Source organism: Micromonospora sp. NPDC048894, from assembly GCF_040649765.1.
Lineage (GTDB): Bacteria > Actinomycetota > Actinomycetes > Mycobacteriales > Micromonosporaceae > Micromonospora > Micromonospora antibiotica.
Genome location: NZ_JBEZFY010000002.1, coordinates 515,836 through 571,356, shown reverse-complemented (window position 1 = coordinate 571,356; position 55,521 = coordinate 515,836). Strand labels below are relative to the sequence as shown.

57 protein-coding genes (1 of these 57 only partly in view) are annotated in these 55,521 nt (G+C 73.7%); 31 read left to right on the top strand and 26 right to left on the bottom strand.

What is annotated here, in order from left to right; genetic code table 11:
- The 5 genes from AB0C22_RS06455 to AB0C22_RS06435 form a co-directional block, all read left to right on the top strand.
- Positions 1-552, top strand: partial view of a hypothetical protein gene (locus AB0C22_RS06455; RefSeq protein WP_219461060.1) — the 3' portion only. It extends 375 nt beyond the left edge of the window; the window shows 552 of its 927 coding nt (coding positions 376-927); the start codon falls outside the window, past its left edge; the stop codon is at positions 550-552.
- On the top strand, positions 549-1,007 hold the full coding sequence (locus AB0C22_RS06450; protein ID WP_219461063.1) for an ABA4-like family protein: 459 nt from the start codon (positions 549-551) through the stop codon (positions 1,005-1,007). The genes AB0C22_RS06455 and AB0C22_RS06450 overlap by 4 nt, the downstream gene beginning before the upstream one ends.
- Before the next feature lie 52 nt (positions 1,008-1,059).
- On the top strand, positions 1,060-2,313 hold the full coding sequence (locus AB0C22_RS06445; protein ID WP_255597549.1) for a histidine kinase: 1,254 nt from the start codon (positions 1,060-1,062) through the stop codon (positions 2,311-2,313).
- On the top strand, positions 2,310-2,936 hold the full coding sequence (locus AB0C22_RS06440; RefSeq protein WP_219461069.1) for a response regulator transcription factor: 627 nt from the start codon (positions 2,310-2,312) through the stop codon (positions 2,934-2,936). Before AB0C22_RS06445 ends, AB0C22_RS06440 begins: the two co-directional genes overlap by 4 nt.
- Before the next feature lie 162 nt (positions 2,937-3,098).
- A complete protein-coding gene (locus AB0C22_RS06435; RefSeq protein WP_357533824.1) occupies positions 3,099-4,670 on the top strand; it encodes a pentapeptide repeat-containing protein in 1,572 nt (523 codons plus the stop codon).
- Between the two features lie 44 nt (positions 4,671-4,714).
- Here AB0C22_RS06435 and AB0C22_RS06430 read toward each other — a convergent pair whose 3' ends face one another.
- From AB0C22_RS06430 to AB0C22_RS06415, 4 genes are all read right to left on the bottom strand, one after another.
- Positions 4,715-4,870: a hypothetical protein gene (locus AB0C22_RS06430; RefSeq protein ID WP_219461075.1), complete on the bottom strand. Its 156-nt coding sequence runs from the start codon at positions 4,868-4,870 to the stop codon at positions 4,715-4,717.
- A complete protein-coding gene (locus AB0C22_RS06425; RefSeq protein WP_208566316.1) occupies positions 4,867-5,088 on the bottom strand; it encodes a helix-turn-helix transcriptional regulator in 222 nt (73 codons plus the stop codon). Before AB0C22_RS06425 ends, AB0C22_RS06430 begins: the two co-directional genes overlap by 4 nt.
- Positions 5,088-5,567, bottom strand: coding sequence for a DUF2975 domain-containing protein (locus tag AB0C22_RS06420; RefSeq protein WP_357533822.1), 480 nt, complete (start codon positions 5,565-5,567; stop codon positions 5,088-5,090). Before AB0C22_RS06420 ends, AB0C22_RS06425 begins: the two co-directional genes overlap by 1 nt.
- A 68-nt stretch (positions 5,568-5,635) precedes the next feature.
- Positions 5,636-7,114 carry a glutamate--cysteine ligase gene (locus tag AB0C22_RS06415; RefSeq protein ID WP_208566314.1) on the bottom strand — a complete coding sequence of 493 codons (1,479 nt, stop codon included), beginning with the start codon at positions 7,112-7,114 and terminating at the stop codon, positions 5,636-5,638.
- Between the two features lie 163 nt (positions 7,115-7,277).
- Between AB0C22_RS06415 and AB0C22_RS06410 the strand changes: the two genes are divergently transcribed.
- Complete coding sequence (locus tag AB0C22_RS06410; protein ID WP_357533820.1) at positions 7,278-7,613, top strand: DUF3817 domain-containing protein; 336 nt, start codon at positions 7,278-7,280, stop codon at positions 7,611-7,613.
- Positions 7,614-7,754: 141 nt separating this feature from the next.
- On the opposite strand, the gene AB0C22_RS06405 is transcribed toward AB0C22_RS06410, so the two are convergent.
- Positions 7,755-8,297, bottom strand: a complete 543-nt coding sequence (locus tag AB0C22_RS06405; RefSeq protein ID WP_208566486.1) for a hypothetical protein — start codon at positions 8,295-8,297, stop codon at positions 7,755-7,757.
- A 175-nt stretch (positions 8,298-8,472) separates the two neighbouring features.
- Between AB0C22_RS06405 and AB0C22_RS06400 the strand changes: the two genes are divergently transcribed.
- The 4 genes from AB0C22_RS06400 (at position 8,473) to AB0C22_RS06385 (ending at position 14,359) form a co-directional block, all read left to right on the top strand.
- A complete protein-coding gene (locus AB0C22_RS06400) occupies positions 8,473-9,591 on the top strand; it encodes a Vms1/Ankzf1 family peptidyl-tRNA hydrolase (RefSeq protein WP_219461083.1) in 1,119 nt (372 codons plus the stop codon).
- Complete coding sequence (locus tag AB0C22_RS06395; RefSeq protein WP_357533817.1) at positions 9,584-11,347, top strand: thiamine pyrophosphate-binding protein; 1,764 nt, start codon at positions 9,584-9,586, stop codon at positions 11,345-11,347. Before AB0C22_RS06400 ends, AB0C22_RS06395 begins: the two co-directional genes overlap by 8 nt.
- 134 nt (positions 11,348-11,481) lie before the next feature.
- The gene (locus AB0C22_RS06390) at positions 11,482-12,885 is read left to right on the top strand and encodes a hypothetical protein (RefSeq protein ID WP_357534035.1); all 1,404 of its coding nucleotides are present in this window, start codon (positions 11,482-11,484) and stop codon (positions 12,883-12,885) included.
- A 334-nt stretch (positions 12,886-13,219) separates the two neighbouring features.
- Complete coding sequence (locus AB0C22_RS06385; RefSeq protein ID WP_357533815.1) at positions 13,220-14,359, top strand: SigB/SigF/SigG family RNA polymerase sigma factor; 1,140 nt, start codon at positions 13,220-13,222, stop codon at positions 14,357-14,359.
- A gap of 77 nt (positions 14,360-14,436) precedes the next feature.
- Here AB0C22_RS06385 and ctaD read toward each other — a convergent pair whose 3' ends face one another.
- The 4 genes from ctaD to AB0C22_RS06365 all read right to left on the bottom strand — a co-directional run bounded on the left by ctaD (position 14,437) and on the right by AB0C22_RS06365 (position 19,612).
- Positions 14,437-16,443, bottom strand: a complete 2,007-nt coding sequence (ctaD, locus tag AB0C22_RS06380) for a cytochrome c oxidase subunit I (RefSeq protein WP_219461095.1) — start codon at positions 16,441-16,443, stop codon at positions 14,437-14,439.
- Positions 16,444-16,532: 89 nt separating this feature from the next.
- Positions 16,533-17,261, bottom strand: a complete 729-nt coding sequence (locus AB0C22_RS06375; protein WP_357533813.1) for an ATP-binding protein — start codon at positions 17,259-17,261, stop codon at positions 16,533-16,535.
- Between the two features lie 112 nt (positions 17,262-17,373).
- Positions 17,374-18,531 (bottom strand): glycosyltransferase, encoded by a 1,158-nt coding sequence (locus AB0C22_RS06370; protein ID WP_219461098.1) that lies wholly within the window; start codon positions 18,529-18,531, stop codon positions 17,374-17,376.
- Positions 18,532-18,631: 100 nt separating this feature from the next.
- Entirely contained in the window at positions 18,632-19,612 is a 981-nt protein-coding gene (locus AB0C22_RS06365; RefSeq protein ID WP_308290700.1) for a glucosyl-3-phosphoglycerate synthase, read from the bottom strand.
- A 252-nt stretch (positions 19,613-19,864) separates the two neighbouring features.
- On the opposite strand from AB0C22_RS06365, the gene AB0C22_RS06360 reads away from it, so the two are divergent.
- Positions 19,865-20,899 carry a Gfo/Idh/MocA family oxidoreductase gene (locus AB0C22_RS06360; protein ID WP_219461104.1) on the top strand — a complete coding sequence of 345 codons (1,035 nt, stop codon included), beginning with the start codon at positions 19,865-19,867 and terminating at the stop codon, positions 20,897-20,899.
- Positions 20,892-21,980, top strand: a complete 1,089-nt coding sequence (locus AB0C22_RS06355) for a zinc-binding dehydrogenase (RefSeq protein WP_357533810.1) — start codon at positions 20,892-20,894, stop codon at positions 21,978-21,980. The genes AB0C22_RS06360 and AB0C22_RS06355 overlap by 8 nt, the downstream gene beginning before the upstream one ends.
- 66 nt (positions 21,981-22,046) lie before the next feature.
- Here AB0C22_RS06355 and AB0C22_RS06350 read toward each other — a convergent pair whose 3' ends face one another.
- Both AB0C22_RS06350 and AB0C22_RS06345 read right to left on the bottom strand, forming a co-directional pair.
- The gene (locus tag AB0C22_RS06350; protein WP_219461112.1) at positions 22,047-23,933 is read right to left on the bottom strand and encodes a KedN5 family methylcobalamin-dependent radical SAM C-methyltransferase; all 1,887 of its coding nucleotides are present in this window, start codon (positions 23,931-23,933) and stop codon (positions 22,047-22,049) included.
- A gap of 32 nt (positions 23,934-23,965) precedes the next feature.
- Positions 23,966-24,574 (bottom strand): LysE family transporter, encoded by a 609-nt coding sequence (locus AB0C22_RS06345; protein ID WP_208566302.1) that lies wholly within the window; start codon positions 24,572-24,574, stop codon positions 23,966-23,968.
- A 650-nt stretch (positions 24,575-25,224) separates the two neighbouring features.
- On the opposite strand from AB0C22_RS06345, the gene secA2 reads away from it, so the two are divergent.
- The 4 genes from secA2 (at position 25,225) to AB0C22_RS06325 (ending at position 30,015) form a co-directional block, all read left to right on the top strand.
- Positions 25,225-27,516 carry an accessory Sec system translocase SecA2 gene (gene secA2, locus AB0C22_RS06340; RefSeq protein ID WP_357533807.1) on the top strand — a complete coding sequence of 764 codons (2,292 nt, stop codon included), beginning with the start codon at positions 25,225-25,227 and terminating at the stop codon, positions 27,514-27,516.
- A gap of 176 nt (positions 27,517-27,692) precedes the next feature.
- Positions 27,693-28,433 (top strand): GAF and ANTAR domain-containing protein, encoded by a 741-nt coding sequence (locus AB0C22_RS06335; protein ID WP_219461117.1) that lies wholly within the window; start codon positions 27,693-27,695, stop codon positions 28,431-28,433.
- A 215-nt stretch (positions 28,434-28,648) separates the two neighbouring features.
- Positions 28,649-29,152: a DUF2231 domain-containing protein gene (locus tag AB0C22_RS06330; RefSeq protein WP_357533805.1), complete on the top strand. Its 504-nt coding sequence runs from the start codon at positions 28,649-28,651 to the stop codon at positions 29,150-29,152.
- A 101-nt stretch (positions 29,153-29,253) separates the two neighbouring features.
- On the top strand, positions 29,254-30,015 hold the full coding sequence (locus AB0C22_RS06325) for a class I SAM-dependent methyltransferase (protein ID WP_219461124.1): 762 nt from the start codon (positions 29,254-29,256) through the stop codon (positions 30,013-30,015).
- Between the two features lie 160 nt (positions 30,016-30,175).
- On the opposite strand, the gene AB0C22_RS06320 is transcribed toward AB0C22_RS06325, so the two are convergent.
- Positions 30,176-30,568, bottom strand: coding sequence for an ankyrin repeat domain-containing protein (locus tag AB0C22_RS06320; RefSeq protein ID WP_208566297.1), 393 nt, complete (start codon positions 30,566-30,568; stop codon positions 30,176-30,178).
- A 179-nt stretch (positions 30,569-30,747) separates the two neighbouring features.
- Here AB0C22_RS06320 and AB0C22_RS06315 point away from each other — a divergent pair, with 179 nt between their 5' ends.
- The 10 genes from AB0C22_RS06315 to AB0C22_RS06270 all read left to right on the top strand — a co-directional run bounded on the left by AB0C22_RS06315 (position 30,748) and on the right by AB0C22_RS06270 (position 37,109).
- Positions 30,748-31,200: a cysteine dioxygenase family protein gene (locus tag AB0C22_RS06315; protein WP_219461128.1), complete on the top strand. Its 453-nt coding sequence runs from the start codon at positions 30,748-30,750 to the stop codon at positions 31,198-31,200.
- Between the two features lie 92 nt (positions 31,201-31,292).
- The gene (locus AB0C22_RS06310) at positions 31,293-31,784 is read left to right on the top strand and encodes a rhodanese-like domain-containing protein (RefSeq protein WP_208566295.1); all 492 of its coding nucleotides are present in this window, start codon (positions 31,293-31,295) and stop codon (positions 31,782-31,784) included.
- 138 nt (positions 31,785-31,922) lie between these two features.
- The gene (locus AB0C22_RS06305) at positions 31,923-32,426 is read left to right on the top strand and encodes a winged helix-turn-helix domain-containing protein (RefSeq protein WP_357534033.1); all 504 of its coding nucleotides are present in this window, start codon (positions 31,923-31,925) and stop codon (positions 32,424-32,426) included.
- A gap of 282 nt (positions 32,427-32,708) precedes the next feature.
- On the top strand, positions 32,709-33,317 hold the full coding sequence (locus AB0C22_RS06300) for a winged helix-turn-helix domain-containing protein (RefSeq protein WP_219461137.1): 609 nt from the start codon (positions 32,709-32,711) through the stop codon (positions 33,315-33,317).
- Between the two features lie 24 nt (positions 33,318-33,341).
- Complete coding sequence (locus AB0C22_RS06295) at positions 33,342-34,010, top strand: uridine kinase (RefSeq protein WP_219461142.1); 669 nt, start codon at positions 33,342-33,344, stop codon at positions 34,008-34,010.
- Between the two features lie 174 nt (positions 34,011-34,184).
- The gene (locus AB0C22_RS06290) at positions 34,185-34,583 is read left to right on the top strand and encodes a TraR/DksA C4-type zinc finger protein (RefSeq protein WP_219461145.1); all 399 of its coding nucleotides are present in this window, start codon (positions 34,185-34,187) and stop codon (positions 34,581-34,583) included.
- Positions 34,584-34,874: 291 nt separating this feature from the next.
- Positions 34,875-35,066, top strand: coding sequence for a hypothetical protein (locus AB0C22_RS06285; protein ID WP_219461148.1), 192 nt, complete (start codon positions 34,875-34,877; stop codon positions 35,064-35,066).
- Positions 35,067-35,070: 4 nt separating this feature from the next.
- Positions 35,071-35,499 carry a DUF2267 domain-containing protein gene (locus tag AB0C22_RS06280; protein WP_208566289.1) on the top strand — a complete coding sequence of 143 codons (429 nt, stop codon included), beginning with the start codon at positions 35,071-35,073 and terminating at the stop codon, positions 35,497-35,499.
- Between the two features lie 153 nt (positions 35,500-35,652).
- The gene (locus tag AB0C22_RS06275; RefSeq protein ID WP_357018198.1) at positions 35,653-35,832 is read left to right on the top strand and encodes a hypothetical protein; all 180 of its coding nucleotides are present in this window, start codon (positions 35,653-35,655) and stop codon (positions 35,830-35,832) included.
- Positions 35,833-35,840: 8 nt separating this feature from the next.
- Positions 35,841-37,109: a cupin domain-containing protein gene (locus AB0C22_RS06270; RefSeq protein ID WP_357533800.1), complete on the top strand. Its 1,269-nt coding sequence runs from the start codon at positions 35,841-35,843 to the stop codon at positions 37,107-37,109.
- 67 nt (positions 37,110-37,176) lie between these two features.
- Here the strand turns inward: AB0C22_RS06270 and AB0C22_RS06265 are convergent, their stop codons facing one another.
- The 5 genes from AB0C22_RS06265 to AB0C22_RS06245 form a co-directional block, all read right to left on the bottom strand.
- The gene (locus tag AB0C22_RS06265; protein WP_219461155.1) at positions 37,177-37,836 is read right to left on the bottom strand and encodes a hypothetical protein; all 660 of its coding nucleotides are present in this window, start codon (positions 37,834-37,836) and stop codon (positions 37,177-37,179) included.
- Positions 37,833-40,517: an FtsK/SpoIIIE domain-containing protein gene (locus AB0C22_RS06260; RefSeq protein WP_357533798.1), complete on the bottom strand. Its 2,685-nt coding sequence runs from the start codon at positions 40,515-40,517 to the stop codon at positions 37,833-37,835. Before AB0C22_RS06260 ends, AB0C22_RS06265 begins: the two co-directional genes overlap by 4 nt.
- Positions 40,510-41,601 carry a hypothetical protein gene (locus AB0C22_RS06255; protein ID WP_308290702.1) on the bottom strand — a complete coding sequence of 364 codons (1,092 nt, stop codon included), beginning with the start codon at positions 41,599-41,601 and terminating at the stop codon, positions 40,510-40,512. Before AB0C22_RS06255 ends, AB0C22_RS06260 begins: the two co-directional genes overlap by 8 nt.
- Positions 41,602-41,610: 9 nt before the next feature.
- Positions 41,611-41,871 (bottom strand): hypothetical protein, encoded by a 261-nt coding sequence (locus tag AB0C22_RS06250; protein WP_208566284.1) that lies wholly within the window; start codon positions 41,869-41,871, stop codon positions 41,611-41,613.
- Between the two features lie 202 nt (positions 41,872-42,073).
- Positions 42,074-42,451 carry a hypothetical protein gene (locus AB0C22_RS06245; RefSeq protein ID WP_208566283.1) on the bottom strand — a complete coding sequence of 126 codons (378 nt, stop codon included), beginning with the start codon at positions 42,449-42,451 and terminating at the stop codon, positions 42,074-42,076.
- 122 nt (positions 42,452-42,573) lie between these two features.
- On the opposite strand from AB0C22_RS06245, the gene AB0C22_RS06240 reads away from it, so the two are divergent.
- From AB0C22_RS06240 to AB0C22_RS06230, 3 genes are read left to right on the top strand one after another with little or no spacing between them, the layout of a single operon-like run.
- Positions 42,574-45,126, top strand: coding sequence for an ATP-dependent Clp protease ATP-binding subunit (locus AB0C22_RS06240; RefSeq protein ID WP_219461175.1), 2,553 nt, complete (start codon positions 42,574-42,576; stop codon positions 45,124-45,126).
- 13 nt (positions 45,127-45,139) lie between these two features.
- The gene (locus AB0C22_RS06235) at positions 45,140-45,304 is read left to right on the top strand and encodes a hypothetical protein (RefSeq protein ID WP_208566281.1); all 165 of its coding nucleotides are present in this window, start codon (positions 45,140-45,142) and stop codon (positions 45,302-45,304) included.
- A complete protein-coding gene (locus AB0C22_RS06230) occupies positions 45,304-45,648 on the top strand; it encodes a DUF3140 domain-containing protein (protein WP_219461179.1) in 345 nt (114 codons plus the stop codon). Before AB0C22_RS06235 ends, AB0C22_RS06230 begins: the two co-directional genes overlap by 1 nt.
- A 146-nt stretch (positions 45,649-45,794) precedes the next feature.
- Here the strand turns inward: AB0C22_RS06230 and AB0C22_RS06225 are convergent, their stop codons facing one another.
- From AB0C22_RS06225 to AB0C22_RS06215, 3 genes are all read right to left on the bottom strand, one after another.
- A complete protein-coding gene (locus tag AB0C22_RS06225; RefSeq protein WP_208566279.1) occupies positions 45,795-46,031 on the bottom strand; it encodes a hypothetical protein in 237 nt (78 codons plus the stop codon).
- Between the two features lie 19 nt (positions 46,032-46,050).
- Positions 46,051-47,049 (bottom strand): LysR family transcriptional regulator, encoded by a 999-nt coding sequence (locus AB0C22_RS06220; protein WP_208566278.1) that lies wholly within the window; start codon positions 47,047-47,049, stop codon positions 46,051-46,053.
- Between the two features lie 85 nt (positions 47,050-47,134).
- Positions 47,135-47,755: a hemerythrin domain-containing protein gene (locus tag AB0C22_RS06215; RefSeq protein WP_208566277.1), complete on the bottom strand. Its 621-nt coding sequence runs from the start codon at positions 47,753-47,755 to the stop codon at positions 47,135-47,137.
- Between the two features lie 312 nt (positions 47,756-48,067).
- On the opposite strand from AB0C22_RS06215, the gene AB0C22_RS06210 reads away from it, so the two are divergent.
- Together AB0C22_RS06210 and AB0C22_RS06205 are read left to right on the top strand one after the other, a co-directional pair.
- Positions 48,068-49,396, top strand: coding sequence for a M20/M25/M40 family metallo-hydrolase (locus tag AB0C22_RS06210; protein ID WP_357533794.1), 1,329 nt, complete (start codon positions 48,068-48,070; stop codon positions 49,394-49,396).
- Positions 49,397-49,443: 47 nt separating this feature from the next.
- Positions 49,444-50,106: a hypothetical protein gene (locus AB0C22_RS06205; RefSeq protein ID WP_208566275.1), complete on the top strand. Its 663-nt coding sequence runs from the start codon at positions 49,444-49,446 to the stop codon at positions 50,104-50,106.
- A 177-nt stretch (positions 50,107-50,283) separates the two neighbouring features.
- Here AB0C22_RS06205 and AB0C22_RS06200 read toward each other — a convergent pair whose 3' ends face one another.
- The 6 genes from AB0C22_RS06200 to AB0C22_RS06175 form a co-directional block, all read right to left on the bottom strand.
- Entirely contained in the window at positions 50,284-50,475 is a 192-nt protein-coding gene (locus tag AB0C22_RS06200) for a DUF5703 family protein (RefSeq protein WP_088646215.1), read from the bottom strand.
- 155 nt (positions 50,476-50,630) lie between these two features.
- Positions 50,631-51,200 (bottom strand): DUF3105 domain-containing protein, encoded by a 570-nt coding sequence (locus tag AB0C22_RS06195; RefSeq protein ID WP_219461182.1) that lies wholly within the window; start codon positions 51,198-51,200, stop codon positions 50,631-50,633.
- Positions 51,197-52,405: a hypothetical protein gene (locus AB0C22_RS06190; protein WP_357533792.1), complete on the bottom strand. Its 1,209-nt coding sequence runs from the start codon at positions 52,403-52,405 to the stop codon at positions 51,197-51,199. Before AB0C22_RS06190 ends, AB0C22_RS06195 begins: the two co-directional genes overlap by 4 nt.
- Entirely contained in the window at positions 52,402-53,505 is a 1,104-nt protein-coding gene (locus AB0C22_RS06185) for a ThiF family adenylyltransferase (RefSeq protein ID WP_208566272.1), read from the bottom strand. The genes AB0C22_RS06190 and AB0C22_RS06185 overlap by 4 nt, the downstream gene beginning before the upstream one ends.
- 70 nt (positions 53,506-53,575) lie before the next feature.
- On the bottom strand, positions 53,576-53,698 hold the full coding sequence (locus tag AB0C22_RS06180) for a hypothetical protein (protein WP_255470009.1): 123 nt from the start codon (positions 53,696-53,698) through the stop codon (positions 53,576-53,578).
- Between the two features lie 542 nt (positions 53,699-54,240).
- Positions 54,241-55,212, bottom strand: coding sequence for an aldo/keto reductase (locus AB0C22_RS06175; protein WP_208566271.1), 972 nt, complete (start codon positions 55,210-55,212; stop codon positions 54,241-54,243).
- Positions 55,213-55,521 lie beyond the last annotated feature (309 nt).

The window sequence follows — 55,521 nt, the reverse complement described above, 5'->3', positions numbered from 1 at the left end:
ATGGTGTTGTTCGCCGCGCACCTGATCGTCGCGGTGGTGCTGCTGGTACGGCGGCCCACCGACCGGGCCACCACCTGGGCGGTGGCTCTGGGGCTCGGCCTGTCCGCGCTGGGGATGCTGGCGGCGTTCCCGATGGTGGCCCAGGACCGGGCCGGGCCGGACGGGATCGCCGGGGCGCACAGCGTGGGCGTGCCGGACGGCGGGCCGGGCCTGCCGATCGTCGGGTGGAGCACCACCGGGGGCGACCTGCGGATCGGGCACTTCGTGGGGCTGCACGCCATGCAGGCGCTACCGATCCTGGCCTACCTGCTGCGCCGCTACCTGGGTCACTGGCTCGACGAGCGGAGCCGGGTCCGGCTGCTGGTCGTCGCGGGGGCCGGGTACGGCGTACTCACCGTGCTGTTGACCTGGCAGGCGCTGCGCGGGCAGCCGCTGCTGCGGCCGGACCTGGCCACCCTCACCGCGCTGGCCGCCCTGGCTGCGGCGACCACGGTCGCCGCGGTGGCGGTGGTGGCCCGGCGACGTCGCCCGGAACTGGCGCTGGCCGCGTGACCGCCACCTGGTTCACGCTGACCTTCGCGCTGGCCGCACCGTTCTGGGCGCTGATGATCCTGCTGCCGGGCTGGTCGTGGACCATCCGGATCGTCCGGTCGCCGTTGATCGTCCTGCCGGTCCTGGTGATCTACGCGGTGCTGGTGCTCCCGGCGCTCGGCGCGGTGCTCCCGGTGGTGACCTCGCCGACCCTGACCGGGGTACGGGACCTGTTCGGCACCGACGTCGGCGCGGCGGCAGCCTGGGCGCACCTGATCGGGTTCGACCTGTTCGTCGGCCGGTGGGCGTGGCTCGACAGCCGGGACCGTGCCGTGCCGGCGCTGATCATGGCCCCGGTGCTGGTGGCGACGATCCTGCTGGGACCCCTCGGCCTGGCCGGTTACCTGGTGCTGCGGACCCGCTGGACCCACCCGAGTGGGGCAGCTGCCGCTCCCACCTCCCGATCCGTAGGCTGACCCCGTGGGTTGGGTCGGGCGACTGTTCGACGCACGGGACACTCTCGTGCGGATGCTGCTGCTCGATCTCAGTGGCCTCGGTTACCTCGTCTTCGGCACGCAGGCCGGTAAGCCGCCCACCGACGCCCAGTGGGCGCTGGCGGTGGTCGCGTTCGCCGTCGCGTTGCTCGCACACCGCCAGCCCCTGGTGAACCTGACGGTGCAGACCGGACTGCTGGTGGTCGCGGTCGTGGCCCTCGACGACACCACCATCAACCAGGTCGGGGCCAGCTGGGCGCTGCTCGAACTGACCATGCGGTCCCGTCGGCCGCGTACCGGTTGGCTGGCCGCCGGCGGGCTGGCCGTGGTCACGGCGTTCGGCCCGTCCCCGTCGGGTCACGGGGCCCGGGGCATCGTCGGGACGGTGTTCGGGGTGCTGGTCTACGTCGGGCTGCCGCTGCTGGTCGGCACGGTGGTGCGTACCAACCGCGAACTCGCCCGGCAGGCCGAGGAACGGCTCCGGGCGGAACAGTTGCGACGCGAGTCGGACAACAGGGCGGCGCGCGCCGACGAACGCAGCGCCATCGCCCGCGAGCTGCACGACGTGGTCGCGCACCATGTGGCGTCGATGGTGCTGCGTGTCGGTGTCGCCCGGCACGTCCTGACCGACCTCGGCCCCGGGGTGGGCGCGGTCTTCGACGACGTGCACGCGACCGGGACGGCGGCGTTGGCCGACCTGCGGGGGCTGGTCGCGGTACTGCGTGATCCCGACGTGGCGCACGGGGACGCGGCACTGATCTCGATCGAGCCGGCGGCGTTGCCGACCGCGCTCGGCGCGGCGATCGACCGGGCCCGGCAGGCCGGGGTGACGGTGGAGGCGGAGGTCGATCCGGCGGTGGGCGCACTCGACGCGGTACGCGGGCTGGCGGTGCTCCGGTTGACCCAGGAGGCGCTGACGAACGTGGTGAAGCACGCCGGCACGTCCACGCGGGCACGGCTGTCGGTGTCGGTCGTCGAGGACGCCGTCCACTGGGAGGTGTCCGACGACGGTCGGGGCTGGGCTCCGGCGGCGGTGCCGCCCGGTGGTGGACACGGTCTCACCGGCATGCGGGAACGCGTGGAGGTCCTCGGTGGGCGGTTGGACGCCGGGCCGGCCGGCACCGGCTGGCGGGTCCGGACCGTGCTGCCTGCCGGTGCGTCCCCCACCGGGGCGTCGCCCGGTGCCGGTGCGTCGCCGGCCGGTGCGGGGACGCCTCGGGCCGGGTGGGCCGGCCCGGCGTCCCCGCCGCCCGGTTCCGCCGGGCCGTACGCGGCGGGGCCGGCGTGATCCGGGTGCTGCTGGTCGACGACCAGCACCTCATCCGTGCGGGCCTGCGCATGCTCTGCGAGGCACAACCCGACATCGAGGTCGTCGGGGAGGCCGACAACGGCCGCGACGCGGTCACCCTGGCCGCCCGGCTCGTCCCCGACGTCGTGGTGATGGACCTGCGGATGCCCGGTGTCGACGGGATCACCGCGACCGGGCGCATCCTCGCCGACCGGCCCGGCACCCGGGTGCTGGTGTTGACGACGTTCGGCGACGACGACCATCTCTATCCCGCCCTGACCGCCGGTGCCTGCGGGTTCCTGCTCAAGGACGCCCCGCCTGCCGACCTGGTCGACGGGGTCCGGCGGGCCGCCGCCGGAGCCAGCCCGTTCAGCGAAGAGGTGTTGCAGCGGTTGGTCGGTCGGGCGGTGCGGGCCCGCGTGCAGCCGCGCACACCGGTGACGGGCCTGACCGCCCGCGAGCGGGACGTCCTCGACCTGGTGGCCGAGGGGCTGTCCAACACCGAGATCGCCGACCGGCTGCACATCGGCGTGACCACCGTCAAGACCCACATCACCAGTCTGATGACCAAGACGGACAGCCCGAACCGGGTTCGCCTGGCGCTGTTCGCCCGAGGCGGCTGACCGGGCCCACCGGGGGCGGCTGACCGGGCTCCACCGGGGGCGGCTGACCGCGCCCACCGGGGACGGCTGACCGGGCCGCCCGGCTGGGGTGGCTGTCGGTCGGCCCGGCTATCCTGCGCGACGCCGGGGGCGTCCCCGGCGAGGGCTCGGGTGGGAGGTCGGGTGACGGTCGGGGAGTCGGACTCGGTGGCGTTCCAGGTAGCCGTCCGCGCGGTGGCGCAGGAGACCGGCGCGGGCCGGATCGTCGCCCTGCGTGGCCTCGGCGAACTGGTGTCCGGCTGCCCCGGGCTGCGACCCCGGGCGGTCGCGGCTCTCGCCGACGGGCTGCGGGCACCGGTGGGGGCCGACGGGTGGGACGCCGACGCCCGGCGGGAGGCGGGCCGGGTGCTGGCCGCGCTGTTGCGCCCGGCGGCGGAAGCCCCGGCCGGGCCGGCGGACCCGACCGCCGATCCGGAACCGCCGCCCGCCGTCGACCTCGACCTGCGGGGGGCCACCCTGGTCGACCTCGACCTCTCCTGCGCGGTGCTGGGCGCGGCCCGGTTCGCCGACGCCCGGTTCCTCGGGACCACCTCGTTCTCCGACGTCCGGTTCACCGGCGACGCCGACTTCGCCCGCACCGTCTGGCCCGGCCCGGCCCGCTTCACCCGGGCCCGGTTCCTCGGCCACGCCGCATTCGGTCGGGCCCGGTTCCGCGCCGACGCCGACTTCACCGGGGCCCGGTTCGCCGCGTTCGCCTGGTTCGGCCGGGGCGAGGACGAGCTGTGGGAGGACGACCCGGCCTGGGAGACCATCGAGGAGACCTCCCCGGCACCCTGGGACGAGCCGAACGAGGACGACCCGCACTGGCCCGTCGCCGTGCTGATGGGTGACTACCAGGAGTGGAGCGAGGGCGGCGACGGTGCCCGGTTCGTCGGGCCGGTGTCGTTCCGGCAGGCCAGCTTCGCCGGTCCGGCCTGGTTCTTCAAGGCGCGGTTCGGGGCCGCCGCGACGTTCCGACGGGCCCGGTTCGGTGGGCCGGTCCACCTCGACCAGCCCAGCGTGGAGCTCACCGGCGCGACCTGGGCCGGTACGACCGACGACGGGCCGGTGTGCTGGCCGCTCGGCTGGACGCCGGCACCGGCCGGGCCGGACGGGGCGCAGTTGGTGCCCGACGACGCCGTCCGCCCGTATTCGGGTCAGCTCGCCGACGCCGACCCGGACGTGCGCCGGGCGGGGCTGGCGGTCCTCGCCGACCTGGGTGACGCCCGGCCGGAGCTGCGGCAGCGGGTGGTGGACGCGGTCTGCGGCTACCTGCGTACCCCGCTGTCGTTCGACCTGGCCGGGCCCCGCACCGACGGGCAGGCCGCCGAGCTGGAGCTGCGGCGCACCGCGCAACGGATGCTCGCGGCGCGGCTGCGTCCGTCGACGCCCGCCCCGGGCGAGCCGCCGCACTGGCCGGGAACGGACCTCATGCTCTGCGGGGCCACCCTGGTCGACCTCGACCTCGGCGGTTGCCACGTCGGCCACGCCGATTTCACCGGCGCCCAGTTCCACGGCGACACCGGGTTCGTGGGGAGCGTCTTCACCGGGGCGACCTTCCGGCTCGGCGGCGGCGACGGGCAGGCGACGTTCCACGGTCCCGTCAGCTTCGCCGGGGCACGCCTCGACCGCCGACGCGGTGTGCGCGAGGTCCTCGGCGCCGTGGCGGGTCACGCCGGGGTGGTGGTCGACGAGACGGCGTCTCCCCCGGCGTGAGCGCCACCGCGCGGCGCCCTTGAACGACCCGGCCCCGGCGGGCGCTACCGCAGGACCCGTACGCCGATGGCGATCGCGCCGATGACCAGCAGGCCGCCCAGGAACTGGAGCCCGGGGGAGTCGTCGGACTCGCCGAGTACGACGCCGGCCACCCCGACGGCCAGGAGCACGACGGCGACGAGGGCGGACAGGTACCTCACGGCGTCGGCTCCTCGTCGTCGACGAATTCGAGCAGGTCGCCCGGCTGGCAGTCGAGCACCCGGCAGATCGCCTCCAGCGTGCTGAACCGCACCGCCTTGGCCCGGCCGTTCTTCAGCACGGCCACGTTGGCCGGGGTCAGCCCGACCCGCTCGGCGAACTCGCCGACGCTCATCTTGCGTCTGGCCAGTTGCACGTCGATGCGGACGACGATGGGCATCAGATCACCGCCTCCAGGTCGGTGCGCAGTGCGGTGGCCTGCCGCAGCAGCGCCCGCATCACCACCATCAGCAGCCCGAGCACGGTGACGCCGACCGACAGGAGGAACAGCAGCATCGGCAGCCCGGGGTCGTCGGCGTGGAACCCGACATAGCCGAAGACGGCCACCAGCACCAGCCAGCCGGCGGCGACGGCCCAGACGATGGCGTCCACCCAGGCCAGTGCCGACTCACTGAAGATCCGGTCGTTTCTGACCAGGGTGAGCAGCCGCCAGGTGGCGACGATCACCACCTGTACGCAGAGCACCCAGAACACCGTCACGGCGGTGGCCGGCCAGCGCAGGTAGGCATGCTCGGGTGCTTCGCGCGCCAGGTGGGCGAACTGGCCGGGCAGCGACATGGTCTGGAACAGCACCAGCACCGCGAACAGGACCACGAGGAAGCCTCTGAGGGCGGTGACCGCCCAACGCGCTGTCGTCATATATCGACTATCGCTCGTAAGCTATCGAAAGTCAATCGACTCGGCGGGTGGGCGGTGACCCGACACCGTCAGGGGACCGGCCACTCGTGGACCGGCTGGTTGCTGTGCATCAGCTCGACGTAGTGGCGGACCACCTCCCGCAACGCCTCCGGCCGGTCGAGATGGTCGGCGGACTCCAACCGGTGCAACGTCGCCACCTGCCAGCTCGCGCCGTTGCGTCCGGTCAGGCAGCGCTGCTCGATGATGCCGAGCAGCCGGTCACGTTCGGCCGGATCCACCCCCCAGCCGTCCAACCCCTGGTGCGCCAACGGCAGCAGCCGGCGCAGCACCAGCTCGGTCGCCGGCAGATAGCCCAGACCCGGCCAGTAGACCTGCGCGTCGATGCCGTGCCGGGCCCCGCTGGTGAAGTTCTCCTCCGCCGCGCTGAACGACATCTGCGACCACAGTGGCCGGTCCGACTCGGCCAGCGCCCGGACCAGCCCGAAGTAGAACGCGCCGTTGGCGATGGTGTCCACCACCGTCGGCCCGGCCGGCAGCACCCGGTTCTCCACCCGCAGGTGCGGGCGGCCCTTCCACACGTCGTACACCGGCCGGTTCCAGCGGTAGATGGTGCCGTTGTGCAACCGCAGCTCGGCCAGCCTCGGCACCCCACCGGCAGCCAGCGTCTGCGCCGGGTCCTCCGGGTCGCAGACCGGCAACAGCGCCGGGAAGTAGCGCACGTTCTCCTCGAACAGGTCGAAGACGCTGTTGATCCAGCGCTCACCGAACCAGACCCGTGGGCGTACCCCCTGGGCCTTGATCTCCTCCGAGCGGGTGTCGGTCGCCTGCTGGAACAGCGGCACCCGGGTCTCCCGCCACAGCTCCCGGCCGAAGAACAGCGGGGAGTTCGCGCCCAGCGCCACCTGGATCCCGGCGACCGCCTGGGCGGCGTTCCAGTAGGCGGCGAAGTCGACCGGGCTGACCTGCAGGTGGAACTGGGTGCTCGTGCAGGCCGCCTCCGGGGTGATGGTGTCGGCGGTGGTCGCCAACCGCTCCACCCCGCTGATCGCGATCCGCAGGTCCTCCCCACGGGCGGCGAAGATCTGCTCGTTGAGCAGCGCGTAGCGCGGATTCGCCGACAGCGCCCCGGCGGTCAGGTGCCCCGGCTCCAGGGTCGGCAGGATGCCGATCATCACCATGTGGGCGTCGACCGTGCGGGCCTTCTCCTCGGCGGCGTTCAGGCTGGCCCGCACGTGAGACTCGAACTCGGCCGTGCCGGTGCCGACGAGTCGTCGGGGCGCCACGTTGATCTCCACGTTGAACTGGCCCAGCTCGGTCTGGAAACTGGGATCGGCGACGGCGGCCAGCACGTCGGCGTTGCGCATCGTCGGCCGGGAGTCGTCGTCGACCAGGTTCAGCTCGATCTCCAGGCCGGTCATCGGCCGCTCGACGTCGAACCGGGACTCCCGCAGCATCTCGGCGAAGACGTCCAGACACCGGCGGACCTTCTCCCGGTAGCGGGCCCGGTCCTCCCGGCTGAACGTGCGCGCTCCGACTTCCTCACCCATGGCCACCCGCCCTGTCACCGTTGGTCCTGTCAACCTCGCACGTCCCGGACGGACCGGGAAGACCCGAAGGACCCCCTACGTACCCACCGGGGACCCGGGTGATCCCCGTCGCCCCCCGGTCGTCACGCGCCGGCCGCCGACGGCGGCTGGCTACCATGACCCGATGCGCGAGAAGGTGACCCGGTTGTTCGTGGCGGCGGCGATCGCCGAGGCGTGCTCCTGGCTGGCCCTGCTGGTCGGCATGGCGGTCAAGTACGGCCCGCCGGGCAACGAGATCGGCGTCAAGGTCTTCGGGCCGATCCACGGCGCGCTCTTCGTCGCGTACGGCCTCCTGGTGCTCGCCGTCGCCCGGCTGCACCGGTGGTCCCTCGGGGTCACCGTCGTCGCCCTGGTCTGCGCGGTGCCGCCGTTGGCCACCCTGTTCTTCGAACGCTGGGCCGCCCGCCGGGGCCTGCTGCGGGCCACCGGGGAGCAGCGCCCGTTGACCCCCGTCGGCTGACCGCCCCGCGTGCGCGCCCGGCGGGGACACCCCGCGACGGGCCGACGCCGGGAGTCGACCGGGCCGGAACCCACCCACCCACGACCGGGCCGCCCGGCCGGGCCCGGCCGTCGGGGCGGGTGACGATCGGACGGGTCGCCGTCAGGTGAGGACCACGGCGGCGGCGACCAGCAGCACCAGCACCGCCCCCAGCACCGCCTGGATCAGCAGCGGCGGGCCCAGGTGGCTCCACACCGTGGCGGTACGCGGGGTGAGCAGCTGACCGGTGGTCAGGTTGACGATCCGTTCGATGCGCGGCGGCAGGTCGACGTCCTGCGGCTGCAGGGTCAGCTGCACCCAGTCGGACGGGTGCACCGCGCTCTGCGGCAGGTGCCCGTGCAACTCCACCTCATAGAGCAGACCCTTGTCGTCGCGCACCCGCAGCGGTGTGACCAGGAACTCCGGACCCTTTTTCAGGTCCTTCCAGGTGCGGCGCGCGCCCCCGCCGGCCCGGGAGAGGGCGGTCCGCACCAGCAGCACCAGCAGACCCGCCACGCTCGCCGCGGTCAGCACCGCCACCAGCACCGGCTGGCCGATCCTGACCTCGCGGGGGTAGCCGTCCATGAACCGGACCACCCGCCCGGTGAGTATCCGCTGGGTGGGGCGTACCACCCGATTTCGGAGATCGCTGTCCATGTTCACCACCGAGAGTCCCTTTCCGTTCACTGATGGTATCCAGCAAACGGGTCGAACGACGTGAATGAACCGGAGAGTCACGACACGGACGACGGTGGGTGAGGCGCTTCGGCTGGTGGTCGGGCCGAGGTGACATCCCGGGCAGCCCGGGTAAGCGGGCGGCCGAGCCGGAAAGGGGTCGAGCATGCAGCTGTCCTTCCTGCGCCCGCTCTATGACCGTCCCGGGCCGTGGTGCTCGGTCTACCTGGACGCCTCCCGGGACACCCAGGACGCGCGTCCGGCGTTGGACCTACGCTGGCGGGCCCTTGCCGAACAACTCGCCGCCGACGGCGCCGACGAGCCGACCATCGCGGCCCTGGACCGGGTGGTCCGGGGTCACGACCCGATGCCCGGCGACTACGGGCTGGCCGCGTTCGCCAGTCGGGGCCGGGTGGTGCTGTCCGAGTACCTCGCCGCGCCACCACTGCGCGACCTGGCCGCGTACACGCCGCTGCCGCACGTGATGCCCCTGCTGGCGCAACGCGGGGAACAGGTGGCCTGGGTGCGGGTCCTCGCCGACCGCACCGGCGCGGACGCGGTCGCGGTCAGCGCCGGTGGGGTGCCCCGACGGGCCCACGTCAGCGGCCGGCAGACCTACCCGCTGCGCCGGGTGCAACCCGGCGGCTGGTCCCAGTCCCGCTACCAGCGGGCCGCGATGGAAGCCTGGCACCACAACGCCGGGGACGCCGCCGCGGCCACCGCCGAACTGGCCGACCGGGTCGGCGCGGACGTGGTGGTCGTCGCCGGGGACATCCGGGCCACCGGGATGATCACCGCGCAGCTGCCGGCCCGCTGGCAGGACGTGGTGGTGCGCACCGACGCCGGCTCCCGGGCCGGTGGCGCCGACCCGGCCGCGATGGACGACGTCACCGTGCAGACCATCGCCGAGGTCGCCGACCAGCACGTCACCGCCGCGCTGGACCGGTTCGGCACCCAGGAGGACGTCGGTGCGGGGCTGGCCGCCGTGGTGGCCGCCCTGCAACGCAACCAGGTCGACACGATGCTGCTCGTCGACGACCCGTCGGCCGTCGGTGAGCTGTGGATCGGACCCCGCCCGACCGACATCGCCACCGCACCCGGCCAGCTCGCCGCCGTGTCCGACCCGCAACGGGTCCGCGCCGACGCGGCACTGGTCCGGGCGTTGGTCGGCACGGACGCGGACCTGACCGTCCTCGGGCCGGACGAGGCCCCCGAACTGGCCGACGGGATCGGTGCGGTGCTGCGCTACGTCGACCCGGCCACGCCGGGACGCGACCATGGCTGACCGTACGGTCGCGCAGCTGGTGGTGGACCGGTTGCGGGCCTGGCGGGTGCCCCGCGCCTTCGGCTGCCCGGGGGACGCGATCGCCCCGGTGGTCGAGGCACTGGACACCGCGGGCGGGGACCCGGAGTTCGTCCCCGCCCGGCATGAGGAGGCCGCCGCCTTCATGGCGACCGGGCACGCCAAGTTCACCGGCGGCATCGGGGTCTGCCTGGCCACCCAGGGCCCCAGCGCGGTGCACCTGCTCAACGGTCTGTACGACGCGAAACTGGACAGCCGGCCGGTGGTGGCGATCCTCGGGGAGGACGTCACCGGACCGCTCGGTGAGGTGCACGAGGAGATCGGGCTGAGCCGGCTCTTCGGCGACGTCTGCCACCAGTTCGTCCGCTACGGCCGTACCCCGGCCCAGGTGCCGGCCCTGCTCGACCAGGCGTTGCGCACCGCCGCGGCGACCCGCAGCCCGACCTGCGTGGTGCTGCCCCGCGCGTTGCAGGTCGCCGTGGTGCCGGACCTGCAACCGGACACGGTGGGGGTGCTCAACGCGACGCCGGGCGAACCGCTGGCCCGGGTGCTGCCCCACCAGGCGGACCTGGACGCCGCCGCGGCGCTGCTCAGCGTCGGAGCGCGGGTGGCGATCCTGGTCGGGCAGGGCGCCCGGGGTGCCGCCGGGCAGATCGCGGCGCTGGCCGACCGGTTGGGTGCCGGCGTCGCCAGCTCACTGCCGGGCAAGCCGGTGCTCGACGAGCGGCTGCCGTTCCACACCGGGGTGCTCGGTGCGGTCGGCACCACCGCCGCCGCCCAGCTGATGGGTGGCGCGGACACCCTGCTGCTGGTGGGCACCAACGACCCGTGGACCGACTACCTCCCGATGCCCGGTCAGGCCCGCACCATCCAGATCGACATCGACGGGCGACGGATCGGCAGCCGGTACCCGGTGGACGTGCCGCTGGTCGGCGATGCCACCGAAACCCTGCGCGCGCTGCTGGCCCAGGTCGCCGACCGGCCCCACCGGCAGTGGCGGGCCACCGTCTCCGGCTCCGTCGAGCGGTGGCGCGCGGAGGCCGCCGCCCGCGCCGCCGAACCGGCCGAACCGGTCAACCCGCAGCTGGTGCTGCACGAGCTGTCCACCCGGTTGCCCCGCACCGGGTCGGTCGCCGTGGACGTCGGTTCGGTGCTCTACTGGTACGCCCGCCACCTGGAACTGCCGCCCGGGGTCGACGCGCAGCTCTGCGGCGCACTCGGCTCGCCGGGCTGCGCCGTGCCGTACGCGCTCGCCGCGAAACTGGAGCGCCCGGACGAGCCGGTGATCGCCATGCTCGGTGACGGCGCGATGCAGCTCAACGGGCTGGCCGAGCTGATCACCGTGGCCCACCGCTGGCAGGGGTGGGCCGATCCCCGGCTGGTGGTGCTGGTGCTCAACGACCGTGACCAGCGGGGTCTGGACCACCGCGGGTGGGTGCCGGGCGTGGCCGGGCGGCGGGCCGACGTGCCGTACGCCGGTTGGGCCCGGCTGCTCGGGCTGCACGGTGTCCGGGTGGACCGGCCGGAGCTGGTCGGCGCGGCCTGGGACGAGGCGCTCGCCGCCGACCGCCCGTGCGTGCTGGAGGCGGTGGTGGACCCGGGCGTGCCGCTGCGGGTGCCGGAACCGGCCCTGGCCGACCTGCGGGGCCTGTTCGCCGACGGCGACGCCGCCCGACGCGTCCGGGACCGGATGATGTCGGCCGAGCGGTCGGTCGTCGAGGCCGAGGACCTCGTCTAGCACCGTCGTCGCCGGTGCACCCCCGGGGTCGGGGATTGCGCCCGACGGGGCGGGATGCCCCGTTTAGACCCCAGAGGGAGGGGAAGCCGGGCTGCGTGGTGAGTGATCGAGGCGGGGTGGAGCCGGCGTCGGTGGTGCCGGCGGGACCGACGGCCCAGGGTGCGGGGCTGGCCGGCGACCGGGTCGTGGCGGTGGGCAGCCCCGCGCGGGTGCTGGTGGCCGCCGCCGCCCGGGCCCTGCGCGGGGTGGACTGCGCCGACCTGGGCCAGCCGAGCCCGCCGTCACGGTTCACCCCCGCGCCGAAGCCGGTGCGGGGGGCCGTCGCCGGGCGGGTCGCCGGCAAGCTGGCGCTCACCGCCGCACAGGCCGGCGAGGTGGACGGGGAACGGGTGGCCCGGTGGATCGTCGACCAGTACCCCCGGGAACGGTATCCGGCGCTGGTGCTGGGCTCCCCGCACGCCGCCGCGGTGCACCTGGCCGTGGCGCTCGGGGTGCCCTGGCTGCCCACCGGGTTCGAGATGACCGCGCACTGGACGCGCGGCGCGGTGGACCGGCCCGGTGCCGCCCTGGACCAGGGTGCCGCGTTCGCCGCCCGGATCCTCGCCGGCAACCCCGACCTGCACGTCCGCCAGGTGCACTGCCCGGCGAGCCGGGGCACGCTGGCCGGCGTCGCGATCAGCCTGGTGGCCCGGTGGCGGGCGTTGCCGGTGGCGTACGCCCGGTTCCTGGCCGACCGGCTGACGCCCCGGGCGGTGCTGCTGCTGGTCGGTGACGGCCGTCGGTGGCCGGTGTCGGACTCCGGGCAGGGGCACAGCTTCCAGCTCGGCTCCCCGGCCAGCGGGCTGGAACCGGTGGACTTCCACACCGACTCACCCACCCTGCGTCAGGTGCTGCGGGCGGTCGGCGGGACCGGGCAGGGCTGGGAGCCACCGGCGGTCACCGCCGCCCGCGAGCCCGCCGAGCACGGGGTGGAACCGGGCTTCACCCGCACGCTGGACCACTGGGCCCGCAGCCGGGGGCACGAGCTGCGTCAGGTGCAGACGCCGCACCCCGGGGCGCTCAGCGCGGCGACCGCCGACCTGTACCGCCGGTGGCTGCGTCGGGCCGGCAAGACCGGCGACCGGTTGGTGGTCGAGTGCGGCCGGCTGTTCGACCCGTGGCAGGTGGTACGGGCGGGACTGGTGCCGTACTGGTGTGAGAACGCGACCCGACGCAGCGTCGAGGAGGTGGAGTGGTGGCTCGCCGGCAGCGAGCCGTTCAGCTCGGTGGACGTGCTGCCCGAGTCGCCGGGGATGCGCTCACCGGCGCTGGCCGGGCTGCCGCAGTGGCTGGCGGTGGCGGCGTTCGGCCGTCGTCGCCGGGCCCTGGACCGCACCGCCGCCCGCGGCTACCCGGTCGCCTCGGTGGCCACCCGGCGGGCCACCGAGGTGCTGCGCGGTCAGCCGTACGACCTGCCGACGCCGCCGCCGCTGAGCGTGGCCGACGCGTTGGCCGGGCTCCGGGACGCGGGTGCCCCGCTGGGGTTGGCCGTGTCCTGACCGGCCTGCCCGTCCGGCGCCGACACCGCCCGCTCCGGCGGGCGACGGGCAGCCGGTAACCCGGAAAGGGGACGCCGGGGGTGTCCGCGCCGTCGGGCCGGACCGGGCACACCGAAACATCCTCGCGAACCCGGGGCCGCGTGGTTGAGTACCTGGGGAGCGGGAAGACCGCTCGCCGCGACGGTGCGATCACGCCGGGTGGCGACCGGTCATCGCCTCCGCGCGTCCGGCGATCCCGGCGCGGCACGTGACCCCACTTCCGACCCGGTGCGTGGTGCCACCACGCGCACGACCGGCTCGATCCGGGCGGGGGACCTTCCTGAGGGAGGCGCGGATGTTCGGACAGACCACCACGACCACACCACCTCCGACCGAACGGGGTCTGGAGGATCTGGACGCCGCCGCGCTGGCGTACGCCGCGCGGATCGCCGGCCTGCCACCGGAGCGTCGGGGCGAGGCCCGCGAGGACCTGGTCCGGTTCGCCCTGCCGTTCGCCGGCCGGCTGGCCCGCCGCTACCGGGGGCGGGGCGAGCCGTTGGAGGACCTGGAGCAGGTGGCCCGGCTCGGCCTGGTCAACGCCGTCGACCGGTACGACCCCGAGCGGGGTTCGTTCACGGCGTACGCGGCGATCACCATCGTCGGTGAGATCAAGCGGCACTTCCGGGACCGCACCTGGGGGGTGCACGTGCCCCGGCGGTTGCGCGACCTGATCCTGGAGGTCGGGCAGGCCACCTCGGCGCTGACCAGCGAACTGTCCCGCGCGCCGAGCGTGGCCGAGCTGGCGGCCCGGCTGGAGACGCCGGAGGAGGAAATCCTCGCCGCCCTGGAGTCGGCGGCCGGCTACAGCCCCGCCTCGCTCAACGCGCCGGTCGGCGGGGAGAGTTCCGCCGAGTTCGGTGACCTCGTCGGCGAGTCGGACAACGCGTTGGAGTCGGTGGACGACCGGGTGACGGTCAGCGGGCTGCTGCACCGGCTGCCCTGGCGGGAACGGCGCATCCTGGCGATGCGCTTCTACGGCAACCAGACCCAGGCCGAGATCGCCGCCCGGTTCGGCATCTCCCAGATGCACGTGTCCCGGCTGCTGTCGCGGGCGTTGACCTGGCTGCGTCAGGCGATGCTCGCCGACACCCCGCCGCCCTGGCAGAACGGCACCGCCGAGACGGAGACCGGCCGGAACCGGATCGCGGTCAGACGCACCACGGAGCGGACGGTGGTCGAGGTCGGGGGAGAGATCGACCGCGACGGCGCGGACCAGTTGCGCCGGACGATGCTGGAGGCGGTCGCCGGGCAGCCCCGCGAGCTGGTGGTGGACCTGGACGGAGCGGGCGGGGTCGACGCCGGTGGCATCGCCGCGCTGGTGGCCGGCCGGGACGCCGCCATCCGGACCGGGGTGCCGCTGCGGCTGACCCGGGCCCAGCCGGCGGTACGGCGGTCGCTGGCCGCCGCCGGCCTGCCCGCCACCGTGGACGCCTGACCCCGGCTCCGGCCGGCGCAGGACGAACGTCGGGCCGGCACCCCCGAACGGGGTGCCGGCCCGACGGCCGTTGCGGGTCAGCGCCGTCCGGGGTCGTCGTCGTCCGTGCCGTGCGGGTGCCGCCACCGTTCGGGGGTGTCGGGGTTCGCACCGCCGGGGCCGTCGTCGTCCGGGGCGTCGGAGTGCGCGAAGCCGGGACGGCGGACGTCCTCCGGTTCGGGCACCTCCACCGGGCGGGCGCCGGACTGCGGGGCGGGTTGGTACTCCACCGCCTCCCGGGCCCCGTGCGCGCCCTCGGCCGCCGGTGACTCGGGGACGTGCCGCTCGTGGTGCAGCTCGTCGTGCAGGTGCTGCGGTGGCCGGGTGGTGCGTTGCGGCAGGTCCCGGCCGAGGTCGGCGACGAGGGGGCCGTACTTGGCGTCGAAGGCGGGCCGCTCGGAGCGGATCCGGGGCATCCGGTCGAAGTTGCGCAACGGGGGCGGGCAGGTGGTGGCCCATTCCAGGGAGTTGCCGAAACCCCACGGGTCGTCCACCGTCACCAGCGCGCCGTAGCGCCAGGACTTCCACACGTTGTAGAGGAAGAACAGGGTGGACGCGCCGAGCACGAACGACCCGACCGTGGAGATCATGTTGAGCGTGGTGAAGCCGTCGTCGGGCAGGTAGTCGGCGTACCGGCGGGGCATCCCCTCGTCGCCCAGCCAGTGCTGCACCAGGAAGGTGGCGTGGAAGCCGATGAACATGGTCCAGAAGTGCAGCTTGCCGAGCCGTTCGTCGAGCAGCCGGCCGGTCATCTTGGGAAACCAGAAGTAGACCCCGCCGAACGCGGCGAACACGATGGTGCCGAACAGCACGTAGTGGAAGTGCGCCACCACGAAGTACGAGTCGGTGACGTGGAAGTCCACCGGCGGGCTGGCCAGCAGCACCCCGGTCAGGCCGCCGAGCAGGAAGGTGACCAGGAATCCGACGGCGAACAGCATCGGCGTCTCGAAGGTGAGCTGCCCCTTCCACATGGTGCCGATCCAGTTGAAGAACTTCACCCCGGTGGGCACCGCGATCAGGTAGCTGAGGAAGCTGAAGAACGGCAGCAGCACCTGGCCGGTGGCGAACATGTGGTGCGCCCAGACGGTCATCGACAGCACGGTGATCGCGACGGTGGCCAGCACCAGGCCGGTGTAGCCGAAGATCGGTTTGCGGCTGAAGACCGGGATGATCTCGGTGATGATGCCGAAGAACGGCAACGCCACGATGTAGACCTCGGGGTGGCCGAAGAACCAGAACAGGTGCTGCCACAGCATCGGCCCGCCGGTCGCCGGGTCGTAGACGTGGGCGTCGAGCAGCCGGTCCGCGCCCAGCGCCAGCAGCGCGGCGGCCAGCAGCGGGAAGACCAGGATCACCAGGACGGCGGTGAGCAGCATGTTCCACGTGAAGATCGGCATCCGGAACATGGTCATGCCGGGCGCGCGCAGGGTCAGCGTGGTGGTGATCAGGTTGACCGCGCCCAGGATGGTGCCCAGGCCGGAGACGACCAGGCCGACCACCCACAGGTTCCCCCCGATGCCGGGGGAGTGCGTCGCGTCGCTGAGCGGGTTGTACGCCGTCCAGCCGAAGTCGGCCGCACCACCGGGGGTGAGGTAGCCGCCGACGACCATCGTGCCGCCGAACAGGTACAGCCAGTACGCGAACGCGTTGAGCCGGGGGAACGCCACGTCCGGTGCGCCGATCTGCAACGGGACGATGTAGTTGCCGAAGGCGAACACCAGTGGGGTGGCGAAGAGCAGCAGCATGATCGTGCCGTGCATGGTGAACGCCTGGTTGTACTGCTCGGGGGAGAGGAACTGCATCCCGGGCCGGGCCAGCTCGGCCCGGATGAGCAGGGCGAGCACGCCGCCGATCAGGAAGAACACGAACGACGTGGCCAGGTAGAGCAGGCCGATCTGCTTGGCGTCGGTGGTGCCGAGCAGCCGCAGCAGCTTGTTCCCGGGCAGTGCCGGGCGGACCGGTCCGGGGAAGCCACCGAACCGGGCCGGGGCGAGGATCGCCGGGCCGCGGTCTCGGGCGGGTTCCGTGGTTACCCGTCTGGGCATGGCTCTCTCACCCCGTCGTGACGACAGAAAGGACGGGCGCGACTACCCGTCCCTCCGCCCATGTAACCAGGCGAGAGAGGGAATTTCGGTCAATTCGCGGGCAGGAGTGCCCAAACCACTTTGCCGTCGGCCAGCGGGGAACTGCCCCAGCGCTGCGCCATGTCCCGGATCAGCAGCAAACCCCGGCCGCCCTCGGCGGTCACGTCCGGGCTGGCCGCGCGCGCCACCGCCCGGCTGCCGTCGGCGACCGCCACCCGCAGGTACGGCTGGTGCAGGGTCAACGTGATCCGCATCGGGGTGTGGGCGTGCCGCACCACGTTGCCGACCAGCTCACTGAGCACCAGCGACGCCGGTTCCACCAGGTGCGGGACGTTCCACCGGGCGCAGGCGTCACCGACCAGCTCACGGGCCCGCCGGCAGGCCCCCGCCACCGGATCCAACCGGACCCGCAACCGGGGTGCGGCCCTCGCCCCGGCCAGCCGGGCCGCCTCGGCGCAGTCCTGCCGTACCGGCACCACCCGGCAGGTGGTGGAGGTGGACAGCCAGGCGGCGGCGTCCGGCGGGGGGGAGCAGAGCACCACCGGCACGGCCGGCCAGTCCGCGGCCTGCCGGGCGGTGGCGGCGAAGACCGACAGCGCCAACCGGTCGGCGACGGTCACCCCGCCCAGGTCGACCACCAACGCGTCCGGCAGCGTGGCCAGGCAGCGGTCCAGCACGGTGTGTACGGCGCGCATGGTGCCCAGGTCGAGTGCGCCCGCGAGGCGTACGACGGTCACGGGTGACTCGTCGTGGACCTCGCAGGTGATCCGGCTGGCCATCGGCCCCTCGATTCCGCTCGCGGTGCTGGGCAGAACTGCCAGGTACCCGCGGTCCCGGGGAACGAAACCGGGCCCGGACCGAGGACGGGCCGGACCCGGTCGGGTCGGTGGTTCAGGCGGCCTGGAGCTGCGGCTTGCGGGCCCCGGCGCGGACCGTCTCGTAGAGCGTGACGTACCGCTGCGCCATCACCGCCGGGGTGAACCGCTCGGCGGCCTCCCGCCGGCACTCGTCCGGATCGAGCCGGCGTGCCGCCAGCAGCAGCTCACCCAGCTCCTCCTCGTCGTCGGTGAGCAGGCCGGTCCGCCCGTGCGCGATCAGCTCGGGCAGGCAACCCCGACCGGTCGCCACCACCGGCGTGCCCAACGCCAGCGACTCCACCACGGCGGTCCCGCCGGGTTCCTCCCAGCGCAGCGGGAACAGTGACGCCCGCGCCCCGGCCAGCAGGTCGTCGCGCTCCCGGCCGGCCACCGTGCCCACCCAGCGGACCAGGTCACCGTCGACGTGCGGGGCGACCTGGTCGTAGAAGAACCGCACGTCCGGGTTCTGCCGGGCCTCCTCGCCCGCCGCGGCCAGGTCCGCCGGCCGGTGGTACGGCCCGACCGGGCCGGCGAGCACCAGCGGCACCCCGGTGCGCCGGGCCAGCCGGGCGCCGACGTCCTGGCCCTTGCCCGGGTTGATCCGGCCGAGAATGATCGTGTAGTCACCCTTGGCCGGCCGGGGCGCCCGGTCGGCGTGCACGGCCAGCGGGGTGGACAGGTGCACGTGCCCGACCGAGTGCGCCCGCAGCGCCCGGGGTGCGCGGGCCAGTTGGGCGGCGGAGACCCCGTTGACCCGGACCCGCGCCCCGGCGTCGAGGTTGCCGTACAGCTCGGGGTGCTTGGCGAGGTCCCAGTGCAGGGTGTGCAGCACCGGTGGGGCGGCCGGCCCCATCGCCGCGAGGGTGGCCAGCCCGACGGCTTCCACGTGGTCGTGCACCAGGTCGATGTCGTCGCGGCCGTGTACCTGCCGGACCACCCCGGCCAGGTGCGCCTGGGACACCCCGCACACCTGGTTGTAGGGCCGTTGCAACGCCGCGAACTGCCCGTCGTCGTAGACCGAGAACCTCTCGTCCACCGGCAGGGTGCTCGACCCCACCGAGGCCAGCACCACCTTCACCCCGAGCCGACGCAGCTCCGGCACCAGGGTGGCGATGACGTTCTCGATGCCGCCGTAGCCGGGTGGGGGCACGGACAGCCAGGGGCCGGCGTTCATCAGCACGGTGAGACTCATGATCGGGGAATCCTCTCGGGACGGTGGGAGTCCCGGGCGGGTGTCGACCCCGCGCGTCGGGTGGCACTGCCGGTGTCGCGTCGGAGGGTCCGCCGCGTCGTCACGCGGCCACCCGCCGGCGCGGCAGCCGGGGCCGCAGCTCGGCCAGGGGTGGACGTTCCTGCACCGAGACGTCGTTGACGACGATCTCCCGGTCGAGATTCGGCAGCGCCTCCGAGCCGCCCCGACGGAACTGGGTCAGCAGCGCTCCCGGGCTGGTGCCCGGGGCGGCCCAACCGCGCCGCTGCAACCGCGTCCAGGCGGTGTGCATGATCTGCGCGGACATCCGGCCCAGGGCCGCGGTGTCCTGGTGCCGGTGCTTGCGCTCGCCCAGGTCGACCTGGGCCAACGCGTCCAGGCCGACCAGTTCCAGCAGATCGATCAGCATGGCCGTCTCGACCCCGTAACCGGTGACGAACGGCACCCGCTCCAGCACCTCGCGCCGGCCGGCGTACTCGCCCGCCAGGGGCTGCACGAAGCCGGCGAGCTCCGGCCAGAACAGGTTCAGCAGCGGCCGGGCCATCAGCTCCGTCACCCGTCCGCCGCCGTCGGTCTCGACGCTGGTCGTGCCGACCAGGGGCCGGTGGTAGAAGCCCTTCACGAACTCCACCGACGGATCGACCAGCAGCGGACCGATCAGGCCGGTCACGAAGTGCGGCCGGAACTCCCGCAGATCGGCGTCGATGAACGCGACGACGTCGCCCTCGGCGGCGGCCAAGCCGGCCCAGAGCGCGTCACCCTTGCCGGTCAGCCGGGGCAGCCCCCGGGTCATCTCGTCCTGACCGACCACCTCAGCGCCGGCGGCCCGGGCCACCTGTGCGGTCCGGTCGGTCGACCGGGAGTCGACCACGATCAGCTCGTCGACCAGGGGAACCCGGTCCATCAGGTGTTCCCGGATCGTCGCGACGATCGCCCCGACGGTGGCTTCCTCGTTGCGGGCGGGCAGCACGACGCTGACCCGGTTCTCTCCCTTCGCCCGCATCAGCCGTCGCGTGGGCCAGTCCTGCGCCGACGTCGTTCGATAGGTGGCCCACGCCTCCACGACAGGAGAGACGATCGGTGTTGTATCCCGCACTGGCAAACCCCCAGATCCATGGCGGAAAACCCGGATGTGGTTTTCCCACCCCCGCACAACCGCTAACCGGATAATCCCTAACAGCTTGATCACGTCGGTTCCACCGGCCGGTTCCCGGCAGGTGAACGCTGTGTTGCGCGACGACCCCGGGGTTTCGCCCCGGCCCATCGGGGGGAGTGCTGACGGCGTTGGTCATGACCGCGTCGAGAGGGCCGAAGAATGCGTACGTGCCGGGTGGGGCTGGTCGGGGCCGGCGGGGTGGCGCAACGCCACGCCCGCGTGCTGGGGAGTTTCGCCGACGTGGAGTTGCTCGGCGTCACCGACGTGGCCCGGGACGCGGCGACGGAACTGGCCGCCGCGCACTCCGCGCACGTCTTCGCCGACGTCGACGAACTGCTGGCCGCCGGCCCGGACGCCGTCTACGTCTGCGTGCCTCCGTTCGCCCACGGGCCGGTGGAGGAAGCCGTGATCGCAGCCGGGGTGCCGATGTTCGTGGAGAAACCGGTCGCCGCCGACCTGGACACCGCCGAGCGGATCGCCGCCCTGGTCCAGGAGAAGCAGCTGCTCACCGCCGTCGGACACCACTGGCGTCACCTGCACGTGGTGCAGCGGGCCCGGCAACTGCTCGCCGACCGTCCGGTACGGATGGTCAACGGAGCCTGGCTGGACAAGGTGCCCCCGGTGTCCTGGTGGGCGGTGCGGGACCGCTCCGGTGGCCCGGTCGTCGAGCAGGCCGCCCACGTGCTGGACCTGATCCGCGTGCTGGCCGGTGAGGCCGTCGAGGTGACCGCGTACGGCGACGGCAACCCGCCGCCGGTCGACGACGCCGACATCGACGCGGTGACCGCTGCCACGCTGCGCTTCGCCTCCGGGGCGGTGGGCACCCTCGCCACCGCCTGCGTGCTCGGCTGGAAACACCGCGCCGGCCTGGAGATCCTCGCCGACGGGCTGGCCCTGTCCCTGGCCGAGGACGGCCTGACGATCCGCGACGCCGACGGGGAACGCCACCTGGCGGCCGACCCGGACGACGCCCGGGTCGCCGTCGACCGGGCCTTCGTCGACGCGGTCACCGGCGTCGGCGACGACATCCGGGTGCCGTACGCGGAGGCGTTGCGCACCCAGCGACTGGCGGTCGCGGTCGCGCAGAGCGCCCGCACCGGTCGCCCCGTCACCCTGCCCACCGGCCCGGCCGCCCTGACGTCGGTGGCCGGCGGCGTGCCGGCGAGGCCCGCGGGGGCGACCGTCGATGCGTGACACGGTGGTGGTGGTCAGCGGACCGGGACGGGTCGAGCTGGCCGAGCAGGAGGCCGGTGAGCTGCGCGACGGCACCATCCGGGTGCGGACCCGCTACAGCGGCATCTCCGCCGGCACCGAGCTGAGCTTCGTCAAGGGCACCAACCCCTACCTCAACGTCACCTTCGACACCGGCCTCGGCCTGTTCCGGCCCGGAACGGCCAGCACCCCGTACCCGGTCACCCGGCTCGGCTACATGCAGGTCGCCGAGGTGGTGCAGAGCCGTACCCCGGCGATCGCCGTCGGCACCGTCGGTGCGATGACCTACGGCCACCGCACCGGGTACGTCGCCGACCCGCTGGCCGAACGGTTCGTGCCGCTGCCCGACGACCTCGATCCGCTGCTCGGCGTCTACGTGGCCCACATGGGCCCGATCTGCGCCAACGGGCTGCTGCACGCCGCCGCCGACCTGTATGGCACCGATGTCCGCTCGCTCGGCGACGGGGTGCGCGGCCGACGGGTCGCGGTGGTCGGCGGTGGGGTGGTCGCCCTGCTCACCGCCCTGTTCGCCAGGCAGCACGGTGCCGCCTCGGTGGTGGTGGTCGACCCGACGCCGCAGCGCCGCCAGGTCGCCGAGGCGCTCGGCCTGCAGACCCTGGACCCGGACGCCGACGACCCCGCCGTGGTGCTCAAGACCCGGTGGCATCACAGCGCCGGGGACCGGGGCGCCGACGTGGTGTTCCAGTGCCGGGGTCAGGACTGGGCGCTGCACCTGGCGCTGCGCCTGCTGCGCCCCCAGGGCACCGTGATCGACCTGGCGTTCTACCAGGGCGGCGCGGACGCCGTCCGGCTCGGTGAGGAGTTCCACCACAACGGGCTGTCGCTGCGCTGCGCACAGATCGGCCGGGTGCCCCGGGGTCTCGCCCCCACCTGGGACCGGGAACGCCTCTCCGCCGAGACGATCGACCTGCTGCGCCGGTACGGCGACCTGATCCGCACCCACCTGATCTCGGCCGTGGTCCCGTTCGGGCAGGGACCCGCCCTCCTCACCGAGCTGGCCGAACGCCGTCGCCAGGAACTCCAGGTGGTGCTCACCGGCTGACCGGCACCGCACCGGGGGCCGGTCGCGTGCGATGGGCCGGCCACCGCACGCGACCGGTACCGCAGGTCACCGCGCGGCGGCGGTCACCTGCGGCACGGCCCGGGCGAAGTAGTGCGCCCCGGTCTCGTGGTTGTCCAGGTGCTGGTAGAACCCGCGTGTGCTGCGGAACTCGTACGTCGTCACCGCGGCGCGCGGGGCGGTCAGGTCCCCGTCGGCCAGGGCGGCGAGCACCTCCGCGACCGGCATGGGGAAGGTGACCGGGTCACTGGCGTACTCCTCGCCGTCGACCCGCCAGCCGGCCGGCCGGGTGGCGCCCGGTGGCTGGTAGACCGGGCGGCTCCAGCGCTCGAAGCGGTACAGCTCCCGGCCGAACTCGGCCCAGTCGGCCGGGAAGCGGCTGACCACGGCGTCGTTCCACCACCGTTCGATCTGCTCGTCGAGCGCCGGCTCGCTGTAGAGCATCCGGTGCCCCGCCGCCACGGCCGGCGACTCGGCGATGATCGGGAAGCTCTCCCGGAACGCCACCACCGCCGGGTGGGCCGACGCCTCGATGAAGTCCCGCAGACTGTTGATCACCTGGCTCTGGGTGAGCCCGGCGAGTAGGCGGGCCGGTCGCCACAGCCGCCGGAAGTACTGGTTCTCGCCGAGGATGCGGGCCAGGTACATGAAGCGTTGCATGGCGAAGTTCTCGGCCAGGGTCGAGGTGCGGTTGGCCAGCACGTACTCGAAGTCGTCGTGCTGGCCCCGGACAGTCACGAACCCGTGGAGCTGGCGCTGCTCGCTGTAGCCCGTGTTCGGCAGCAGCAGCAACGGGTAGACCGCGATCCGGGGGACCTTCTCGGCGAGGCGGTCGTAGCCGTCGAAGAACGAGGCGGTGGTCTCACCGGGCGCTCCCCAGATCAACTCGACGAACGCCTCCATCTTCTCCTGGGCCAGCCAGTCGGCGAGCGCCTCCCACTGGTTGAGCTTCATGTTGCGCCGCTGCATGTCGCCCAGCGCCTCGTCGGACAGCGTCTGGAGGGCGAGCGTGAACGAACTCTTGAACCCCCGGTCCCGCAGGGTCCGCACGATGCGGTGGAACCGCTCGGACTTGTTCTTGGCCCAGTTGGCCTCCAGCGCCGTCGGGAAGCCGTACCGGGCGTTGGTGCTCAGCAGGTCCTCGGTGAACTCCTCGTCGGCCTCCAACATGCCGAAGTTGGCGTCGCAGAGGAAGACCGTGGGCACCTGGTGGAAGCCGAACAGGTCGAGTTCCTCGGCGAGGCGTTCCCGGGAGAACGAGCGCACCCGCTGCCCGGTCGCCCCGCCCCAGTAGCAGAACGAGCACTTGTACGGGCAGCCCCGGTTGGTCTCCAGCAACGCGAACTCGTACGGGAACGCTCCGTTGCGGTCGACCAGGGGGATGGCTCCGGTGAGGAACGGCGAGGGGATCACGTCGAGGTTCTCGATCCGTGGCCGGTCCTCGGTGGTGTGGCAGGCCCCGTCCGGGTCCCGGTAGGAGACCCCGGCCACGGTGTCGAGCGCCGGGTCACCGGGGCGGGCGAGGATCGCGGCGGTCAGGTCACGGAAGGTGAGTTCCCCTTCCCCGTTGACCACCACGTCGACCGCGGGGTGTTCGCGGAACACCCGGGGCCCCTGGTGGCTGACGTGGTTGCCGCCGAAGACCACGGTGCCGCCCGGCTTCAGCTGCTTGTAGAGGTCGGCCAGGCAGGCGAAGTTCCGGTAGTTCCAACCAAGCACCGAGAACGCGAGAATGTCCGGCGGCTCACTGGCGAATATCCTTCGGGCCATTTCGGTGATCGACCAGCCGCCGCGCAGGTTGTGGATCTGCACGTCGGTCTCGGAACCGAGGTCGGGATCGGCGTCGAGGATCGCCTTGAGATATCCCGCCGCCAGTGGCATGGAATCGATGGGCAGGTCCCATGCGCTTTGTTGCACCAATCCGATCTTGAACATGGTGCGGTGTCTCCGTTCGCGAATAGGAGGGACTAACCGCGTACCGCTTCGATGGCGAACAGTGCTGCGAACAGGAGCAGCAGCGAACCGGAGAGCCAATCGATCCATTGCCGACGCTGCGGGGTCAACCAGCGCCGCAGGGAGGATGCCGCGGAGGTGAGGACGATGAACCACACCCAGGAGGCGCTGACCGTGCCGGCGGCGAACACCGGTCGGTCGTCCGGGGTCTGGGTGGCGATGGCGACGCCGAGTACACCCACCACGTCGAGCACCGAGTGGGGGTTGAGCACCGAGACCGAGGCACACCGGGCCACCACCCGGGTCCAGGGCAGACCACCCGTGGCCAGGGCGTCCGGCCCGCGGGTGCTGGTGCGGAAGCACTGCACCCCGAGGTAGCTCAGGAAGCCGACCCCGACGACGAGCAGCACCGTCTTGAGGCCGGGGACGCTCTGCAGCACCGCCGAGGCGCCGGCGCCGCCCAGGACGATGAGGACGGTGTCGCAGACGCCCGCGGCACCGACCGCCACCCAGGCCCGTGGCATGCCCACGCTGAAGCCCTGGTTGATGAGGAAGATGTTCTGTGGACCGATCGGCGTAATCATGGCCAGCCCGAGCAACAGGCCGGCGAAGAAGATGTCCATACTCCTACCCGTAGCCCCCCGGCGGAATAGTGAGAGTAATGATCGTAGCGGTTCGGGTGCGGCGAATCGCCAACCGTCTTCGGCGTGCCGCACCGGGGTTGCTCGACCGCCCGTCGCGGGCATTTGACAGCGGATCCAGCGGAAGTCGGGATGGCATTCTCCTCCCCCTGGGATGCCTGCCCGGGAGCAACAGCAGTCAATGTACCGGGTGTCCGCCAGCACCCGCGCCCCCGACGCCGGATAATTGCGGCACCCGTGGTGGCGGCCGGCGTCCGGATCGCGTCGCCCCGGCGGTTGTGCGGTGGCGGTGGGGCGAACTGACCTGCGACTACGGAGGGCTATGGGAGCTTCGCCCCCCGTCGCCGTGGGCCCGCCGTCCGCCGCCGAATCCGCCGCTCACACGTCCCATAAAGTGGGAATTGTGGATCGGGGGTGCTCCGGCCACCGAGCCCCCGCCCGGCGGGCCGGACCGGCCCCCCGGATCGACGCCCGCCAGTCCACCGCGTCGGTCGCCGCCGGTCGGCCGGTGGCCACCCGGACCCGCCGGCACCCGCGTTGACCTGCCCGCACGGGTGGGGAACGGGACACCGGGCCCGCGTCGGGCCAACCGGGCAGCCTTTTCCGCGCTGGTTCGCGTACCGTTGCCGCTCATGGGTGTGTCGCAACGGTTGAAGAGCAGGTTCCGCCGGTTCCTCCAGCGCCCCGGGACGACGGTCGACCTGGCTCCGCTGGAGAAGCTGCTGCCGCGGATCGCCGCGCGCGAGGATGACCTGTCGGCGCTCGACGACGACGCGCTGACCGTGGCCGCCGGTGCGGCCACGGAGTACGCCGAGATCTGTGCCGTCGGCCGCGAGGCCGCCCGCCGGGGCCTCGACCAGCGGCCGTACGACGTGCAGCTGCTCGGCGCGATGGCGCTGCTGTCCGGCAAGGTCGCCGAGATGGCCACCGGTGAGGGCAAGACGCTCACCGCCACCATCGCCGCCTACGGGCACGTCCGGCTGGGCAACGGGCCGGTGCACGTGCTCACCGTCAACGACTACCTGGCCCGCCGGGACGCCGAGTGGATGACGCCGGCCTACCGGCTGCTCGGGCTGAGCGTGGGCTGGGTCAACGAGGCCTCCACCCCGACCGAGCGGCGGGCCGCGTACGGCTGCGACGTCACCTACGTCTCGGTCAGCGAGGCCGGGTTCGACTTCCTGCGCGACCAGCTCGTCACCGACATCGCCGACCGGGTCCAGCCGCCGCTGGCCACCGCGATCGTCGACGAGGCCGACTCGATCCTGATCGACGAGGCCCGGGTGCCGATGGTGCTGGCCGGCTCGACCACCGGCGAGCAGGATCCGGTGCACGCCTCCGCCGCACTCGTGCGCGGCCTGCGCAGAGGCCGGCACTACACGGTCGCCGAGGACGGCCGCAGCGTCGCCTTCACCACCGAGGGCCTGGCCGCCGTCGAGGCCAAGCTGGGCGGCATCGACCTGTACGACACCGAGCACGTCGGCCAGCTCTCCGCGGTGAACGTGGCGCTGCACGCGCACGCCCTGCTGCACCGCGACGTCGACTACATCGTCCGTGACGGTTCGGTGGAGCTGATCGACGAGATGCGCGGCCGGGTCGCCCAGCGCCGCCGCTGGCCCGACGGCCTCCAGGCCGCCGTGGAGGCGAAGGAGGGACTGGACGCCACCGCCGAGGGCGAGGTGCTGGGCACCATCGCCGTGCAGGCGTACATCGCGCGCTACCCCAAGCTGTGCGGCATGACGGCGACCGCGGTGCTGGTCGGCGACCAGCTCCGCGAGTTCTTCGGCCTCGAGGTGGCGGTGATCCCGCCGAACACCCCCTGCGTCCGCGAGGACGAGCCGGACCGGATCTACGCGACCCGGGCGGAGAAGGAGGAGGCGCTGATCGACGAGATCCGGCGCTGCCACGAGGCGGGCCGCCCGGTGCTGGTCGGCACCCTCGACGTCAAGGAGTCCGAGGGGCTCGCCGCCGGCCTGCACGCCGCCGGGGTGCCGTGCGTGGTGCTCAACGCCAAGAACGACGACGAGGAGGCGGCGATCATCGCCGAGGCCGGCGCGTACGGCGCGGTGACCGTCTCCACCCAGATGGCCGGCCGGGGCGTGGACATCCGGCTCGGCGGCAGTGAGCAGGTCGACCAGGAGCGGGTGGCCGAACTCGGCGGCCTCTACGTGATCGGCAGCGGCCGGCACGACAGCCGTCGGGTCGACGACCAGCTGCGTGGTCGGGCCGGCCGGCAGGGTGACCCGGGCGGTTCGGTCTTCTTCACCAGCCTGGAGGACGACCTGGTCGTGCGGCACGCCGGCGACACCATCCCGGCCTCGCCCCGGATGAACGCCGACGGCCTGGTCACCGACGAGCAGGTCGACTACGCGGTGGAGCACGCCCAGCGGGTCGCCGAGGGCGTCAACCACGAGATCCACCGCAACACCTGGCGCTACAGCGTCGTCATCGAGCAGCAGCGCATCGCCCTGGCCGAGCGCCGGGAGCGGCTGCTCACCTCGGACGTGGCCGCGCTGATGCTGCTCGACCGGATGCCCGACAAGGCCGGGGAGATGGACGAGGACCTGCTGGCCCGGGTGGCCCGCTCCATCGCGCTCTACCACACCGACCGGCTCTGGGCGGAGCACCTGGCCGAGTTGTCCGAGGTTCGCGAGGGCGTGCACCTGCGGGCGCTGGGCCGGCTCGACCCGCTCGACGAGTTCCACCGGGCGGCGGTGCCGGCGTTCACCAACCTCATCCCCGAGATCGAGACGCGGACCCTGGCGACCTTCGAGGAGACCGAGTTCGCCGAGGATTGGGAGCCGGACGCCGCCAAGCTGGTGCGGCCCAGCGCGACCTGGACGTACCTGGTGCACGACAACCCGTTCGGCTCGGAGCTGGACCGGTTGATCGCCTCGGTCGGTCGTCGGCTCGCCGCCGCCCGCTGAGCGGCCCGGGAACCCCTCCGGCGCGAAACGCGCCGGAGGGGTTCCTTTACGCGGTTTCGATCCGGTTTTGCCAGGGTAGTAGCCCGGGGCCCACGACTCGGGGGAGAGATCATCACGATGACACAGGCAACGACGCCGGTGCCGGGCGGCAGCTGTACGACGGAGCCCGTGGGCCGGTGAACCTGGACATGCGGGAGCTGACCATCGACACGCTCGGGGTACTGGAGACGGCCGCCCTGCTGCGGGAGCTGACCGCGGGGCTGATCGCGGTCGACGACTTCGACGAGGCGCTGACCGAGCTGGTCCGGATCGCCGCGGACGCCGTCCCGGGGGTGCTCTGGTGCGGTTTCACCGCGCTGCGGGCCGGTGAGCCCGCCGGGGTGGCCGCGTCGGACCCCCGGCTGGCCGAGCTGGACGACCTGGGGCACGGTGCGGAGTCACCAGCGATGAGCGCCATCCGCCGCCGCGAGATGATCATCGCGACGGATCTGACCGTCGAGGACCGGTGGGCGGCCTGGACCGACCGCGCCCGCCGGCTCGGCGTGCGCGGGGTGATCTCCGCCCCGGTGGACGTGGACGAGCGGGCGATCGGCTCGATCAACCTGTACGCCGGCCGGCACGGCACGCTGGGCACCCGGCACCAGCTCACCGCGATGCTGCTCGCCGAGCACGCGGGACTGCTGCTGGCCGCCGTACGGGACCGGGCCAGGCGGGCCGAGCGGGACAGCGAACGTGACGGCGCGCTGCTCGGGGAGAACGTCGTCGGCCAGGCCGTCGGGGTGATCATGACCCAGCGGGGCTGCCCGGCGCCGGAGGCCCTCGACGTGCTGCGCAGCGCGGCGTCCTCACTGGACATCCCGCTACGGGAGGTGGCCGAACGGCTGGTCACCACGGTCTCCCGCCCCCGCGAGTCCTGACGACCGGCCGGTTCGGTCGACCCGCTCGCCGGGGCCGACGTAGCAGTATCGACGTATGGCGATGCCGCCATGTCGCCGATGCTGATCCCGGTACGGCGTCAGCCGACGGTGTCGTTTCTCTCCGGACCCGCGAATCACGGCCCGACCGTTTCGTCGCAGCGGCGTGCGGGTAGCACCCTGGACCGGTGAGCTGAGCCGATCCCGGGGAGGAAACGATGGAGAGCCGCCTGAGGGTGCAGGGGCATCCCATCCAACCGATGCTCGTGACGTTCCCGTTCGGGCTCTTCGTCAGCGCCACCGTCTTCGACCTCGCCGACGTGGCCGGTGGTCCGGCCTTTCTCGGTGAGGTCGGCTACTGGACGGCGGTCGCCGCGCTGGTGGCCGCCGGGCTCGCCGCAGTGGCCGGCATGATCGACCTGTGGGACGTACGGCCGGGGCCGCACCGTCGCACCATGATCACCTTCAACATGGTCAACGCCGGCATGGCCGCGCTCTTCCTGCTGGCCTGCCTGATCCGGGCGGACGCCCCACAGCGTGGTGCGACCGGGGTGCTGCTGGTGACCGAGCTGGTGGCGCTGACGGTCGGTGCGGTCGGCGTCGGGCTCGGTGCCCGGCTGATGCGCCAGTTCGATTCCGGCCTCCCGGAGCCCACCGGCTTCGACGCCTTCGACGCCCTCCCCGCCGGCTCCACCGTCGAGATCGCCCGTCCCGCCCCCTGACCGCTGTCCCCGCCCCGGCAACGCGCCGGGCGGCGATCCGGGTGGGGTCTGGCGCGGACAATGGGGTTGCTGCTCGCGCCGGGGTGCCGCAGGGTGGGCGGATGGTCGGTCGGAGCTGTGCCGAGTTGATCGCCGAGGCGGCGGTGGCCCCCGTCGACGGCTGGGGGTTCGACTGGCTGGGCGGCCGGGCCACCGAGGAACGCCCACCGTGGGGTTACGCCCGCCTGTCGGCCGCCCGGATGGCGGCGGCCCAGTCGGCGTTGGACATCGACACCGGTGGTGGTGAGGTGCTCGCCGAGGTGCCGCAGCCGCCCCCGCTGCTGGTCGCCACCGAGGCGTGGCCGCCGAACGTCGCGGTCGCCCGGCGGACGCTGGAACGGCTCGACGGGCGGGTGGTGCAGGTCGACCCCGACGCGGGCCTGCCGTTCCGGGACGCCGCCTTCGACCTGGTGACCAGCCGGCACCCGGTGCACACCCCGTGGGCGGAGATCGCCCGGGTGCTGCGGCCCGGCGGCCACTACCTGTCCCAGCAGATCGGCGCCGGCACCATGCGCGAGCTGAGCGAGGCGGTGCTGGGGCCCCTGCCGCCGCCGGCCACCCGGCACACCGCCCAGGCGGTGGCCGCCGCCCGGGCCGCCGGCCTCGACGTGGTACGCCTCGAGCGGGCCGTCCTGCGGGTGGAGTTCCACGACGTCGGTGCCGTGGTCTGGTTCCTGCGTAAGGTGGTCTGGACCGTGCCGGACTTCGACGTCGAGCGGTACCGGCCGCAGTTGGAGCGGCTGCACGCGCGGATCCGGGCCGACGGTGTGTTCGTCGCCCACTCCCGCCGCTTTCTGATCGAGGCCGACAAGCCGGCCGGGTGACCCCGACCACGCCGACCGGTCGGGCGGAAGGTCCACTCCGGGGGGTCGCCGACGCGGTGTCCGCCTGCCAGGACACCGCACCGTCGACCGGGCCGAGTCGACCGGGCCCGGAGGCCGCCGCGCCCGTCGCGGCTGGCCGGTGTCCCCGCCGGAGCCGGGGTCAGCGGGTGGCGAGCAGGGTGAGCATCTCCGGCAGGTCGAAGAAGCGGGCCGTCTCCACCGCCGACGGGGTGCCGTGCTCCGGGTCGGCTCCGGCGTCGAGCAGGGCACGTACCGTCTCGGCGTCGCGCCGGAACACCGCTGCGGCGAGCGCCGTCTGCCCCCGGTCGTTGACCCGGGTGTGGTCCGCGCCCCGGGCCAGCAGCACCGCCACGGTCTGCGGGTGGGCGTGGTAGGCGGCCAGGATGAGCAGGGTGTCGCCCCTGTCGTTGGTCATGTTCACCGGTAGCCCGGCGTCGACGTGGCCGCCGAGTTCGGTGGCCTCGCCCAGCCGGGCCAGGTCGAACATGCGGTGGGCGAAGGCCAGCGTCTCGGCGTCCAACTCCTCGGTCACCGGTCCAGCCTAGAGGTCCGGGCGCGGGCGGGGGCGTGGTCGCCGGGTGCCCGCTGTCACCCGTCCGGATGCCGGAGCGGGCCGGCCCGCACCGCCTGTCCCAGCATGCGGTATTACCTACTAAACCTATAGGCTTTACAGCTTAGAGTGGTGCGGGACGTTTCACCACGGGAGTGACCATGACCAGCATCCACACCGCCGACCTGCTCGCCGTCGCGGGCCGGTACACCGACCCCACCACCTGGGCGGTGCCGCTGTGCTTCGACCGCGCCGAGCGGTGGTACGCCCGGCTCGTCTCGGCCGACGACCACGAGGTCTGGGCGCTGAGCTGGCTGCCCGGTCAGGGCACCGACCTGCACGATCACGGTGGCTCCTCGGGTGCCTTCCTGGTCGTCGCCGGTGAGTTGACCGAACAGACGGTCTCCGGTGGACGGCTGCGCCCGCACCGGCTCGCTGCCGGGGCCGGGCGACGGTTCGGCCCCCGTCACGTGCACGTGGTGACCAACCGGGGCGACCGGCCCGCGGTCAGCGTGCACGTCTACCGGCCCGCACTGCGCCACATGACCCGGTACCACCTCGTCGACGGCCGGCTCCAGGTGGCCGAGGTCGCCCTCGCCGGCGTCTCCTGGTGACGCCCCCCGCCGCTGTCCCCGTCCCTGCCGCTGTCCCCGCCTCCGCCCCTGTTCCGCCCGCCCGTCGGCTCGCCCATGGAAGGACCGCGACGATGCCGCAGCACCTCACCCTCACCGAGAGTTGTCCGGCCCCGCCACCGGGTTCGCGTGGCATCGACGAGATCCTCGCCGAGGCCCGCACCCGCCTGCGCCGGCTCGACCCCGAGCAGGCGCACCTGGCCCACCGGGGCGGATCACTGATGGTCGACATCCGGCCGGCCGCCCAACGGGCCGCCCACGGCACCGTGCCGGGCGCTCTGGTGATCGAACGCAACGTGCTGGAGTGGCGGCTCGATCCACGCTGCCCGGCCCGGCTACCCGAGGCGGCCGGCTACGACCTGCCGGTGCTGGTGATCTGCCAGGAGGGCTACACCTCGTCGTTGGCCGCCGTCGCGTTGCAGGATCTCGGGCTGCACCGGGCCACCGACGTGGTCGGCGGATTCGTCGCCTGGCGGATCGCCGGACTGCCGACCCTGGGGCCGGCGCCGTCGCCCCGTACCCCCTCCCTCGCGCCGCCGGTGACCGCCGGCCGGACGCCGCACTGACCGTCGCGCCCCACCGGGCGTGGCGGACGCACCGCCACACAGGAGGCTCCCATGTCCCTCGTCACCCTCACCGCGCGTCCGCACCCACCGGGCCGCCCCGACCGGGTGGCGCCGGGTCGGCCCCGGTCCACGCCGTCGGTGACCATCACCCTGGACCTGACCGCCGGGCCGCTGACGCCCCGGCTGGCCCGCCTGGTCGACCTGCTCGGCGAACTGGTCGAGACGGGGGAGGGGGCGGTCCGGCTCAGCGAGCCGACCGCCCCGCGCCTGCTGTCGTCGGTGCCGCCCCCGCGCCCGTCGCCGGCCACGATGGACCCCTCGCCGGCCGGTGACGACCCGCAGACCCTGCGGATCTTCGCCGGCACCCGGGTGGTGCGCCAGGGCGAGCGGGAGATCTCGCTCACCCGCATCGAGTTCGACCTGCTGCTCTTCCTCGCCGAGCACCCGCACCGGGTCTTCACCCGGCTCCAGCTGCTCGGCAGCGTCTGGGGGTACGAGCACGCCGTCGCCCGTACCGTGGACGTGCACGTCCGGCGGCTGCGCGCCAAGTTCGGCGTGGACACCCCGCTGGTGACCACCGTGTACGGAGTGGGTTACCGGCTCGCCGACGAGGCGAGGGTCCGGGTGGACCGCTTCCGCTGACCGTCGGACCCATTCGCGACGCACCCGGCTCAGCCGAGCGGGTGCGTCGCGTCGTCGTGGTGGTGCCCTGACGCGCAGGCACCCCCCGTTTTGGGACACGTCGGCGCTTCTGCTGTAATCATCTGGCTCGTACGCAGAGCGAGGGACCGGCTGCGAACTGTTCGTCAATTGTCACATTCATGCAACGCGGTCGCCCCTTGACCCCCGTCCAGGGGCCGGGAAGCATCGATGCAGCGGCGTCCCGGGCCGTGCGGAGTTACCCGGACCAGCCCAAGGAGGACCATGTCGGTCAGCCCCGCATCGTCGCGCGCCGGATGGCATACGTCCCAACCCTCGGTCCCGGGTCGACCCCCCGGCGGCCAGCGTCGGCCGGCCAACGGCGTGACCCCCGTGCTCACCGTGACCCTGTCGATCCCGCTGGCCAGCGAGGAGTCGCTGACCCCGCCGGCCCGCCGGCTGCTGGAGGCGGCCCGCGAGATGCTGGAACGCGGCGAGGGCACCATCACCACCACCGGCGTCCCCGCCGAGCGGCGACCCGACCAGGTCCCGGCCGGCCGGTCCCCGGGTCGGTCCCTCGCGGCCACCATCCCGATGCTGCACATCCTGGCCTCCTCCCGTTCGGTGCTGCGTGACGGCGAGCCGCTGCCGCTGACCCGACTGGAGTTCGACCTGTTGCTGCACCTGGTGGCCCACCCCCGTCGGGTGTTCACCCGGTTGCAACTACTCAACGCCGTGTGGGGCTACGAGCATGCCGGGGTACGCACCGTGGACGTGCACGTCCGTCGGCTGCGCGGCAAGGTCGGCATCGACGTCCCGTTGGTGACCACGGTCTACGGGGTGGGCTACCGGCTCGCCGACGACGCCCGGGTCACCGTCGACCGCACCGGCTGAGGGCCCGCAGGGCACCATGGGGGGATGCGTGTCCGTCCGATCTCGCCCGACCGGCTCGTCGCCGAGTTGACCGAACGGCTCCTCACGGTCGCGTCCGCACCGGCCTCCGCCGGATCCGCTGCGCCGGCCCATCTACGGGTCGCGGTCGACGGCCCACCGGCTGCGGCTCCCGAGCGGCTCGCCGCCGCCCTGATCGACCCGCTGCGCGCCGGGGGTCGCCCGGCGGTGCACCTGCGTGCCGGGGACTTCCTCCGGCCCGCCTCGGTCCGCTACGAAACCGGCCGGACCAACCCCGACGCCTACTACGAGAGCTGGACCGACGAGGCCGGCCTGCGTCGGGAGGTGCTCGACCCGGCCGGCCCCGGTGGCACCGGGCGGGTGCTGCCCTCGCTGTGGGACGCGGCGGCCGACCGGGCCAGCCGGGCGGCCTACCGGGTCCTGTCCCCGGGTACGGTGCTGGTGGTCAGTGGGGCGTTCCTGCTCGGTGGGGGACTCCCGTTCGACGTCACCGTGCACCTGGTGCTCTCGCCGGGCGCGCTGGCCCGGCGCACCGAACCGGCGCAGCGGTGGACCCTCCCGGCCTTCGCCCGGTATGCCGACGAGGTCGCCCCGGCCTCCTTCGCCGACGTGGTGGTCCGGGTCGACGACCCCCGCCACCCGGCTTGGGTGCAGCGGGACGAGGCGACCGGCTGAGCCCTCGGCGTGGCTCGCGGGAGGCGGCGCTCACCGGACCGGGAAACCCGATGGTTTGCTGGATCGGGAGAGTGGGTAATCGCGGGGCTCATCCGGCACGGGTGATCTCAACCGTGCCGTCCGAGTCCGGAGCGCGCCGTTCGGCCGCGCCGGTCCCAGGAAAGGCAGGCAGCGATGCTCGTCCACGACACCGTCGGCACCGCCCGTACCACGGCGGAGGCCGACCAGATCCGGACCTCCCTGCGGGCCCGTTACGACGAGTTGTCCGCGGAGTACGAGCAGGCCGTCGCGCAGAGCCAGGTGCTGCGGCTGGTGGAGGTCGGCGACACCGCCGGCGACGACCAGGCCGACAGCGGCACCAAGACCGCCGAGCGGGACACCGCCCAGTCCCTGCTGCGCACCATCCTCGACCGGCGGGCCCAGTTCGAGCACGCGCTGACCCGGCTGGACGAGGGCACCTACGGCTTCTGCGAGGGCTGCACGGCGCCGATCCCGGTGGAGCGGCTCGAGATCTACCCCTCGGCCACCGCCTGCGTGACCTGCAAGCAGAACCGGGAGCGGCGGGCCGCCTGACCGCAGCCCTCCCGCCACCACGCGCCGACCGCCGTCCACCACGTGCGGCCGGCCGCTGACCGCGGCCCTGGTGCCGCCACCACCGGCCGGTGACCGACGCCGGTCACCTCCCCCCAGGTCGCCTGGTTTCACCTCGTCGGGGTGAGGACGACTCACCCCGCCACCGGGCAGCATCGAAGGTGCCGGCCGGTGCTGGCGGACCGGGGCGATGCTCCCGGCCGTGCCGGCCGGCAGGGCCGACCGGTCGCGTCGTGCGGCCGGACACCGAGAACGGGCACGGAGGTGACCGAGATGGCGGTGCGGGTGGTGGTGGACCCACGACGGGGCGCGGTGCTGCACGTCGTCGGCTCGGGTGGGGACACCCGTCGACCGGAGCGGATCGGCCGGGGCGGGAGTCCGGCCCGCCAGGGGCGGGGACCGTCGGGGCCACCCCGACGTGCCGACGACCGTCGGTGGGACGGCGAGCCGAAGGCCGGGAGGTGACCCGATGGCGGAGCAACTGATGTCGGCGTTCGAGTCGTCGGTGGACAAGACCAACCTGATCCTCAAGGACATCGAGCAGGCGTACGGGTGGCCCCGGGCGCGACGCAACCAGTCGTACGCGGCGCTGCGTACGGTGCTGCACCTGCTGCGCGACCGGATGACCGTGCAGGAGTGCGCGGAGTTCGCCGCCCAGTTGCCGGTCCTGGTGCGGGGCATCTACTTCGACGGGTGGCAGCCGGAGAACGTGCCGGTCAAGCTCAACCGGGACGACTTCCTCTACGAGGTCCGGCAGGGCTTCCCGTACGACGTCGAGGGTGGCCCGCAGCGGGTGGCGCAGGTGGTGCTGGACGCCCTGCGCCGGCACGTCACCCAGGGCGAGTGGCAGGACGTGAAGTCCGGCATGCCGAGGGACCTGCAACGGCTGATTCCCTGATCCGGGTCGCACGTTGCCCCCGACCCGGGCCCGGCGATCCGTCCCGCGCGTCGGACCGGGCGTCTACGGTGTGGTTAGAGAAGATCGTGTGGGGGGTACCACCCGCACGACAGACCCCGCCCGTGGCGGGGCGGCACACCCGAGGGAGCACCCATGGCACTGAACGACGACGACATCCAGACCACCAGCGGCGGCGGCCTCGAAGGTCCGGCCGACGGCGGCGCGACCCCGGGTCAGCACGACGGTGGCGCGGACGGCAGCGCGGAGGGCCCGGCTGACGGCGGGGCCACCCCGGGTCAGCACGACGGTGGCGCGGACGGCAGCGCCCGCTGACCGGCACCGTGACGATCATCGACCCGCCGGGCGGCTACGGCCGCCCGGCGGTCCCGTCTGCGGCGCCCCGGGCGTTGGCGCGCTGCGTCAGCGTCGAACCGGCCAAGTTCGCCGCGGCCCACTGGGGCCGCGCGCCACTGCTGTCCCGCGCCGCCGAGCTGCCCAACGCCGCCGGGTTCACCGATCTGCTCAGCCCGGACGACGCCGACGAGCTGCTCAGCCGGCGCGGTCTGCGTACCCCGTTCCTGCGGGTGGCCCGCGACGGCCAGTTGGTGCCGGCGGCACGGTTCACCGGCGGCGGCGGCGCGGGCGCGGAGATCAGCGACCAGGTCCTCGACGAGCGCGTCCTGGAGCTGTACGCCGGTGGTGCGACGCTGGTGCTCCAGGGACTGCACCGGCTCTGGCCGGCCCTGGTCGACTTCGCCCGCGACCTCGGTGCCGCCCTGACGCAGCCGTTGCAGGTCAACGCCTATCTCACCCCACCGGGGAGCCAGGGCTTCGCCACCCACTACGACACCCATGACGTCTTCGTGCTCCAGGTCGACGGCCGTAAGCGCTGGCGGATCCACCCGCCCGTGCTGACCGACCCGTTGGAGCGTCAGCCCTGGGGCGGTCGGGCCGACGAGGTGTCCGCCACCGCCGACGGCCCGGCCGCGCTGGACGTGGTCCTCGAACCGGGCGACGCGCTCTACCTGCCGCGTGGCTGGCTGCACAGCGCCCAGGCGCAGGAGTCCCGCTCGCTGCACCTGACCGTCGGCATTCGGGCGCTGACCCGGTACGCCCTGGTCGAGGAGCTGCTGGCGCTGGCCGCCGAGGATCCCCGGCTGCGGGCCGGGTTGCCCTTCGGCACCGACGTCGCCGACCCGGACGCCATCGAGCCGGAGCTGACCGAGACCGTCGAGGCGCTGCGCGACTGGCTGCTGCGGGCCGACCCGGCTGCGGTCTCCGCCCGGCTGCGGGACCGGGCCTGGCCGGCCGCCCGGCCGGCCCCGATCCGGCCGCTGGCCCAGGCCGCCGCACTCGACGGCCTCACCGCCGACAGCCGGATAGCACCCCGGGGCGGCCTGCGCTGGCAGCTCACCGCCGACGCCGACCGGGTGGCGCTGCGGCTGGTCGACCGCACCGTCACCCTGCCCGCCCAGTGTGCGGCGGCGCTGCGTGCCCTGCTCGGGTCCACCGGTCTGCGGGTGGGCGACCTGCCCGGTCTCGACGACGACGCCGACCGGTTGGTGCTGGCCCGTCGATTGCTACGCGAGGCGGTCGCCGTACCGCTGTGAGCGCCGGCCCGGGCCGGGGTGGCGAGTGGTCCGACCTGCGCCCCGGGCCGGGCGGTCCGGGGCGTGGTCAGCGGGTCGACACCAGCAGCAGGATCGTGGTCAGCACCCCGGCGGCCAGCACGACCGCCAACGGGCGGGGGCCGAGCAGCGCATGCCGGCGGTCGGCGAGCCGCTTCGCCGGTGCCAGCCCGGCCACCGGGCCGAGCAGCGTCACCACCAGCGCCAGCACCGGCATCCCGACGGCCAGGTCACCACCGTAGCGCTGGCCGACGGCCCGGGCGCCGGCCCCGAGGGCGTACGCGACGACCGCCCCGGCGACCCCGCAGAGGGCGAGAAGCGGGTTCACCGACCCGGGCAGCTCACCTCGTTGCCCGGTCCGGTCCAGCAGCTCGCGTACGCCGTGCAGCAGCGGCACCGGGTCGCCGGTGACGTCCCGGGCCGGCCCCGGCGGGTCGCCGAGGCGGCGGGTGCCCAGCAGGGAGCGCAGCTCGGCCCAGAGGTGACCGACCTCGGTGTCGACCCGCTCCAGCATCGACCGGGCGTCGGTGGCCTCCTGCTCGGCGTCCCGCAGCTGGGCGCTCGCCTGGGCCACGGCCCGTTGCGCGGCGGCGCACTGCTGGTCGTGCCAGGCCTGCGCCTCGGCCCGCTGGGCGGCCACCCGGCCGGTCAGTTCGGCGAGCCGGCGCACGTGCGCGGCGTAGGTGTCACTGGCGACCGGTTCGTTCATCGGGACGGACCATAAGGGATGATCACCTGTCCGGTGCGGTGCACCGCCCGGTCGAAGAAGAGCCCACGCCACGGACGCGGGTACCAGTCCGGCCCGCCGGAGCCCGGGTAGAGCGCCGAGCCCAGCTCGCCACCCTGCACGTCCAGGGCCACCCAGGCGCCGATCTGGTCGGTGCGGGCGGCCGGCCCGCCCAGGTCCGCCCGCATCCGGGCCACCCCCCGCCACCAGGCCAGCACGTGGGTACGCCGTTCCGGCCCGTCGTGCAGGATGCGGCGCAGCCGGTCCAGCCCGGTCGATCCGGGTGAGCCAGTCGCCAGCGCCCCCGCCGCCGCGTCGACGGCGAACAGCAGCAGGTAGTGCGGGGTGGACGGGGTGCCGGGGCGGGTCAGCGCGGTCGCCGTCTCGGCCATCAGCTCGGCCACCGTCTCCTCGTCGTACCAGGCGGCGTCGTCGGCGAGGTCCTCGTAGAGGGCGCGGGCCGCCGGGTCGGCGTCCGGGTCGAGGCAGGCGATGGAGAACCGGGCGCTACCGGGGCGGTGCTGCCGGGCCAGGGAGCGGGCGGCGGCGTCGAGCACCGCGCACGCCTCGTCGACCCGGGTGCCCAGGACGGCGAGGTTGCGCCCGGGGGCCCGGGGCAACCGCAGCGCCGCCGACCGGGACTGCACGTCGATGATCTCCCCGAGCACGGCGACCGGGCCGCGCGGCGGGAGGTCGTCCTCCGGCGGGGTGAGGGCCCGGAAGTCGGGTGCCTCGGCGAGCCGGGGGATGGCGTCGCCGTCGAAGAGCCGCGCCGGGGCGGCGTCGGCGGGCCGCATCCGCCACAGCCGGTGCTGCAACTCGCTCCAGGTCTCCCAGTCGCTGGCCGACGGGATGCGGGCCACCTGGTTGCCCTCGGTCATCCCCGACTCGGCGTTGACCACCGCGTGGTGGCGGGGCAGCGCCTGCGCGGCGTCGTTGCGTTCGGCGAGGATGCGCAGCGCCTTGGGCAGGGCGATCCGCAGGGTGAACTGGGCGACCAGGGCGGGCCGCCCCCACAGCGCCTCGATGCCCCGGACGTCCTGCGAGGCGAGTACCAGGTGGATGCCCTGCGACCGACCGCGTCGGGCCAGGTCCTCCAGCAGGTCGGCGGCCTCCCGGGCCACCACGTCCCGACCGGCCAGCAGCGCCTGGAACTCGTCGACCACCGCGACGATCCGGGGCCAGTGCCCGGTCGGGTCCACCGCGCGCAGCTCGGCCAGCTTGGTCACCTCGTGTTTCTTGGCCGCGTCGGCGCGTCGGCGCAGCTCCTCGGCGAGGAAACGCAGCAGGGCCAGGCCGAACTCCCGGTCGGTGTTCACGTTGATCCCGACCAGCCGCATGTGCGGCAGCCAGCTCGGGTCACGGCGGCCCTGGGCGAACCGGGCGAAGGACACCCCCTCCTTGAAGTCGAGCAGATAGAACTCCAGCTCGGCGGGGGAGTAGCGGGCGGCCAGCGCACCGATCCAGGCGAAGATGAGGTTGGTCTTGCCGGTGCCGGACGGCCCGCCGATCAGCGCGTGCGGGGGATAGTCGCCGAGGGTCAGCAGCACCGGCCGGCCGTGCGGTCCCTCGCCGATCGGGGCGGTCAGCCCGTGCGCCGAGTCGTCCTTCCACATCTGCTCCGGCGGGGGGAGCAGGTCGGTGAAGGGGGTCGGTGGCGGCCCGGCGTTGACCCGGGTGGCGACCTCCCGGCAGGTCTCGGTGACCAGGGTGGCCGGTGGGGGCGGGTCGAGGCGTACCGGGGGGCCGGGTGGGTCGCCGATGCGGACCCCGCCCGGCCCGGTGACGATCCGGGTGAGGCTCGGGTCGTCCGGCAGGTCGATGCCGCGTGTCACCAGGTGCACCCCGCAGGCCGCGCCGGTGCGGACCACCCGGTCGAGCTGGCCACGTTCGTGCCGGGACAACTCGTCCCCGCCGAGCAGTACCGCCACCCGCCACGGTTCGGGGCGTCGGCCGGTGGCCACGGCCAGGGCGCGCAGCGAGCCGTACTCGCCGGCCAGCACCGTCTCGTTGATCCGGCGGATCTGTTCCACCAGATCGTCGAGGAGCCGGGCCAGCCCGCCCGGCCCGACGAAGGTGAGCAGCCCGGCGGTGCCGAGCGGAGCGAAGCCGGCCAAGCCGCCACCGAGGTGTTCGGGGTCGTAGCCGTAGAGCCGGACCGCGCCCGGCTCGGCCCGGCCGACCCCGCGCAGCAGCAGCGCCGACACCACCGCGTCGGCGCCCTCCCGGTCGTCACCGAGCAGCTGTACGTGACCGGCGTCGAGCAGCGGCACCAGCGCCGGGACGGGTTCCGCTCCGGGCACCCGCAGGGTGCCGACGCGCAGCGGGCCGGGGCTCTCGCCGCGTCCCGCCGGGGTGACCCGCCACCCGGACCACGGCATGCCGGCCGCCCCGGGGGCCTCCCGCCGGGCGGCCTCGGTCGCCCGGTGGGCCAGTTCGGCGAGCCGGGCGGCGTGTCGTCGGTCGATCTCGACGAGTCGTCGGTCACGTTCCGCGCCGACCCGCTCCGGTACGGCGGTGGCGGCCCGCCGGACCCGGGTCAGTCGGTCCCGGGCGGCGGTCAGCTCCACCTCCGCCGAGGCGAGCCGGGTACGGGTGACGCCGAGCGCCTCGGAGAGCATCCCCCGCACCCGCGCCGCCACCTGGGCGCGTAGGTCAGCCACGGGGCCCACCGTCCGCCCACGGACTCCTGCGGCCCGGCGCGGGAAACCCGGTGGGTGGCCCCGCTCCCGGCGGCGGGCCCGGCTCGGGCCGGCGGGGTGGGGCCGGCTCGGGCCGGCGCGGTGGGCGTGGCTCGGGGTGCCGCTCGGCGAGCGGACGCGGGCGGGAGCGGTCGGCCTGCGGTGTCCGCTCGGGCGGCTGCGGGGCCGGCTGCCGCGACGGGTCGTGGTCCTCGCGGGGCAGCTCCCGGCCGAGCCGGGCCAGCAGCACACCGGTGAGCACGCCTGCGGTGACGGCGGGGTCGGCGGCGTGGGGTTGCGCGTCGTCCCCGTCACCCCGGCGTGGTGGGGGCATCCGGCAGACCCGGGTGAGCAGGGTGTGCAGCACCGGTGGGGGCAGGCCGGGCAGCAGGTCGCGGACCCGGCCGTCCAGCTCCCGGCGCAACCGGGGCAGGTCGTCGGCGCGGGGCGGGTGGCCGAGTAGTTCCCCGGCGAGGTCGCGCAGCAGCGGCGGGGCGATCGCGGCCAGGCCGAGGCCGACGTCGGCGTGGGCGGCGCGCAGCTCCCGGTGCAGCCGGTCCCGGTCGCCGGAGCGGATGCCGGCCACCACCCGACGCAGCAGCTCACGCGAGTCGGCGACCCGCTCGTCCGGCTGCTCGGCGGGGCCTTCCCGCCCGCCGGTCAGCTCGGCCACCCGGACCGCCCACCAGCGTTTGACGGTGGGGTCCTCGTCGGCGGCCGGTGCCGGTGCGGCCGGCGGTGCGGTGCTCTCGCCCCGGGGCCCGTCGTGGCGTGGCGCGGGACCGTCGGCGCGGGCCGGGGGCGGGCCGTCGGGGGCCAGCCCGATGGCGGCCAGGTATCCGGAGAGCTGCTCCTGGGCGACCCGCAGGGCGTGCCCGGCCGACTCGGCGTGCTCGGTGGCGGCGGCGAGTTCCGGCACCCCCATCGGGTTGGCCGACTCCTGACGTACCCAGCGCAGCCGCTCGGTGGCCTGGCCGAACTTCTCCAGGGCCAGGGCGAGCTGGGCCAGCGGGAACTCCTCGGCGGCGGCCCGTACCTGGGCTCCGACGTCCTCGACGATGGACACGACGCCCCGCTACAACGACGACACGTAGAGCTGTGCCTGTTCCACCGCGACGAGTGTCGCGGCGAGACATTCCTCCAGCTCCTGGCCGGCCTGGGTGAGGGAGGCCTGGGCCGCCTCGACGGTCTCGTGCCCGCTGCCCTCCAACGCCCCGGCGAGGGTCTGCTGCGCCTCGGAGAGTTTCTCCCCGGCGGCCTGCACGGCGCTCTGCCCGTCACCGATCTGTTGGAGGGCGATGTCGATCGCGGCCTTCAGCTCGGCGACGCTCGCCACGGTGACCTCCTGTGGGCGGGGAGATCTCCATTACAACGTATCCCCGACGGGGAGAGAACATCCGCCCTGTCGGTGTTGCTGCCCGGGTGTCCGGTTACTGCCCTGACGTGCGGGAAAGCGGTCGCGGGGTCCCGCAAGCAAGACGCCTGATCCCGTCGGCGGGACTGGGTGGGGGTGGTCCCGGACCCCGGACCGCCCCGGATCAGGAGGGCAACCAGCGGGGGCCGTACACCTCGGCGCCCAGCTCACCCACCCGGCCGCGCAGCTCCCGGTCGGCGGTGACCACCAGCCGACGCCGGTCCGGCGCGTCCCGGACCAGGTCGACGATGGTGTCGTCGCCCGAGCCGGGGGCCGCGACGGTGCGTACCCCGGCCACCCCCGGCACGTCGCGGGCCGCGCCCTCCACCACCAGCACCACCTCGACGGGCGCGGGCAGCTCCGGGGGTACGCCGGCGTCGGCCACCGGGACCAGCCGGTCGCGCAGCCGGGCCGCCGCGCCGGCCCGGTCGTGCCACCAGCCGTCCGGTCGGGAGCCGACCACGTTCGCACCGTCGACGATCAGCAGCGGGTTGGTGTCCATGCCCCCCACCCTGCCACCTGCGGGCGTTTGTCGGGGCGACCGTCGGGTAGCCACCGGCGATCGTGTCGCGCCTACGTGTCGCCCTCGGCGACCCTGCCGCGCCCGAGGAGCGGAGGACAGACATGATGGGACCCGGTGACTTCGGCTCCGACCCGTGGGACGAGTTCCTGGCCCGGTACTTCGGCCGGGGTGAGGGCGGACGCCGGCCGGCCCATCGGGTCGACATCACCCGGCTGATGACCGCCGACGCCCGGGAGATGCTGGCCGACGCGGCCCGCCGGGCCGCCCAGAAGCACAGCACCGACCTGGACACCGACCACCTGCTCTGGGCAGCGTTGCAGCGTGACCCGCTGCGGGACCTGGTCCGCCGCGCCGGTGCCGACCCGGACACCCTGGTCAACGCGCTCGGTGGCCGCGCCGACGGCGCCCCGGGCGGCGAGGTGCCACCCAACCTCTCCCTCACCCCGGCGGCGAAACGGGCGTTGCTCGACGCCCACCAGCTGTCCCGGGCGATGGGGGCGAACTACATCGGCCCCGAACACATCCTGATGGCGTTGCCGCTCAACCCCGAGTCGCCCGCCGGTCGGATGCTCGCCGCCGGCCGGATCCAGCCCGAGTCGCTCCAGGCGGCCGGCGCCGAACGCGGCCCGATGGCCGGCCCGAAACCCGACCGGGGCACCCCCACCCTCGACCAGTACGGCCAGGACCTCACCGACCTGGCCCGCAACGACCAGATCGACCCGGTGATCGGCCGCGCCGACGAGATCGAACAGGCCGTCGAGATCCTGTCGCGGCGCACCAAGAACAACCCGGTGCTCATCGGTGAGGCCGGCGTCGGCAAGACCGCCATCGTGGAGGGCCTGGCCGAGCGGATCTGCGACGGCGACGTGCCACAGACCCTGCTCGGCAAGCGGGTCGTCCAGCTCGACCTGGCCGGCCTGGTCGCCGGCACCCGCTACCGGGGCGACTTCGAGGAGCGGCTCAAGAAGGTGATCGACGAGATCCGGGCCCACCGGGACGAGTTGATCATCTTTCTGGACGAGATCCACACCCTGGTCGGCGCGGGCGGCGCCGGCAGCGAGGGCGGCATGGACGCCTCCAACATGCTCAAGCCGGCCCTGGCCCGCGGCGAGCTGCGGGTGATCGGGGCGACCACGCTTGACGAGTACCGGCGCAGCATCGAGAAGGACGCCGCCCTGGCCCGCCGGTTCCAACCGGTGCTGGTGCCCGAGCCCGACGTCGAGGACACCGTGGCCATCCTGCGCGGCCTGCGGGACCGCTACGAGGCCCACCACCAGGTCCGGTTCACCGACGAGGCGCTGGTCGCAGCCGCCGAACTGTCCGACCGGTACGTCACCGACCGGTTCCTGCCGGACAAGGCGATCGACCTGATCGACCAGGCCGGTGCGCGGGTACGGCTGCGCACCCGGACCCCCGCCTCGGACGTCCGGGAGTTGGAGCAGCAACTGGAGGACGTCCGCCGGGACAAGGAACAAGCCGTCGCCGACGAGCAGTACGAGAAGGCGTCCGCCCTGCGCGACCGGCTCGCCGAGGTGGAGGCGCAGATCGGGCGGGCCCGGGGCGACGGCGGGGACAGCCAGGTCCCGTCGGTCGACACCACGGAGATCGCCGAGGTGGTCTCCCGCTCCACCGGCATCCCGATCAGCCAACTCACCGAGGAGGAACGCGACCGGCTGCTGCGCCTGGAGGGGCACCTGCACCAGAAGGTGATCGGCCAGGACGACGCGGTCACCGCGATCGCCGAGGCGGTCCGCCGCTCGCGTACCGGGCTGGCCGACCCGAACCGGCCGATGGGCAGCTTCCTGTTCCTCGGCCCGACCGGCGTCGGCAAGACCGAACTGGCCCGCGCCCTGGCCGAGGCGCTGTTCGGGGAGGCCGACCGGATGGTCCGGGTGGACATGAGCGAGTTCCAGGAACGGCACACCGTGGCCCGGCTGGTCGGTGCGCCCCCCGGCTACGTCGGCTACGAGGAGGCCGGTCAGCTCACCGAGGCGGTACGCCGCCGCCCGTACGCGGTGGTGCTGCTCGACGAGATCGAGAAGGCCCACCCGGACGTGTTCAACATCCTGCTCCAGGTGCTCGACGACGGGCGGCTCACCGACAGCCAGGGCCGCACGGTCAACTTCAAGAACACCGTACTGATCATGACGAGCAACCTGGGTTCGGAGCTGATCACCGGTGCCCAGCGTACGGTCGGGTTCGGGGTCGGCGCGCAGGGCGACCAGCAGGAGGCCGACGAGCTGCGGGAGCGGCTGATGCGCCGGCTCCAGGAGAACTTCCGGCCGGAGTTCCTCAACCGGATCGACGAGACGATCATCTTCCAGCGGCTGGAGGCCGAGCAGCTACGCCAGATCACCGGCCTGCTGCTGGAGGAGACCCGGCGTCGGCTGCACGCCCAGGACATCCAGGTCGACGTCACGGCGGCCGGCACCGACTGGCTGGCCGAGCACGGCTACCAGCCGGAGTTCGGGGCCCGCCCGCTGCGCCGGGTGATCCAGCGGGAGGTGGACAACCGGCTGTCCCGGATGCTGCTGGAGAACCAGCTCTCACCAGGGCAGAAGGTCACCGTCGACGCGCGGGACGGGCAGCTCACCTTCGACGTGTCCGCCGGCGACCGCGACTACGCGCCCGCCACCACCTCGCATCCCCGATGACCGGAGGGCGGAGATGACCGAACCCGAGGAGACCGAGGAGTACGCCGAGCAGACCCCACCCATCCTCGCGGCCCCGACGGCGAACCCGGGGCGGGTCCAGGTGCCGCCGGAGGGACTCAAGCAGTGGACCGACGACGGGGACCCGGCACCACCCGGGGCACCGGAAGAGGAGGCGTGATGGCACGCGAACAGCGACTCGACCCCGAGGTGGAGGTGCTCTGGGAGGACTTCCACGCCGAGGTGAACGTCCCCTCCGAGCAGCTGCGGCAGTGGCTGCTGACCCGGGGGTCGGGGGAGGAGGCGTTCGGCCCCGACCCGGATCTCGACCTGCCCGAGCCCGGCCGGCAGATCCTGGCCGTGCTGCGCAAGCGCAAGGTCGACCTCACCCCGGCCGACGTGGCGGTGATGCGGACGGCGATCGACCGGATCCGGTCGTTGGTGGACGAGAAGCCCGGCGACGTCGACGACGAGTGGCGGTACGCCCTGCTCGACCTGGGCCACGACGTCCTCGTCGAACGCTGACCGGGACCGTCGCCCGCCGACCCGGTTCGGATGCCGACCCGGTCCGGCGGGCGGACCGGTCCGGCGGGGGCCGGGCGGCTCCGAAGGCTGGTCGACGATGGCGCGGGCACCCGGGACGCCGTCCCGGGTGCCCGCTCGTCGGTGGGCTACTCGGACCCGAGGCTGGGCAGTTGCAGGCCGGCGGCGTCGGCGGCGTCCTGCCGCTCGGCCCGGGTCTGCTCCTCCCGGGTGAGCAGCGTCGCGTACTCGGTGATGTCGGCCGGGTCGGGCACCTCGGGCAGGCGACGCAGGAACGTCTCGACGTCGCGGGCGGCAGCGGTGTGCGCGGTGGCCGCCCGGCGCAGCAGTTCCCGCTGGTCGGCGGCCGGATAGAGATCGGTCATGCAGGGCTGATACCCGTCGTCACGCCGTTCGCACCCGCCCGGCCGGGCGGGCCGTGCCGGTGTCCCGGGCCCCGAACTCGGGATGCCGCAGCAACCAGGCCAGGTAGTCGGGATGCGCGGCCAACGAATCGGTGTACGCGGCCACCGCGTCCTCCAGCACCGCCTCGGCGACCCGGGCCGCCGGGGATTCGGGGTGCCAGCCGAGCAGCAGCCGCCAGCGCAGCGGGATGCCCGCGAGCCGACGGGTCACCAGCCCGGCGACCGGACGGAAGGTGGCCTGGCACAACGCCACCGCCTCCCCGGCGTCGACCAGGTCCATGCAGCCGCGCACGTCGGTCTCGTACACCTTGCGGGGGGTGAACCCGGCGCGGGCGCACGCGGCGGCGAAGCAGTCGCCGAAGCAGCCGTCGCCCGGGGCGGCCACCCACTGCTCGTGGCGCAGTTCGGCCAGGCCGACCTCGTCCTGGCCGGCCGTCGGGTGGCCGGCGGGCAGCAGCACCAGCACCGGGTCGACCGCCACCTCCTGCCAGGTCAGGCCGAACTCCGCCGGTGGGGTGGCATCGCCGCAGATCCCGGTCAGTGCGAAGTCGAGCCGGCCACCGGCGACGAGGGCGGCCAACTCGTCGGCCGACCACGACGCGTAGGTGGTGATCTGGGCGTGCGGCTGCTCGGCGGCGAGCCGGTGCACCAGCCGGCCCAGGATGGGACTGTTCACCCCGCCGAAGCGGTACCGGCCGAGGGCGTCGTCGGCGCCGGCCAGTCGGGCCGCCTCGTCCTGTAGGCCCTTCATCGCCGGCAGCAGCACCCGGGCCCGGGACAGCACCAACTCTCCCAGGGCGGTCGGCCGGGCCCCCCGGCGGTCCCGTTCGAACAACGGACCGCCCAGCGTCCGCTCGATGCGCTGAAGCTGGGCGGTCAGGGCCGGCTGGGCCAGGCCGAGGGCGGACGCGGCCTTGGTCACGCTGCCCGTCTCGGCGATCGCGCAGACCACCCGCAGGTGGCGCAGCTCCAGATTCATATGGTGACGGTATGGCCACTCGTCGATAGACGGAAGGCCCTGAACGCAACCGGCTGGCCGAGCTGAACGGATCGGAGTCGACCGGTCACCGCCGCGCGCGGCGGGTGAGGTCGCTCAGCTGGGTACGCCGGCCGGTCACCGCGTCGCGGAGCTTGTCCACCACTCCGACGGCCGGCTCGACGATCCGGTTCCACGGCGGGGTGGCCGGGGTGCCCGGGTGCGGCCGGGTCGGGGCCGCCTCTTCGGCGATCTCCCACCGGTTGCCCAACCGGATCAGCTCGGCGTCGGTGGCCACCTCGCGCAGCGGGACGATCAGCGCGCCGACTGCGGTGACGTGCCGCCGGATCTGGACCACCACGTCGGCGAGCGTCGGGTCGTCCGGGCCGCGCAGGGCCTTCAGCACGGTGAGCAGCGCCGCGTCCGCCGCGATCTCCCGGTCCACCCGGGCACCGGCGTCGGGCAGCGCGGCACGGGCGCTGGGCAGCAGGTACTGCTCCTCCGCCGACAGGTGCCGCGACACCGTGGCGGTGAGCACCTGGAGCACCTCCCGCCGACGCTCGACCGCCAGGGTGGGGTCGGTGACCTGCTCGACGAGGTCGAGCAGTTGCCGGTGCTCGGTGTCGGCGAGATCGGCCATGCTCCGCCCACCCGGGCGGTAGGCGTCGTCGGCGGCCGGGGGCAGCGGGGGCAGGGGAACGGCGGACATGACGCCCTCCTCGACGGGGCCGGCACGGGTCGCCGGCCGGTGCGACGGGCGAAACGGGGACGCCAGCGCCGGTACCCGTACCCGGTGACCGGCAAACCCCGGCGGCCGGTGCGGGCACCCCGGCCCAGGTCGTCCGGCGCTGTCGACCGGGCCGTCCGGCGCTGTCGACCGGGCCGTCCGGCGCTGTCGACCGGGCTCGGCGGCGCAGGCCGGCCCGGCCCGGCGGGTGGTCCCGGTGCGGTCGGCGGGGCGGGACGTGCCAGAGCCGGCCGGGCCGTTCGCGGCGGGACCGGCGACTGGTAGAAAGAGGCGATGACGAGCGATGCCGCCTCCGCCCCGCCCGATCCCACCGTCGAGGTCGTCGACCTCTGCCGTGACCTGCTGCGCATCGACACCACCAACACCGGTGACAACGCCACCAGTGCGGGGGAGCGCCGGGCCGTCGAGTACGTCGCGGAGAAGCTCGCCGAGGTCGGCGTGGCCGCCGAGATCCACGAGTCCGCGCCGGGCCGGGCCAACCTGGTCGCCCGCATCCCCGGCGTCGACCCGAGCCGGGACGCCCTGCTGGTGCACGGGCACCTGGACGTGGTGCCCGCCGACGCCGACGAGTGGTCGGTGCACCCGTTCTCCGGGGAGATCCGCGACGGCTACCTGTGGGGCCGGGGCGCGATCGACATGAAGGACTTCGACGCGATGGTCCTGGCGGTGGTACGCCACTGGCAGCGCACCGGTGTCCGTCCGCCCCGCGACATCGTGCTGGCCTACACCGCCGACGAGGAGGCGGGCAGCGACTACGGCGCGCACTTCCTCGTCCAGCAGCACCGGGACCTCTTCGACGGCTGCACCGAGGCGGTCGGCGAGGTCGGCGGCTTCTCCTACTCGATCAGCGACGCCCAGCGGCTCTATCTGATCGAGACGGCCGAGAAGGGGCTGGACTGGATGCGGTTGCACGCCAAGGGCCGCCCCGGGCACGGCTCGTTCGTCCACGACGACAACGCGGTCACCGCGCTGGCCGAGGCGGTCGCCCGGATCGGCCGGCACCGCTTCCCGATCACCGTCACCCCGACCGTCCGGGCCTTCCTGACGGAACTGTCCGACGTGCTCGGCGTCGAGCTGGACCCGGACGACCCGGAGACCGCCATCGCCAAGCTCGGCCCGATCGCCAACATCATCGGGGCGACCATCCGCAGCACCGCCAACCCGACCCGGCTCGCCGCCGGCTACAAGGACAACGTCATCCCCGGCCGGGCCACCGCCACCATCGACTGCCGCAGCCTGCCCGGCCAGTCGGAGCTGCTGGAACGGCAGCTGCGCGAGCTGGTCGGCCCGGACATCGAGATCGAGTACATCCAGCGGCAGCCGGCCCTGGAGACCACCTTCGACGGGGACCTGGTCGAGGCGATGTCGGCCGCCCTGCGCGCCGAGGACCCGGGGGCGCGGCCGGTGCCGTACATGCTCTCCGGTGGCACCGACGCCAAGGCGTTCGCGCAGCTCGGGATGCGCTGCTTCGGTTTCGCCCCGCTGCGGCTGCCGGCGGACCTCAACTTCTCGGCGTTGTTCCACGGCATCGACGAGCGGGTACCGGTGGACGGACTACAGTTCGGCGTGCGGGTGCTCGACCGGTTCCTCCGCAACTGCTGAGCAGCACCGGTGCCGCACCTTCCCCCATTTGTTGAAGGGACTGCCTCATGACCGACCAGCACGGTGAGCTGGACGCCGCCCTGGAGCGCGTGATCGACGCGGCCCGCGCCCACCTGACGGCCGTGCGTGCCGCCCAGGGGCGGATCGACGACGACGACGTGTGGCAGGCGTACGTGGCGTTGAACAACGCCTCCTTCGCCTACGACGAGCAGCTGCTCGACGCGTTCGGCGAGGTCACCCCCTGGGACGTGGAGTCGATCGACCCGGACGAGGCCGACGAGCGCTTCGGCGGCGCGGCCGAGGGCGCCGAGGCCACCGATCCGCACCCCCAGGTCATCTCGGTGCGGCAGCGCCGCGACTACCGGGTGCCCAGCGTCTCGGCGCTGCTGCGGGTCGCCGAGGTGGCCCGCCGGGAGGGCACCCCCGAGGACGACGAGCCGGCGCCGGTCGAGGGGGTCGGCGAGGCGGTGCTGGAGCTGTTGCAGAGCGGCGACGGTTCGCTCAGCGCCCTGGACGTGCCGGAGCTGGAGCCGCTGGACGGCGTGGTGATGGTCAGCGAGGTGGGCACCCCGGTCGACCTGGAGTCGTTCGATGACGACGACCCGGTGGGCCCGTTCTCCCCGGCCGCCGACGACCGGCTGGTGGGCCGGCTCGACGAGCACCCGTTCCTCGACGAGGACGACCACGACCACGCCGGGCACCAGCACTAGGTGTCGGGCGTGCCGGCCCGGGCTCACCTGACCCGGGCCGGCACGGTGTCCCTCCGCACCCGCCGCGTCGGTGCCGACGGCCAGCCTTCGGTGCCGGCGGCCAGCCTTCGGTGCCGGAGGGCACTGCCGGGTGCCGGTGGCCTCTGCCGGTGCCGGTGGTCAGCGTCGTGCCGGTGGTCAGTAGGACAGGCCCGGCTGCGGCTGGTTGACCCGGCGGCGACGCAGCACCACCTTGCGGGTGCCGTCGCGGAACAGTTGCACCCGGGCCAGCTCCCAGCCGGAGAACTCGGCCTGGATGGCCAGCTGCGCCGCAGCGGTCAACCGGTCGACGTTCGGCGGCAACCGCAACGGCGCGTATTCGTAGTCCATGGCATCCATGCTGCCCAGCCCGGCGGCCGGGCGCCACCCCCCGCGCGGTGCGCCGCGCCACCACCGGGGGTGACCCCGCCCTCGTCGACCCGGCCCGTCAGGTCCGCCCGTCGGCCCGGACCGTCAGGTCGCCCTGCTGCGCTCAGCCCCACCCGTCACCCCGACACACAGTCGGTCGCCCCGTGCTGCCAGGAATGGTCGTAGCGGCCGGCGATCCGCTCGATGAACTCCTCGACCGCCCGCTCGTCGAGGGTGTCCAGCCGGTCCAGCCGCTGCCAACCGGTCAACCCGATGCCGTGACCCAGCGGTGGGTAGGGGGCCACCACCACGTCTCGGGGATGCCGGCGGCCGAGCCGCTCCAGCTTCTCGACATCGCCGGGCGGGACGTCCGGGGCGTACTGCACCAGCACGTGGCCGTGTTCCAGCGCGTGCACCTGGAGTTCCTCCGGCACCGCGTCGCGGTAGATGCCCGGCACCACCACCCGGGGCGAGTGCGGCCCCGACGTCGGCGGGAGCGTCCGGTACGGCTCGTGCGGCGCCCCCTCGTACGCGATGTGCCGGTCGCCCTCGAACGGTTGCGCGGTGCCGGGCAGCCGGTCGCAGGGCAGCGCGGTGTCCCCGCCGACCAGGTTGATCAACACCCCCACCCCGAGGCTGGACATGGTCGCCACACTGAGCACGGTGACCACCACGCTGACCACCGGGCCGAGCCATCTGCGGTTCACGTGGCCAACCTTCCGGCGCGGTAACGATTACGCACGATCACCCCGAGTGGAAGCAGAATGTTGAGCGAGGCGAAAGCCGCCAGCGCAATTCCCTCCCACCAGTAGGCACTGCCGAACGGTGCGCCGGTCAGCACCCCGGCGGCCCACCCCAGGGTCACTTTCGCCCCCGGTAGCAGAAAATGGATGGCGAACCAGAGCATCCAGATTACTCCGGCGACATACAACAATCGGTACCAGCGGGACACCCGCAGATCCCGGGCGTGTGCGTCACGCAGCACGGCGCGTTCGGCCGGGGTCAACCGGCGAATCCATTTCTTGACGCTGAGCCGGGTCACCTCGTGCAGGTTGCGGCAGCCGGTCGCGGTGGCCATCACCAGGTACATGTCGGTGCGCAGATAGGCAAGCGTCTGGAAGGCCAGCTTGACGGCCTGACTGAACACCACCATGGCGAGGAACCGCACCATCCCCGGCGGCAGTTCCAGCCAGCCCCGCGACCAGGCGAACCGTGGGGCGACGGCGGCGAACAGCAGGATCCCGTCGATGGCCATACCGGCGAGGAACGGGCCGTAGCGGCGTTCCGGCGGCAACGCCCAGAGCCCGGTCAGGTCGGTCTCCAGCACCGGGAAGATCCCCCGGCGTTCCAACCGCAGCTGCGACCGTACGCCGACGGCCGCCCCGGCGAACGCGTGCCACGCCTCGTGCACCACCGTGAGCAGGGCCACCGTGACATTGGTGATCAGCAGGCTGAGCACCACGTCGGGAAAGATGAAGGTGTCCTCGTAGGTGGGCAGCAGCGACGGCTCGGCGACGAACATCGCCAGGGTGGCCAGCAACGCGCCGACGTAGATCGTCCAGGCCACCCGGCCGAACAACGGCCGGACCAGCCGGGCCGGGATGCGCGACACCGACCAGGGTCGGGCCGGTGCCGGTGGCGGCCCCTCCTGCACCCGGATGATGCCCGCCTCGACCAGCACCTCGACGAAGTCCAACGCGTCGACCGGTTCACCGGTCTCGCGTTCCACCTCGTCGGCGGCCTCGGCGACGGTCCGGCCGGCGGCGAACAGCGCCACCAGCCGCGCCCCCACCTCGGGCACCACCACGAAGTTTCCGCTGGCCAGGTCGCCGACGACGTACTCGTCGTCCTCCTCCTGGCGGACCACCAGGTGGGTCACCGGAGGGTGGCTGTCCAACCCGAGCACGGTCACCGTTCCTCCTGGAACCAGCCGCAGGTGTCGCACTTCACGCCGGGCCGGGGATTGACCACGTAGTGATAGGTCAGGTCGGTCAGGCTCAGGTGGAACATCCGGCCCCGGGTGGTCGTCGGGATGCCGGCGAGGTGGTAGACGACGTCGAGGGCGGCCAGGTGCCCGGTCAGGTTGGCGGTGGGGGCGATCACCGCGTGCCCGGTGAATCCGAACAGCTCCTCCGGCTCGGTGCCGTGCTCCTCACGCAGCCGGTCGGTGACGCTCGGCAGGCACGCCTCGCAGCAGGTCTGACCGGGCACGAAGAGACCGATCACCGCCATCGGGCCGGCGTACTGGGCGAGCATCCAGGGGGTGCCGGTGGCCAGGGCCGCCCGGTTGGTCCACTCCCGGATGGCGTGCCGGGGCTGGTCGGCGCAGAGCACCAGCAGGTCGCGGTCGCGCATCAACGCCGCCACGTCCGCCGTCGAGTCGACCCGGGCCTCCTCGCCGGTCACCGTGACGTGGGAGTTCATCAGGCGCAGCCGGGCCACCGCGGTGTCCACCTTGGCGGCGCCGATGTCGTCCTCGGTGTAGAGCAGTTGCCGGGTCAGGTTGCCCGTCTCGACCACGTCGAAGTCGACGCAGTGCACCGTGCCCACCCCGGCGGCCACCAGCGAGGCGGCCACCGCCGAACCGGAGCCGCCGAGCCCCAGCACCACCACCCGGCCCGCCTTGAGCCGGGCCTGCACCTCGTAGCGGGAGGTACGCGGGGTGAGATCCACCCAGGCGTGGTAGGTGAACGCCCGGTCGTAGCGGTCGATCTCCGCCGGGCTCAGCTCGGGCGGGGGCGGCGCGGCGGCGTCCTCCACGTACCCGGCGTCGATGATCGTCTCCAGCGCGTCGGTCGCCTCGTCGGCCGTCATCTCCGGGTGCCCGGCGAGCAGCGCCGCGACGATCTCGGCCCGGGTGCGGGTGCCGTCCATCAGACCGAGCAGCGCCCAGAGGCTGCCGTCCTCGTCGTCGATCTCCGCGCCGATCCCCAGCTGCCGACCACCGATGTTGATCAGCGTCGGGCGGAGCCGTACCGGCTTGTGGATGCCCTTGATCCGGGGCCGCTGCATCGGGCGAAGACCTCCTGGAAGATGGCCGGCCGGGGCGCGGCACGCCGCGCCCCGGCCGAAACGGGGTGGGTCAGCCGCAGACGTCGTTGCGGCAGCCCGGCTCGCTGATGATGGCGACGGTGGTCTCGAGCCGCTCGAGCTTGCGCACGACGACCTTGGCGGGCTTGCGCTTGACGTCGGTCTTACGGTCCACGGGTCCTCCAACGAAATGGGAGAAACGGCGCGGCGGGGGTCGCTCGCGCCGCAATCATTAGAGCACCGCCATTGGTTCGCCACAATGTTTTCGGGGGCCGGATCAGGTGGCCCGCGAGGGCGGTAATCCCTTTTCGGGCAGGGCCGCCGGAAAGCGGACGAACAAAGCCGGGCCAAAAGCGCGCCAGGGGCGTCGAAGCCCGCCTATTCGGGCGGAACACACACCAGCGGGTGGATCGAATTATGGGGGTGTGACAGTTGGTAAAGGATGATCGGCGGAATTGACGCGCTCCGGTGCGCTTTTGGGGCGTTCCGCTACCTTGTGCGGGGTCGCCGCCGGGGCCCGCTGCGGCCGGACTGCCACACCGTCGGCCCGCTGCGGGCACGGCAGCCGCCCGGCCGGCGTGGGCGGGCGAGGACGGTCCGACGCCCGTCGGGGCACGGCGACGACCCCACCGGCGTCCGGTGGCGGCCCGGGGTCAGCCTTCCGCGTTCCGGCACCGGGACGGTCCGGGTCCAGCCCCCGCTCCGGTGCGGGGCGGGTCAGCCCTCGCGTTCCGGGTAGCCGGCCGGCACGGCGGACACGTCGTCCAGGGCCGTGGTGATCTCCTCCGGCAGGGTCATCCGTTCCACCTGCAACGCGCCGAGCAGCTGGCCGACCGTGCGGGCGCCGAGGATCGGCGCCGTCACCCCCGGCCGGTCCCGGATCCAGGCCAGCGCCACCTCCAGCGGCGACACGCCCAGCCCGCCCGCGGCGATGCTCACCGCCTCGACGATGCTGGAGCAGCGCGGCTCCAGGTAGGTGGCGACGAACGGCTCGAAGTGCGCCGAGGCGGCCCGGGAGTCCGCCGGGCGGCCGTTGCGGTACTTGCCGGTCAGCACCCCCCGCCCCAGCGGCGACCACGGCAGCACGCCCAGGCCCAGCGCGGCGCAGGCCGGCAGCACCTCCCGCTCCACCCCCCGCTCCAGCAGTGAGTACTCCATCTGGGTGGCGACCACCGGGGCCCGCCCCGGCCAGGCGGCCTGCCAGGCGGCGGCGCGGGCGGTCTGCCAGCCGGAGAAGTTCGACACCCCGACGTAGCGGACCCGGCCGGAAGCCACCGCGTGGTCCAACGCGGCGAGGGTCTCCTCCAACGGGGTGTCCGGGTCGTAGCCGTGCACCTGCCACAGGTCGACGTGGTCGGTGCCGAGCCGGCGCAGCGAGCCGTCCAGCGTCCGCAGCAGGTGCCCCCGGGAGCCGTCGCGCCGTCGGCCGCTGCCCGGCCGCAGACCCGCCTTGGTGGCGATCAGCACGTCCTCCCGGGGGACCAGGGTGCCCAGCAGCGAGCCGAGCACCGACTCGGCGTCCCCGTCGGCGAACACGTCGGCGGTGTCGACCAGGTTGCCGCCCGCGTCGAGGAAACTCTTCAGCTGGGCCGCCGCGTCGTCGGCGTCGGTGTCCCGGCCCCAGGTCATGGTGCCGAGCGCGAGCCGGGAAACCGCCAGCCCGCTTCGGCCGAGCGGTCGCTGTTGCATGGGTGAACCTTATTTCGAACCCGGCGCAACCGATATCCTTGCTCCCGGCATCTCTGCCTGTCGGGTCGCCGATCCGACCGTCACCGCCGCCCCCGGTGGCGCGTTGTGCACCCGATGCGCCGATCCGGTCGCTGGTTGTCGACCCCGCCCACCCGCCGCTGCCCGTCCGACGTGGGCCGCCCGTCGCCACCCCGTCCGACGTCGGTCGCCCGGCCGACCCGACCGGCCGTCACCGCCCGTCCCGCACCGGCCTACGTCGGCGTACCCGCGACCGGCTCGGCCCGACCGGCTCGGCCCGACCGGCTCGGC

Bases quoted from the DNA above. Each gene is read 5' to 3' on its own strand.
- AB0C22_RS06445 (WP_255597549.1), top strand. From the start codon at position 1,060: ATGCTGCTGCTCGATCTCAGTGGCCTCGGTTACCTCGTCTTCGGCACG.
- AB0C22_RS06425 (WP_208566316.1), bottom strand. From the start codon at position 5,088: ATGCCCATCGTCGTCCGCATCGACGTGCAACTGGCCAGACGCAAGATG.
- AB0C22_RS06420 (WP_357533822.1), bottom strand. From the start codon at position 5,567: ATGACGACAGCGCGTTGGGCGGTCACCGCCCTCAGAGGCTTCCTCGTG.
- AB0C22_RS06415 (WP_208566314.1), bottom strand. From the start codon at position 7,114: ATGGGTGAGGAAGTCGGAGCGCGCACGTTCAGCCGGGAGGACCGGGCC.
- AB0C22_RS06410 (WP_357533820.1), top strand. From the start codon at position 7,278: ATGCGCGAGAAGGTGACCCGGTTGTTCGTGGCGGCGGCGATCGCCGAG.
- AB0C22_RS06400 (WP_219461083.1), top strand. From the start codon at position 8,473: ATGCAGCTGTCCTTCCTGCGCCCGCTCTATGACCGTCCCGGGCCGTGG.
- AB0C22_RS06395 (WP_357533817.1), top strand. From the start codon at position 9,584: ATGGCTGACCGTACGGTCGCGCAGCTGGTGGTGGACCGGTTGCGGGCC.
- AB0C22_RS06385 (WP_357533815.1), top strand. From the start codon at position 13,220: ATGTTCGGACAGACCACCACGACCACACCACCTCCGACCGAACGGGGT.
- ctaD (WP_219461095.1), bottom strand. From the start codon at position 16,443: ATGCCCAGACGGGTAACCACGGAACCCGCCCGAGACCGCGGCCCGGCG.
- AB0C22_RS06375 (WP_357533813.1), bottom strand. From the start codon at position 17,261: ATGGCCAGCCGGATCACCTGCGAGGTCCACGACGAGTCACCCGTGACC.
- AB0C22_RS06370 (WP_219461098.1), bottom strand. From the start codon at position 18,531: ATGAGTCTCACCGTGCTGATGAACGCCGGCCCCTGGCTGTCCGTGCCC.
- AB0C22_RS06360 (WP_219461104.1), top strand. From the start codon at position 19,865: ATGCGTACGTGCCGGGTGGGGCTGGTCGGGGCCGGCGGGGTGGCGCAA.
- AB0C22_RS06355 (WP_357533810.1), top strand. From the start codon at position 20,892: ATGCGTGACACGGTGGTGGTGGTCAGCGGACCGGGACGGGTCGAGCTG.
- AB0C22_RS06350 (WP_219461112.1), bottom strand. From the start codon at position 23,933: ATGTTCAAGATCGGATTGGTGCAACAAAGCGCATGGGACCTGCCCATC.
- AB0C22_RS06345 (WP_208566302.1), bottom strand. From the start codon at position 24,574: ATGGACATCTTCTTCGCCGGCCTGTTGCTCGGGCTGGCCATGATTACG.
- secA2 (WP_357533807.1), top strand. From the start codon at position 25,225: ATGGGTGTGTCGCAACGGTTGAAGAGCAGGTTCCGCCGGTTCCTCCAG.
- AB0C22_RS06330 (WP_357533805.1), top strand. From the start codon at position 28,649: ATGGAGAGCCGCCTGAGGGTGCAGGGGCATCCCATCCAACCGATGCTC.
- AB0C22_RS06325 (WP_219461124.1), top strand. From the start codon at position 29,254: ATGGTCGGTCGGAGCTGTGCCGAGTTGATCGCCGAGGCGGCGGTGGCC.
- AB0C22_RS06315 (WP_219461128.1), top strand. From the start codon at position 30,748: ATGACCAGCATCCACACCGCCGACCTGCTCGCCGTCGCGGGCCGGTAC.
- AB0C22_RS06310 (WP_208566295.1), top strand. From the start codon at position 31,293: ATGCCGCAGCACCTCACCCTCACCGAGAGTTGTCCGGCCCCGCCACCG.
- AB0C22_RS06300 (WP_219461137.1), top strand. From the start codon at position 32,709: ATGTCGGTCAGCCCCGCATCGTCGCGCGCCGGATGGCATACGTCCCAA.
- AB0C22_RS06295 (WP_219461142.1), top strand. From the start codon at position 33,342: ATGCGTGTCCGTCCGATCTCGCCCGACCGGCTCGTCGCCGAGTTGACC.
- AB0C22_RS06290 (WP_219461145.1), top strand. From the start codon at position 34,185: ATGCTCGTCCACGACACCGTCGGCACCGCCCGTACCACGGCGGAGGCC.
- AB0C22_RS06285 (WP_219461148.1), top strand. From the start codon at position 34,875: ATGGCGGTGCGGGTGGTGGTGGACCCACGACGGGGCGCGGTGCTGCAC.
- AB0C22_RS06280 (WP_208566289.1), top strand. From the start codon at position 35,071: ATGGCGGAGCAACTGATGTCGGCGTTCGAGTCGTCGGTGGACAAGACC.
- AB0C22_RS06275 (WP_357018198.1), top strand. From the start codon at position 35,653: ATGGCACTGAACGACGACGACATCCAGACCACCAGCGGCGGCGGCCTC.
- AB0C22_RS06265 (WP_219461155.1), bottom strand. From the start codon at position 37,836: ATGAACGAACCGGTCGCCAGTGACACCTACGCCGCGCACGTGCGCCGG.
- AB0C22_RS06245 (WP_208566283.1), bottom strand. From the start codon at position 42,451: ATGGACACCAACCCGCTGCTGATCGTCGACGGTGCGAACGTGGTCGGC.
- AB0C22_RS06240 (WP_219461175.1), top strand. From the start codon at position 42,574: ATGATGGGACCCGGTGACTTCGGCTCCGACCCGTGGGACGAGTTCCTG.
- AB0C22_RS06235 (WP_208566281.1), top strand. From the start codon at position 45,140: ATGACCGAACCCGAGGAGACCGAGGAGTACGCCGAGCAGACCCCACCC.
- AB0C22_RS06230 (WP_219461179.1), top strand. From the start codon at position 45,304: ATGGCACGCGAACAGCGACTCGACCCCGAGGTGGAGGTGCTCTGGGAG.
- AB0C22_RS06225 (WP_208566279.1), bottom strand. From the start codon at position 46,031: ATGACCGATCTCTATCCGGCCGCCGACCAGCGGGAACTGCTGCGCCGG.
- AB0C22_RS06220 (WP_208566278.1), bottom strand. From the start codon at position 47,049: ATGAATCTGGAGCTGCGCCACCTGCGGGTGGTCTGCGCGATCGCCGAG.
- AB0C22_RS06215 (WP_208566277.1), bottom strand. From the start codon at position 47,755: ATGTCCGCCGTTCCCCTGCCCCCGCTGCCCCCGGCCGCCGACGACGCC.
- AB0C22_RS06210 (WP_357533794.1), top strand. From the start codon at position 48,068: ATGACGAGCGATGCCGCCTCCGCCCCGCCCGATCCCACCGTCGAGGTC.
- AB0C22_RS06205 (WP_208566275.1), top strand. From the start codon at position 49,444: ATGACCGACCAGCACGGTGAGCTGGACGCCGCCCTGGAGCGCGTGATC.
- AB0C22_RS06200 (WP_088646215.1), bottom strand. From the start codon at position 50,475: ATGGACTACGAATACGCGCCGTTGCGGTTGCCGCCGAACGTCGACCGG.
- AB0C22_RS06185 (WP_208566272.1), bottom strand. From the start codon at position 53,505: ATGCAGCGGCCCCGGATCAAGGGCATCCACAAGCCGGTACGGCTCCGC.
- AB0C22_RS06175 (WP_208566271.1), bottom strand. From the start codon at position 55,212: ATGCAACAGCGACCGCTCGGCCGAAGCGGGCTGGCGGTTTCCCGGCTC.